Consider the following 43063-nt stretch of genomic DNA (forward strand, 5'->3'; position numbering starts at 1 on the left):
ATGGTGTCCAGCACCCGCTCGGCATCGGTGTCCGCGCCGACCGTGACGGACTTGCCCTGAGCGGGGTGCCCTGCGGTCATCTGCCGGGGGTCCTTGCCCTTGGCCACGCACTTCGCGACGATGTCGCGGTCGGTGACGATGCCGTGGAGTCGGTTGTCCGGCCCGCAGACGGGATCGGGTCCCTCGTCCCGCCCGGTCCGCGACGGGCACCGGCGCGGGGGGTCCGAGTCCCGGACGAGTCGGCGGCGTGTCCTGCGGGGCACGGTCACTCACCTCCCACGGCGTCGTCGCCGAGCCGCGCCTCGGCTCGGGCCAGGTGACGTTTGACCGAGGCGAAGCTGTCCGGTGCCGCCGAGATGGAGTCGAGGCCGGCGTCGACCAGGATCGCGGCCCGTTCTCGCCACGCACGAGCCCTTGTTCCGCCATCACCTCGAGCACTTCGTCGGCCTCCCCGAGGGTGCGGCAGAAGGGGATCATCACCACGACGTTCGTCAGTCCCGTCCGGTCACGCACCGTCCGCAGCACTCGGCACTCGAGGGCGAACCCCTCGCGATAGGCGTCGCTGTAGTACCGGCTCGCGCCGCGCCGGCCGATCATGGGGTTGGCCTCGTCCGGTTCGAAAGGCCGGCCGCCGAGCGGCTTCGCGTACTCGTTGGTCTTGAAGTCGCTGGTGCGGACGATGGCGGGGGCCGGCCGGCGGGAGGCGGCGATCCGGGCGACGCCGCGCGCCACCCGGTCGACGAAGTACTGGCCCCGGTCCAGGTAGCCCTCCGTGGTCAGCTCGATGACGTACCGGTCGTGGGCGTCGAGCCGCTCCGGGTGGCGCAGGGCCATGGGGTGGACCTTCACCTGGTGGGCGACGATGAAGTCCAGCCTGGCGAGACCCACCCCGTCCGCCGGCAGCCACCACCATCGGAAGGCCGCGGACGGATCGGCGAGGTTCGGCATCACCCGCGTGCGGGCGTCCGGCAGTTCGGTCAGGTCGGTCAGGCCGGTCAGGCTCTCCTCGTAGGGGAGCAGCCCTTCGTAGACGCGTCCGTTCGCCCCTTCGGCGCAGGACACCGTCACCGCCAGGCCGTGGCCCAGGACGCGGGTGCAGTCGCCGGTGCCGACGACAGCGGGGACGCCGAGCTCGCGGCTGACGATGGCGGCGTGCGAGGTGCGGCCCCCGTGGTCGGTGACGATGGCCGCGGCGCGCTTCATGGCCGGCTCCCAGTCGGGGTCGGTGAGTCCGGTCAGTCCGGTCAGTCCGGTGAGTCCGGTGAGTCCGGTGAGTCCGGTGAGTCCGGTGAGTCCGGTGACGAGGACTCCGCCGAGGGGGAATCGGTCGAGGTCGACGGGGTCGTCGAGCGCGACCACGCGTCCCTGGCCGATCGCATCGCCCACGGCGATACCCGTCACCAGCGGCTCGCCCGGCGTGACCGTCAACCGGCAGCGGCTCAGGGTCGTGTCGTGCCGCCGTGACTGCACGGTCTCGGGGCGGGCCTGGACGATCCACAGTTCGTCCGTGAGTCCGTCCTTGGCCCATTCCAGGTCCATCGGGCAGCCGTAGTGGTCCTCGGCTGCCATCGCCCACCCGGCCGGCTTCCGGACTTCGGAGTCGTCGAGCACCCGCCGGCTGCGCTCGCTGTCGGGAGTGTCGACAGTACGGGTGAGTCCGGTGTCCGCGTACACGGTCTTCAGCCGTTTGGTCCCGATCCGCACGTCGATCACGGGGTCGAGGGCCGGGTCCTTCATGCTGGGCTTGAACACGGTGTACTCGTCGGGGTCGACCCGGCCGCTGACGACGGTCTCCCCCAGCCCCCAGGCGGCACTCACCACGACCACCTCGGGGAAGCCGGTCTCCGGGTCCAGGGTGAAGGCGACGCCGGCTCCCGCGAGATCGGAGCGGACCATGACCTGGACGCCCACGGACAGGGCGACGGACAGATGACCGAAGCCCATGCGCTCGCGGTAGTCGATGGCCCGGTCGGTGAACAGGGAGGCGTAGCAGCGCGAGCACGCCGTGAGGAGTTCCTCGGCGCCGCGGACGTTGAGGTACGTGTCCTGCTGTCCGGCGAAGCCGGCCTCGGGCAGGTCCTCGGCGGTCGCGCTGCTGCGCACGGCCACCTCGGGCGTATGCCTTCCGGTCTCCTCCGCCAGCCTCGCGTACGCCGCGAGCACCTCTTCCCGCAAGGCGGCGGGAAGCGGCTGCGAGAGGAGGAGCGAGCGGATGGCCGCGCCGACCTCGTCAAGCGGGGCGCCCTCGTGCAGTCGATCGATCTTTGCCCCGATCCGGCGGAGCAGGTCACCGCTGTCGAGCAGCTCCCGGCAGGTGTCGGCCGTGGTGGCGAACCCCGGCGGGACGCGGATTCCGGCGGTGGAGAGCCGGCCGGTCAGCTCGCCCAGGGACGCGTTCTTGCCTCCTACGCGTCCGACGTCGTGCCGGCCCGGTTCCGTGAACGATACGACCGTTCGTATCGGTCCCATGGTGTTCTCCACGGTTCGAACCGTCTTCTCAGTACGGGAGCGGTCGGCCCGAGGGCGTCCGCAGGTCCAGAGGGCGGGGCCGGCGCGGCCGGGGGCGACGGCTGATCCGGATCTGCTGCATCGTGCTCACCTCTCCGGGGATCCGGACGGCGGTCCGGGACCGGTCTCGTGCTTCCACGGTGACGCCGGGACACGGTGTGCCCCAGGGCCGACGGGGTCAGTACGGCGGGGCCGGTCGGTCCGTGGCAGGCCGGGGCCGGTCGGCCCCCGCAGAGGTACCGTCCGCCCCTCCCCATGGGGGCCATGGAACGGTGATCACGGGACAGTCGGCGCGGTGCAGGGGACCGTGGACCGTGGCACCGAGCCGCATGCCGGAGCGACCTCCGCGCCCCCGACGTCCTACGACGACCGCAAGCGCCTCTCGGGACGCCCGGGCCAGTTCCCCGACGGGGTGCCCGCGTACGACCGCCCGCTCCACCACCACGTCCGGGTAGCGATCGGCGTGGCCGGCGACCGCCTCGGCGAGCAGCCTGCGACGCGAGGCCAGCTCCGCGATCTCGTCACCGCGGGACATCAGCGTCCGGGGCCACGCCCAGAGGACCAGGAGCCGTGCCTCGCGCGGACTCTCCTCCGCCACAACGAAGGAGACGGCGGCGCGGCAGTCCGCCCTCCCGTCCACGCCGACGACGATCAGCGGAGGGTGGACGGCCGTGTGCTCCGGTTCCCGGATCGCGACGACGAGCGCTGACTTCGCCCGGATCCGCAGGGAGCTCCGGCGGGCGTCCGCGGCGTACGAGAGGCGGTCGTGGACCGGTGGCACAGCCCCGACCAGTCGCAGCCTGGCCCCTCTGCGTGCCGCTTCGTCGGCGGCCCAGACGAGTGCGGGAACGGACAGCTCACGGGGGTCGACACCGTCGCCGATCATCGTCGCGACACTGCCCACATGGGTCAGGATGTTCCAAAGGCTCACGACGCGCAGGGCCGCCTTGCGCGCGTCCGCCTCAGCGGCGGCGATCAGCAGCCAGTCCAGGTCCTCGGGCCCATGCACGGCCGCGGTCACCGAACCGGTCTCCGGCCGGTCGGCCTCCCCACGCACCACGATCACCGGGACTTCGGCGCGAGCCGCGACGCCGAGACCGACCGAGCCGAGCATGAGAGCGGCGAAACCTCCGAGACCTCTGCTGCCGACCACGCTCGTCCCGTCCCCGCCTGCGACCTCCAGGAGACCGGTGACGGGTTCCTGTCGGCCGAGCCGCTTGGTGACGTCGAGCCCGGGAAAGTGTCGTGGACGGCTGCTGCGGTCCGGGTGAGCAGGTCGCGGCCCGCTTCCCACACCGCTTTCGCCGTCTCGGCATCGGTCCAGTAGGCGCGCCGATCGGTGTCGGCGGCGTGCACGCGACACAGGAAACGCCGCCGACGGTCCGCCTCGGCCGCGGCCCAGAAGACGGCAGTGCGCGCGGAAGGGGACCCGTCGACCACCCCCACGACGACGTCGCCGAACTCCGGAATGGCCGGAATCCCGCTGCTCATGGATCCTCCTGCGGCGTGCCCGGGCCGGGCGAGCCCGGGGACGGCACCCCCACGCCGGCACCCTGGTGGGCCTCCCGGGGATGGGCCGTTCGGCCCCGATCGTGGCCTGCCCGGCCCTCCTCCACAGGTGGGCAGAGAAAGCAGCCTGAGGACCTGAGGTCCGGACGCCGTCCTCCTCCCGGACGTCGCAGGCCGGATCAGCCAGAGGAGGCAGGTCATGACAGCCCAGGTCACCGTCGGTCTCGACGGCTCCGAGGAGAGCGTGGCCGCCGCCCGCTGGGCGGCGCACGAGGCGGTGCTCCGTGAGGTACCCCTCCGGCTGGTCCACGTGGACGACTGGCCCGACGCTCCGGAGATTCCCGCGACCTACGTCCGCAGCCACACCGAACGTGCCCTGAGCCTGGTGCGGGATGCCGCCGAACGGGTGCGGAAGGAGCATCCCGATCTGGAGGTGTTCACCGAACGGGCCCACGGCCGGGCGGCCGAGGTGCTGACCACGGCCGCGGACGAGGCGGACCTCACCGTGCTCGGTTCGCGCGGGCTGGGCGGGCTGCTGGGATTCGTGGTGGGTTCGGTGTCCCTCGCCGTCGTCGGGACCGCCCGCCGGCCGGTCGCCCTAGTCCGCGCGGAGAACGAGCGGGGCTCGCGGGCGCGCACCGGGATCGTGGTGGGCGTCGACATCTACCACCCGTGCGAATCCCTGCTCGGGTTCGCGTTCGCGGCGGGCGCCCGTACCGGACTACCCCTCCGCTTCCTCCACAGCTGGACGCTGCCCGCCTCGTACGGATACGCCGCCGTGGTGGACCCGGGAATCGGGGAGGAGCTGGGAGCCCGCCTCCACGGAGGGCTGGACGACCAGCTGGAGCCGTGGCGGAAGCGCTACCCGGGTGTGGAGGTCACGGCGAAGGCCGTCGTCGGCTCGCCCGCCCACCAACTGGTCGAGGCATCCCGGAACGCCGACCTCGTCATCGTCGGCCGCCGCACGCGAAGGATCCCCGTGGGCCCCCATCTCGGCCACGTGGCCCACGCAGTCATCCACCACAGTCCCGCGCCGGTGATCGTCGTGCCCCTGGCCTGAGCCGACGTGCGCGGACCGCCACCGGCGGCTCAACGCGAGTCAAGCCCAGCGCCCGGCTCGGTGCCGGGGGCACCCTCCACCCGGATCCGGCGTCCGGTCACCCGGTTCGGCGCGAACACTACGAGGACGTCCCGCCCGTCGCCCGCCCACGGCGTCGAGCACGCCAGCTCGCTGAGCGAGCGGGCCGTGGCCGGATCCGAAACCCTGCGTACCGGGCCGACCAGGAGAACGCTCCATCCCTGGCTGAAGGCCGTGCCGACGTGGTCCTGCTCGAAGGTGATCGTCAGGCCCAAGCCCGCCGCCTTCGCGAGCGGTGTGCCGGCGGCCGTCATGAACAGCACCTCCCTACCGACGACTTGGTAGTTGAAAGAGTGGATCACCGGTCCGTCGTCCGTCACGACGGCGACACGGTCGACGCCGTGGTCGTCAAGCAGCACCCAGCATTCCGGCTCGTCGATGTCCACCGTCCGGGCATGATGCCCGGCCCGGCCTGTACCGGAGCGATGTCACGGCACACCCGGACAAGTCCTGGACGGTTGTCTCCAGCGCGCTCGCCAGCCGGACCATGAACTCGATCCCGGGGCTGGGCAGGTGGTTCTCCAGCAGTTCGATGTAGCCGGGCGTGGTTCCGGCCGGTCGGCCACCCCTCGCGGGAGGTGGCCGACCTTGGTCCTCTCCTCGCTGAAGCGAAGACCTCTCGGTTTCAGCCAGTCCTCCAGCCGGGTCTTGACCTGGTGCACCTGGGCATCGCAGTGCCGCGCGATTACGCCGGTGCGAACATCTCCCTCAGCTCCCCGGCTAGATTTCGAGAACTCCCCTGACAAAGCACTCCTCTTCGCCACGAATGAACCAACGGGCACTCAGGACGGCAGTCATATCATCAGCGTTTTGCGCCAGAGGCCCTTAGGCATCGCTTCTTATGGCGTGATCGTTCGTTGATCCGTGCATGACCGATCTCGTGGAGCGGCTGGTGCCGGACGAGTTGTGGGTGCTGTTCCGGCGGGTGGTGCCGCCAACGGCGGTGATACGTCCGCAGGGCGGAGGGCGGCGCCGGGCGGGTGACCGTGAGGCCCTGGCCGCGATCATCTTCGTGGCGACGTCGGGCTGCACCTGGCGGCAGCTGCCGCCGGTGTTCGGCCCGAGCTGGCAGACGGTCTACCGCCGGTTCGCTCAGTGGAGCCGGGATCGGGTCTGGGCCAGGCTCTACCGCGTGATCCTTGACGAGCTCGGAGCGCGGGGCGAGCTGGACTGGTCGCGGTGCGCGATCGACTCGGTCAGTCTGCGGGCTGCAAAAGGGGGCCGCTGACGGGACCGAATCCGACCGATCGCGGCAAGTTGGGATCGAAGATCCATCTGATCTGTGACCGGAACGGGCTGCCGCTGTCCCTGGGCATCTCCGGTGCGAACATGCACGACAGCCAGGGCCTGCAACCGCTCGTGCGCGGCATCCCACCCATCCGGTCCCGCCGTGGTCCCCGGCGTCGGCGGCCGGCGAAACTGCACGCGGACAAGGGCTACGACTACGACCACCTGCGCCGATGGCTCCGCCAGCGGGGCATCCGCCACCGCATCGCCCGCAGGGGCGTCGAGTCCTCACAACGCCTAGGCCGACACCGCTGGGTGGTGGAGAGAACTGTGTCCTGGCTGGCAGGTTGCCGAAGGCTCCACCGCCGCTACGAACGCAAGGCCGAACACTTCCTCGCCTTCGTCGGCATAGCCGCAGTCCTCATCGGCCACCGTCGACTCGCCCGCACTACTCTCCTGACATGACCAACGAAGCTGCCGTATGGCACCGGCTCGCCGCCCTCCTGCCGCCCGACGACACCCAGGCCGTCGTGGACTACTGGAGCATCGGCGAACAGGAAGGCGGCCTCGAACTGCTTCTCTCCGCCCTACTGCGGCACCAAGTGCCCATCGACGAGACCACCCGGGCCGAGATCGCCGTTGTCTGCGAAGCCTGGGGGATGTGGCCCCATCCACTTGCTCCGCGTATCTCCCAGTGCCCCGGCAGTGAAACCGCCTCAGTCCTGCAACTGATCGAAAACACGGCCAGCGCACCCCTGCCTGCGACCACAGCCGGCTTGGGCGATCAGCTCGTCCTGGTCCCCTGGATCAGTTGCACCACATGCGGCCAGACTCTGGCGCGCACCCACACCCTCGAGCCCTGGGGCATGTCCCTTACTCCTGAGCACTACGTCATCCTGGACACCGGCCAGGGCACCATCCGCCACCTCTTCACGCAGGGAAAAGGCTGGGAAGCGCTGACAGCACTCCGCAACTCGTGCGAGAAACCAGAGCTCGCTCAGCCATAAGAAACGACGTCTTACTGGACCCGACCAGACGACCCGACCTACACCCTGGCCGACGCGCAGCGCGACAAACTCGACCTGATCTGCCGCAAACTGAGCCCCGGCCCCGGGGACCGGCTGCTCGACGTCGGCTGCGGCTGGGGGCTCCCTCACCGTCCACGCGGCACGCGCACACAAGGCCCGCGTCACTGCCGTCACCCTCTCCCGCGCCCAGCACGACCATGTCGCCGAACGCGCCACGCGCGAGGGGGTGGCCGACCTCGTGGACGTCCAGCTGCGGCACTGGCGCGACATCGACGGCGGCGGATACGACGCGGCCGCGGCCGTCGAGATGGGCGAGCACGTCGGTGACGCCGAGTACCCCGTCTTCGCCTCCAAGCTCCACGACGCGCTGTGCCCCGAGGGCCGCCTCCTGATCCAGCAGATGTCCCGCGGCGGAGGCGCCTTCATCGAGACGTACATCGCCCCCGACATGCACATGCGCCCCGTGGGCCGCACCGTGGACGTACTGGAGACCGCCGGCCTGGAGGCCCGCTCCGTCGAATCGCTCCGCGAGCGCTACACGACCACCATCGACGCCTGGCGCTCCACCCTCGAACAAGGCTGGAGCGACATCGAGGCCCTCGTCGGAACGACCACCGCCCGCGTCTGGCGGCTCTACCTCGCCGGTGCCTCGCTCGCCTTCGCCGAACGCCGCATGGGCGTCGACCAGATCCTCGCCGTGCGGCCCACCCGCGAGGGGGCGTCAGCCATGCCGGCCACCCCCACCGCCTGGTACTCCCCCGGCAGCCCCGCGTGAACGGGACCGACTGGGGCGCCCTCGGCGTCAACCTCGCCGTCTGCGCGGGCACGGCGACGGCGGTGCTCCTCGCCACCTTCGCCGCCGCCGTGCGCCGCGGACTGCACCGCCTCGTCGACATCGCCTGGGGACTCGCCTTCGCCGCCGTCGCCGCCGTCACCTGGCTGCTCTCCGACGGTCACGGCGACGACAGCCGCCGCCTGCTCGTCGCCGCGACGACCATCCTGTGGGGGCTGCGGCTGTCGGTACACATCGCCCACCGTTCCCGCGGCCATGGCGAGGACCCCCGTTACACCGCCCTCCTCGACAAGGCCCCCGGAAACCGGACCCTCTACGCGCTGCGCACCGTCTACCTCGGCCAGGCGGCCCTCGTCTGGCTGATCTCCCTCCCCGTCCAGGACGCCTCCTACAGCTCCGCGCCCCTGGGCATCCTGGCGTACTGCGGGCTCGCGCTGTGGGCGACCGGACTGGTCTTCGAGGCCGTCGGCGACCACCAGCTGGCCCGCTTCAAGGCGGACCCCGCCAACCGGGGAGGGATCATGGAACAGGGCCTGTGGGCCTGGACCCGGCACCCCAACTACTTCGGCGACAGCCTCATCTGGTGGGGCCTGTACTTCCTCGCCTGCACCGCCTGGCAGCCGTCCCTCCCCGTCCTCCTCTCCCCGGTCCTCATGACCCTGCTCCTCACCATCGGCAGCGGCAAGCGCCTCCTGGAGAAGCACATGGCCCAACGCCCCGGCTACGCCGCCCGCACCAGCGGCTTCCTCCCCCTGCCACCCCGCAGAACCGCTCGCGGCACACCGGCGAGCACGAAATGAGCGGACCCGAGCGAAACAGTGCCTTCCACGCTCTCCACATGCCCGAGCCCCGGTTTCTGCCCGCGGCAGGCGCGGTACTGCTGCTGCACGGCGGACCTGCCGACTCCCTCGCACCCCCGTCACCCCTCAACCTGCCCGACCTGCGCATGAGAGCTTTCGCCCGGGTACTCGGCGAAGACCCCCGCCACGCCGACGTCCTCATCGGGTACGTCCGCTACCGGATGCGCGGCTGGAACGCAGAGCGCGCCTACCCCGTTCACGGCACGCGTCGGGCCCTGGCCGAACTTGCGGATGTGGCCGGCCCTCTGCCCGTGGTGTTGCTCGGGCACTCCATGGGGGCCCGGGCCGCGCTGCGTGCCGCCGACGGTCCGCAGGTCGCGCCCGTTCTTCTTCGCTGAGCTCGGCGGTGGCCAGCCCGTGGCGGAGCTTGGCGATGGCCGTCCTGATCATCGGCCGCTGGTCGGGACCCTCGCGGGTGGAGGCCGTTCCTGCTCGCGACTGGCGCGCCGAGAGCCGCTCCCGGCTGATGTAGCCATCCCGGTACCCCTGTGGAGGAGCCGTGGACGGCGGCGCGCCCGGCGCATTTGACCGTGTACCCGCAAGATCGTCCACGCTCCTGACCGGCTCCTCGGCCCGTGAAGATCGCCGACCTCGATCCGCCCATGGACGGTTCCGACGACCACCTGGAGGCACTCATCCGCTGGAACTGACCGGCGGCCGGAGCGGCGGCAGTCCTGCGGCGCGGCCCGGGGGGCGTCACACCGTACGGGCGAGCGACGGGGCTCGGTCCGAGGTCCCTTCGGCGGCGGCTGTCCGAGCGCGAGGGCCCGCTTTCGGGAGCGGGTGTTCAGGCCAGCAGGTTCACGGTGCTCTGGAACAAGCCGGGAAACCGGGCGGCGGCCGGCGTGATCAAGGGAGCCATGGCCGGCTGGTTGCGGATCCAGAGCAGGGACCTCGTCAGGAGGCGGTAGCTGCGGGACAAGCGGCACCAGGCCTGTTCGTAGGCCTGCGGGCGGCCCTCACGGAGGCATCCCACGAGGGCGTCCGCCGCCGTCAGGGCGAGGGTCAGGCCCTCGCCGGTCAGCGCGTCGACGTAGCCGGCGGCGTCGCCGACGAACAGTACCCGGCCGGCCGTACGGGCGCGGGCCTGCTGACGCAGCGGCCCGGCGCCCCTGACCGGTGACCCGTCGGCCGTGCGCAGACGGGCGGCCAGCGCGGGGAAGCGGGTCAGCTGCTCGTCGAAGGGCAGTCGGCTCGAGGTGAGGATGGCGACGCCGACCTGCCGTGGCCCGAGCGGAGTGACGTACGCCTCGCAGTCGGCGGACCAGTGCACCTCCACCAGGTCGGTCCACGGCTCGACGGCGTAGTGGCGCCGCAGCCCGTACCGGGGCGGGTGTCGCCGGGCGGGGGCCGGTCGTACGGTCAGGCCGAGCGCGCGCCGGGTAGGCGAGTGCAGTCCGTCGGCCGCCACGAGATAGCGGGCGGTGATCCCGTCCGCGGTCACGTACGCGTCGGACTGGGACACGCGACGGATGCGGTGCGGCACGACGCGGACGCCGAGTCCGAGGGCCCGGGCGGCGAGCGCCTCGTGCAGCACGGTCCGGCGTACTCCGAGACCGGGCCCCGTGCGGAACAGGGCTTCGGCACGCCGGCCGCCTTCGGCGTCCACGTAGCGGATGCCCCGGAGGCGCCCGCCGGGCACCCGCACGCCGAGGGCGTCCAGGGCGCGCACCGCCGAGGGCATCAGACCCTCTCCGCAGGCTTTGTCGATGGGCGCGGGCCGAGGCTCGGCGACCACGACCTCGAAGCCTCGTCGCGCTCCGTGGATCGCGGTGGCCAGACCCGCCGGTCCGCCCCCGACGACGAGGAGGTCGATCACGACGCGGCTCCGGCGGGGGCGAGGGCACGTGAAGACGCCAGCGCGTCGTTCTCGCAGCGGATGCGGACCGTCAGCAGAACGGCGTTCAGCAGCGAGAAGCCCAGGGCCGTCAGCCAGGCGGTGTGCACCAACGGAAGGGCCACGCCCTCGACGACGACCGCGACGTAGTTGGGGTGCCGAAGGAAGCGGTACGGGCCGGAGGCGACGAGCGGCAGGCCGGGCACGATCAGCACCCGGGTGTGCCAGCGGGGCCCCAGCGTCCCGATGCACCACCACCGCAGGGCCTGGGCGGTCAGGGTGAGGCCGAGGGCACCCCAGCCGAGCACCGGCAGGAAGGGCCGGTCTGCCGCCCGGGGTTCGACGAGGCAGCCGAGGAGGAGCGCGGTGTGCAGGACGACCATGACCGGGTAGTGTCCGGCGCCGTGCTCGCGGGAGCCCCGGGCCCGGCTCCAGTTCCCGTTGCGTCGCGCCACGGCGAGTTCCGCGAAGCGTTCGGCGACGACCAGCAGGACCAACGCGGTGTACAGCGTCACCGTCACTGTCACGAGAGCCTCACCAGGCCAGGAGGACGAGTTCGGAGGAGAAGCCGGGCCCCATGCCGATCACCAGACCGGTCGTTCCGGACGGCGGCCGGACGGCCTGAACGTCCTTCAGGATCTGCAGCACCGAGGCCGAGGACAGATTGCCGTGGGTGGCCAGGGCGCGGCGGCTCGCCGCGAGGGCCGAGTCCGGCAGGCCGAGCCCGCCGGCGAGCGCGTCCATGATCTTCGGGCCGCCGGGATGGCAGATCCACGCCCCCACGTCCCCGGGTTTGAGGTCGTGCGCGGCGAGGAAGGACTCGACTTCCTCGGTCACCTGCAACCTGACGAGTTCCGGGAGTTCCGGACCGAGGACCATGCGGAAGCCCCAGTCGCCGACGTCCCACCCCAACAGGTGCGCGGTCCCCGGGTACAGGCGGCTGCGTGCCGCCACGACGCTCGGCCCGGAGGAACCGGCCGGGCCTGATGCCGTACACGCGGAGGTTGGGGAGAGGTCACTGCCGACGGGATGGCCGGCGTCGGCCGGACGCTCAGCGCCGACGGCCACGAGGGCGGCGGCTCCGTCCCCGAACAGGCCGCCCGCCACCAGGTTCGCCGTCGACGTGTCGGCGCGCTGCAAGGTGAGTGAGCACAGTTCGGTGGAGAGGAGGAGAGCGGTGCCCTCCGGCCGTCCTTCGAGGAAGTCGTGGACGCGGGCCAGGCCGACGGCGCCCGCGCCGCAACCGAGCCCGAACAGCGGCGTGCGCCGGACGTCGGGCCGCAGACCGACCTCGGCGGCGAGGCGCGCCTCCAGAGAGGGGGTCGCGATGCCGGTCACGGTGGTCGAGACGACCAGGTCGACGTCCTCCGCGTGGACGCCGGCGTCGCGGAGCGCCCGCTCGACGGCCTCGGCGCCCAGCGCGACCGCCAGTTCGACGAAGAGGCGGTTGGTCTCGCCGAACGAACCGAGATCGCGGTAACGGTCGAGGGGCAGAGCGAGGTGCCGGCTCTCCACACCGGCCGCGGCGTGCAGTCGGCGTACGAGGGCCCGGTCGGATCCGGGCGGCAGGCCGGAGACGAGTTCTTCGGTGATCTCGTGCTGCGGGTAGCGGTGCGGCGGGAAGGCCGTGCTCACCGCGAGGACGCGGGTCATTGCTCCAACATAGGGACAAGGAGGCATCGACACCCTCAACCGGGAGAACACGGGCGCGCCGTCGCCTAGCGTGGGGCGATGCGCCCCACCACGGACGAAGGACCCCACCGCCTCGCCGCTCCGGCGGTGCCCGGCCCGACGGAACGCTCCCTAGTCCTCGGTCTGCTGAAGGCGAGTCACCCGGTGCCGGCGGCAGGGGTGACGGTCCTCACGGCCCTGCTGGCCGCCGCCTTCGGGCTGGATCTCGCCTCCGGGGCCCTGGCGGTGGCCGCCGTCGCCGCGGGGCAGTTGTCCATCGGCTGGTCCAACGACCGGCTGGACCTCGTGCGCGACCGCGCGGCGGGACGCCGCGACAAGCCGCTGGCCACGGGGGCCGCCCGGCCGGGCACGGTGGGCGCGGCGGCGTGCACGGCCCTGCTGGTCTGCGTCCCGCTGTCGCTCGGCTGCGGGCTCCTGGCCGGCACCGTGCACCTGGGCGGCGTCGCGGGGGGATGGGCGTACAACCTGTGGCTCAAACGGACGGTTCTCTCCTGGCTGCCCTACACCGTCGCCTTCGGGCTGCTGCCCGCGTTCCTGACGCTGGCCCTTCCCGGCGGCCCCTGGCCGCCCCCGTGGTTGACCGCCGCGGCGGCCCTCCTGGGGACCGGCGCCCACTTCGCGAACGTCCTGCCCGACCTCGACGACGACCTCGCGAGCGGGGTGCGCGGGCTCCCGCAGCGACTGGGCCGGCGGGGATGCTCGGCGTCGGCCGCCGCCCTGACCCTGGCCTCCTGTGTGACGCTGACGGCCGGCCCCGGGGGCCGGGTGTCCCTCGCCGGAGCGGCACCGGTCGGCGTGGCCGTCGCTCTCTGCGCCGTGGCAGTGGCCGGACCGCCCGCGCTGCTGCGCGGGCGGGGGCCATTCGTCGCCATCCTGGCCCTGGCCGGACTCGACGTCGTACTGCTGGTGCTGGCCGGAACCGCGCCTGCCGGGGCCCGGATCGCGACGTGACCGGCTCGCCCGGGCTCGCGGCGGCAACCGCCGTCGCGGAGCGGGGCGGCGTACGCGCCGGCCGGTTCCGGCGCGTCGGCGACGAGGGCGGCCGCGGCCCGCGTGCGCGGGGACCCGGGTCGCGGCCGCGGCGTCGGCGCCGCCGGACCTTTCCACGGCGATGCGTCGGCTGCTCCCTTCGTCAGGTGTCGGTGGGGGCGTTCGGCGTTCGGCGGAAGCTGTGTGCGGCGGGGGCCGCACGGGGCGGCGGTGAGCCGGCCGGCCGTCACGTCGGGTCCGGGTCTTCGTCCTCGACGACGTGCACGGCCGCTTCCTCGGCGCTCGCCGCGCCTCCGTCGATGCCCTCGTCCCGGGCGATCAGCTCCCGGGTGGTGTCGGTACGGGCACCCTCGTCCGGCGCCCTCAACCGCCCGGCGCGGTCGGTACCCACCTCGGTGTCGATCAGTTCGCCCTCCCCTCCGGGCAGGTCCCCCAGACCGTCCCCTTCCGGCTCCGCGACATCGGGGACCTCCTGGGCGAGCCTGCCGTCCAGGGACTCGCCGGCCTGCTGCTCCTCGGCCGTCGTACCGTGCTTGGTGACGCCCAGCGGCTTCTCGGGAGGCGAGTAGCCCTCGTCCAGCATGGCGTCGTAGGTGCGCTCGTCCACGGCGTTCTGGAGGTCCAGCGGCGCCACGTCCTCTTGCTCCTCGCGGGCGCCCGTGGGCTGATAGGCGTCGTCCGCCGTCTGGTTCTCGCTCATCAAGCGCTCCTTTCGCCGTCGCCGGCCGGATGCGGACCTACACCCGTCGACGGCTCCTCCGTGGCCCCGGGGCACTCGTACGGGGTCCGTCGCGCCGTCGGGTGGGGGCTCGGTCTTCTCGCTGTCTTGCGTGTCGATCACTCTCTGGAGCGGCTGCCCGCGGCGGATCGGGCGAAACGGCCAGGGAGTCCGCTTCTTCGCCCGGTGCGCCTCGCGGCCTGCGCGGGACGGCGGGTCGGCAGGTCGGCGGGTCGGGCCGGCCGGAGCCGGGACGGTGGCGGGGATCTCGCGGCGAGGGGCCCAGAACGGTCAGCGGCGCGGGGGAAGCCGGTGGAGCGTCACGTCGTGCAGTTCCGCCCCCGCCACGGTCAGCGTCATGAAGGAGCAGAAGGGCCGGCGCCTTCGGTCCGTGGGCGAGCCGGGGTTCAGCAGACGCAGGGTCCCGGCGCTGGTGTCCCACGGGATGTGGCTGTGGCCGAACACGAGGACGTCCGCGTCGGGGAAGCGCGCGGCGCAGCGCCGCTCCCGTCCCGCGGCCGCTCCCGTCTCGTGCACGACCGCGAACCGCAGTCCTTCCAGCTCGGCGCGGGCGACCTCCGGAAGTCTGCGGCGCAGTCCCGGGCCGTCGTTGTTGCCGTACACGCCGATCAGCCGACGGGACCTGGACACCAGCAGGTCGAGCGTGGCCTCGTCGATCCAGTCACCGGCGTGGATGACGGCGTCGGCGTCGTCGAGGGCCGCCATGAGGGCGTCCGGCAGGGCCGCGGCGCGAACGGGCAGATGGGTGTCCGAGGTCAGCAGGAGCCGCATGTCTCCCACGGTAGGCCTCCACGGGCGCCGACGCTGCCGCGGACGGCCGCCCCCGGTGATGCGGCGTACCAGTGGCGGATGAGCGTCGACACCAGCCGTACGTAGCCGCTCTCCCCCGCTGCCCTACCCCGCTGCCGCCAGCCGCCAGCCGGGGAATCGCTTCCCGACGACGCGTGCGGCGAGCCCGAGAGCCTGCCGCTCCTCGGCTTCGTACTGAAGAGGCTGTGGGACGACCGGTTCGCCGGCCGGCTGCGCACGAGCACGTACGAGGCGATGCACAGCGTTTCCGGCGCGTTCTGGAGACGCCACCTGTGCGACGTCGTCGGCCGGGACCTCGCCCAGGACGAGCGCCGTGGTATGCCCGCCGGACTCCCGGACCGGGTCTGCCCGGCCTGACACCCGCCGCGCGCCCGTGTCGCGGGCCGTCCCGGATCAGGACAGCCCCGGGTCTGGCCGGTATCGACGGCTGTCAGCGCACCGCTGAATGGGTAGTGTGCCCGCCTGTGACTACCCCGTTACCGCGGCCCGGCCACGCCCGGACGGCCGCCGAGTTCGTCGCTCTGCTGCGGGCCACGAAGACCCGGTCCGGTCTCTCCTACCGGACGCTGGAGCGCGAGGCCCGGAAGGCCGGCGACCACTTGCCGGTGAGCACGATGGCGAACGCGCTGGGCCGGGGGTCGCTGCCGCGGCCGGAGGTGGTGGCGGCGCTCGTCCGCGCCTGCGGCGGCGACCCGGCGGCGGTACGGGAATGGCTGGCGGCACACGAGGTGCTTGCCCGGCGGGAGGGCGCCCCGCGCACCGAGGCCGTCGCCCGGCCCTCCCCGGAGTCATGGGGCCCCCTGGCCGCGGGCGGTGCCGAGGAGGATGCCGGAGGGGACCGCTGGCCGCTCACGCCCTGGCTGCTCCCCGCCGATCCGGCGCTGTTCGTGGGCCGTGAGGAGGAGTTGGACACCGCCTGCCGGATGCTGGACCGGCCGGGGCCCGGGCCATCGGTCGTCCTGGTCACCGGTCCCGCGGGGGTCGGCAAGACCGCTCTCGCCGTACGCGCCGGCCATCAGCTGGCCCCCCGCTTCCCCGACGGACAGCTCTACGCCGACCTTCGGGGGTTCGACGCGGAACCGGCCGAGCCGTTCACGGTCCTCGGGGCGTTCCTGCGGGCGCTTGGCGTACGCGGCGGTGTCGTGCCCTCCGACATGACCGACCGCGTCCACCTCTACCGCACCCTCCTGGCCCAGCGGCAGACCCTGATCGTCCTGGACAACGCGGCCGACGCCCGGCAGGTGGGCGAACTCCTCCCGAACGGCGCCCGCTGCGCCGTCGTGGTCACCAGCCGCACCACCCTGGCCGACATGAGCGGTCACCGGCTGCCGCTCGGCGTCTTCGACTCCGCGACCGGTCTGACGCTGCTGCGCGAGATGCTGGGCACGGACCGCACGGCCGAGGACGCGGGTTCGGCACGGTCCATCGTCGACACCTGCGGCGGCCTGCCCCTCGCGGTGTGGGTCGCCGGGGCGCGCCTCGCCGCACGGCCGCACTGGCCGCTGCGGAAGGTCGCCCGCGCCCTCGCCGACGAACAGCGCCGACTCGACGAACTGGCCGTCGGGCACATCGCCGTACGCGCCAGCCTCGACCTGTCCTACCAGGGGATGACGCCGGCCACCCAGCACGCTCTTGGCCTCCTCGCCCTGATGCCTACGGCCGACTTCGGGGTCTGGGCCCTGGCCGCCCTGCTGGGGGTCGACCTGGTGGAGGCGGAGAAGGTGCTCGACGACCTGGTGGAGGTCCACCTCGTCGGGGTCCGCGCGGTCGGCACCACCGGCATCCGCTACCAACTGCACGATCTCGTACGGGTACTCGCGCGCGAACGGGCCAGCGGCGAGCTGCGACGGCAGGAGCGCGCCGAGGCGCTCACCCGGCTCCTCGGCGCCGCCCTCCATCTGGCCGACCGAGCGGCGGACACGCTCAGCGTCGACTTCCAGGGCGTCTCGCAGAGTGACCTGGTCTCCTGGCGGCTCTCTCCCGGGGACACGGAGCAGTTGCTCGCCGCTCCGCTCGCGTGGTTCACGGAGGAGCGGCAGTTCCTCATCCAGGTGGCGGACCAGGCGCTGGACCGCTCGGAGGTGGCGCCGGCGGCGGGGCTGGCGACCACGCTGACGACGCTCTTCCAGGTCGGCGGGCACTTCGACGACTGGGAGCGTTTGCAGAAGCGGTCGTTGAAGGCCGCCACGCACGTCGGCGACCGGCGCAGCGCCTCGCAGCTCCACCGCTGCCTGGGCGAACTCACCACCATTCTCGACCGGTACCCCGAGGCGCTGGACCACTTCGAGCAGGCGCTGCTGCTCGCCGAGGGCCTGGGGCCGTCGTACCGGGCGAGTGCGACCGCCGGTCTCGCGTACGTACACCGGCTCCTCGGACAGTACGAGGCCGCCGTGCGGCGCTTCGAGGAGGCCGCCGAGCTGGCACGGAAGGCGGGGAACGTCAACTGTCTCGTCTACGCGACCACCGGCATCGGTGTCATCGCGCTCGAACACGGCCGGGTCCCGGCGGCCATGGAGCGGTTCACGGAGGGCCTGCGCGTGAGCCGGAGCGGCGGCTACCGCCCCGGTGAGGCCCAGGCCCTGCGGTGTCTGGGGCAGAGCCATCGCGCCCTCGGGGCCTACGCCCCCGCCGCCGAGTCCTTCCGGCTGGCCGCCGCGATCAGCACGGAACTCGGCGACCGGCTCGGGGCCACGCACGCGACCTGCTGGCTCGGCGACATCCTGGTCCGCCAGGGCTCCCTCCACGAGGGTCGCCGCATGCTGGCCCGCAGCCTGTGGACCTACCGCGAGTTCGGCAACATCTGGGGCGAGGCGGCCGCCCTGAACGCCTTGGCGGAGGCCCAGTTGTCCGCCGGCCGGCCGGAGCACGCCCGTCGGCGCGCGGAGGCCGCCGTGCGGCTGTGGCAGGACATCGGCGCCCGGACCTGGCTGGCCACCGGTCTCGACACGCTGGCCGAGGCTCACGCCCTGGGCGGCGACCACGACGCGGCGGCCCGAACCCGCGAGGCGGCCGCGGCGGCCCGGCGCGGAGCCGTGGCCCTTCCCTCCGGGGCGGGGCCGGCCGACGGCTAGCGGGGGCGGCCGGCGGCGCCCCGCGGCCGCACGGCACACGGTGGTCAGGCATCGCCGGGCCTGAGGCCGTGGCGGACCCGGCCGAGAACCACCGCGGCGAGCCGGTCGAACGGTACGGGTCCGGTCTGGCGGGAGTCGTAGCTGACCTCGTGGTTGTCACCGAGGACGTAGACGTGCCGGGCCGGCACGAGGTCCGTCGAGGAAGGCCGGCCGGGTGTCCGGTCTCCGGGAAGGGCGGCGACGCGTTTGATCACGGCGGTGGGCAAGGGCCCGCCGGGCAGGGCGTCCTGGCCCTCCGTGACGTCCCCCGCCGCGCCCCCGGCCGGTCGCATCCGGATCGCGACGACCGCCCCTCTGCGCACGAGGCGTGCCGGCACTTTGAGGGCCAGCAGCCGGTCCCCGTCACGGTAGGTGGGGGTCATGCTGGAGCCGCTGACGTCGAGCAGGACGCAACGGCGCCGGAGCAGGAACGCGACCGCGCACCCCAGGACCGACAGCCCGGCGGCACTTCCCGCCGCCACGTACGCGGAACGCCTCCGCACCGGCCGCGTCACGGACTCAGACCGGGCAGCACGAGGGGGTGGGACGTGCCTGTCTCTTCGTCCGCCACGTCGTCACCGGAGCCGTCCGTCCGTTCGCGGTAGCCGCGGGACTGCAGCGTGAACAGCCGGTGGTAGGTCCCTTCGCGGTCCATCAGGGCGGCGTGGTCGCCCAGTTCGGTGATGCGCCCGTCCTGGAGGACCGCGATGGTGTCGGCGTCCTTGACCGCGCCGAGCCGGTGCGAGATCAGCACGCTGGTGCGGCCGGAGCGGCGGGCCCGCAGCCGGTTGTGGATCTCGTGCTCGGCGGCCGGGTCCAGACCGGAGCTGGGCTCGTCCAGGATCAGCAGGTCGGCGTCGGCACGCAGGAACGAGCGCGCGAGGCCGATCCGTTGCCACTGCCCTCCGGACAGCTGTACGCCGGACGCGTGGTCGTCCTCGCCCCGGAACGTGCGGCTCAGCAGGGTGGAGTACCCGTGGGGCAGCCGCGTCACGTCCTCGTGCACGCCCGCCAGCCGGGCCGCCGCCTCACAGCGTTCCGGTACGTCGAGGGCGCTCAGGTCGCCGACGGCGATGTTCTCGCGGGCCGTGAGCTCGTAGCGCATCGGCTCCTGGAAGGTGGCGGCGACACGGCGCCGCAGCTCCACCGGGTCCATGGCGTGCAGGTCGACTCCGTCCCAGAGGATGCGGCCGCGGGTGGGATCGTAGAACCGGCACAGCAGCTTGACCAGCGTCGACTTCCCCGAGCCGTTGACGCCCACGAGGGACAGCGCCTTCCCCGCCTCGATGCGCAGGTCGACGCCGCGCAGCACCCAGGGGGTGCCCTCGTCGTAGCGGAACCACACGTCCCGCAGTTCGACGGCGTCCCGCAGGGGCGGGACCGCGGTGGCGCGCCGGGGGGCGGGGAGGTCGGGGCCGAGTCCCACGACGGTGACGTAGTGATCGAACATCATGAGGGAGTGGTGCACCTGCCCGGTCTCACCGGCCAGTCCCGCGATGGCGCTCTGTACGGCGGGGATGGCGGCCAGCACAAGGGAGACGCCGCCGACCGTCATGGTCCCCCGTGCGGCGGAGGCGACCGCCCACAGCAGTGCGGCGCCCGCCAGGAGGGAGGCGGCCACCTGAAGGCAGGTCTGCACGCGCAGTTCCCTGCGGTCCATCAGCTCCCGCAGCCCGTCGGCCCTGCGCCGTTCGGCCAGCAGACGTTCCCGGAAGAAGCGTCCGGCGGCGTAGAGCCGGATCTCCTTCGCGGCCTCCACGCTCGACAGCAGCGTCGCGTAGAAGAGTTCCCGGCGCTCGGCGGGGCTGATCTCCCAGAAGGTGGCGGCACGCCGGCGGCTGAGCACGATCTCCGCCCAGAGCACGGGGACACCGGACAGCGACACGACGACGGCGAGCAGAGGATGCAGGACGGCGAGGGAGCCGAGGAATCCGACGAGGAGGACGCAGCCGCGGACGATGCCCGCCACGGCCTGGACCACCTGGAAGGGGGCGAGCCCGCCGGCGTGCTGCGCCATCCGGAGACGGTCCAGGAACTCCGGGTTCTCGAAACGGCCCAGCCCCACGAAGCCGTCGACGGCGGTGTGCAGCCGTTCCTGGACGAGGAGACTGGTCGCCCGGGTCATCCTGGCCTGGAGGTAGGCGGTGAGCTGAGGGGCGCCGGCCGACACTGCGCCGGCGACGGCCAGCGCGACGGCGGGGCCGAGGCTCCCGCGTATGCCGTTGCCCGCCGCGAGCCCGTCCAGGATGTCCTTGACCAGCCACGTGACCACCACGGGCGCAGCGGCGGACACCACGGTCACGGCCAGGAACCCGGCCATCGCGGCGGGGGTCGCCCGCAGGCCGAGCCCGAGGGCCGAGGTCACCGCGTGGTGAAGCGGCACCGCGCGGAGTGGCGCGGCGGCACCCGGGGCGGGACTCATGCCCGCCCGGCCGGAACGGCCGTGAGGACCGAGTCCCCGACCGCGGCCACGGTGGGCGGCTCCCCGGCGACCGCCGAGACGGCGAACTGGGCGGGGAAGGCCCTGACGCCGAAGGCGCTCGCGCAGGGCCCCTCCGGTGTCTCCCGGATGACCCGGACCACGGAAGAGAGCTGCTCGGCCATCGCCTGGGCCTCGTCCGCGTACCGCTGCTCGTGGCTCCCCGCCACCACGACGGCGATCGCCTGGCGCCGTCCCTGGAGCGCGCCGACCTGCTCCACGAAGCGGGGCAGCTTGTCCCGGCACGGCTTGCAGCCCGGGGTGAAGAACGACACCACGGCGCCGTCCGTGAGGTCGCGTTCCGTCAGGGGCATGCCCTCGATGCACCGGGAGCTGAAGGGCGCCACGGTCGCGCCCACGGGGATGCCGCCGTCCTCCGTGAGGGCCGGGGCGGCGGAGGAGCGGTTCCGCAGCCGGCGGAGGACCGCGAGCGTCAGCAGGAGGTCCAGCGCGCAGAGCGCGCCGACGACCACCAGCGCTATGGCCAGGTAGACCACGGGAGGCCTCTTCTCGGTAGAGGGGATCAGATGCTCGTACGGGTCGGGGCGGCGGGTGTGGGCCGCAGCAGCGTGACGAGTTCGTCTCCGACGACCAGGAGGAGAGCGGCCGTCGCCCCGCACAGCCAGGCGGTGAACCGGGCCTGCCAGGTGAGGTGCCCGCCGTCCCACACGCCGGGGGCGGCCGTCGCCGCGACGGCGAGGAGCAGGGCGTTGCGGACGAGTTGGGGAGGGCCGACGGGGCCCGCCGAGGTGCCGAAGCAGCGGCAGGCCACCTGTTGTCCGGCGCGCAGGGCGCGGGCGACGGCGTAGGTGAACGAGGCCAGCAGACCGCTCGTCGTCAGAAGACCGGTCAGCGCGGGAAGCCGGCCGCCATAGGCCTCGGGCCAGGCCAGGAGCACGGCGCCCGCCGCTTCCGCGACGACGACGCCCACCGCGAGGGCAGGCGCCCGGGCGGCGGACACCCGCCCCAGCGTCTCCACGGAGTACGTGAAGGCATGGAAGGACTCCGCGTTCCTGATCTTTCCGAGTACTGCCGCCGCGAAGACGAGGACGAGCGCGATCCGGCTTACGGCCGAGACGAATTCCACTGGGTCTCCCGGGGAGAGATCCGTGGCCCGGCCCTGGTGCGAGCCGGGCCACGGGACGGGTCGTACGGTGCCCGGACGAGGGCGGCCCCGATGGTGCTGACGGGGCATGGCGCCGCGGAGCTACCACCTGCGCCGTGCGGCGGTCACGGGGCCGGACGGGCGGGGGCGGTTCAGCAGCCGCAGCTCATGAACTCGCGCCTGTTGAGGTCACAGGACCAGACGCGCTGCGTGTAGTTGCTGAAACTGCCGCACGCGCTGTTGATGCACCGGTAGATCCAGTAGCCGGTGCACGCGCTCGCCGTCTCCTGCGGCACCAGCTGCTCCAGCATGCGGTCGGCCCATCCACGGACGGTCTTCATGTGAGGTCCCTCCTGTCGGTTCTTCCCTGGTCTGGCGATGGCGTCGGGGCGCCGGGCCGCACATGGACGTCCCCCGTGCTGCGGAACGCGCCCCGCCGCTCGATCGGTCAGGTCCCCGTCCGGTCGGCCGGGGCGGTACAGAGTCTTCGCCGGGCCTCGGGCCGTGACAACGACCGGAGCGTGTTCGGGACTGTTCGGGACAGCGTGCGAAAAGGGTGCGCCGGTGCCAGGGAACGACGACGGCGCGAGGACCGGCCCGCCCCGGAGGTCGGGGGCAGGGCCGGCGCTCGCGCCGGTCAGGCGGTCACGCGCCTCGTGCGCGTGGGGGTCAGCGGCGCAGCTTCAGGCGGTGTACGCCGCCGTCGACCGTGCCGACGTAGAGCGAGCGTCCGTCCGGGGCGGCGGCCAGCTTGGTGGTGTCGGTGTTCTGCAGACCGCTGGAGACGTTCTCCCAGGTGAGGCCGGAGTCGGTGCTGCGCAGTACGCCCCGGCCGCCCTGGACGAGGCCGGACTCCTTCGAACCGGCGGTCGCCGCGTAGAGCGCTCCGCCCACCCGCAGCAGGTCCGCGACGTGGACCGCGAGCGGGCCGGTGTCGGCGGTGCGGAAGGTCGTGCCGTCATCGGTGCTGATCCGGACGGACGATCCGCCGACGATCAGGCGCCGGCCGTCCTTCAGGATCGCGGTGACGGGGCCCTCGGCGACCTTGGTCTTGGTGACGCCGCCGTCGTCCGAGCGGTAGAGGCCCGAGGCGTTGCCGAGCCAGAGGCGCCGCGGGTCGCGCGGGTCGCCGGCCATCGCGTCGAAGGACCTCTCGTGGAAGAGGTTCTTCCACGTCCTGCCGCCGTCCAAGGTGGAGAACAGCCCGTTGCCGAAGATGCTCCTGAAGCTGATCGTCACCCGGTCGGGATCGGCCGGGTGGACCAGGATCGAGGTCGGTATCTCCGACGAGGTGCCCTTCACCTGCCAGGTCCGGCCGGCGTCCCCACTGCGGGAGACCTCGAAGAGCCCGGTCGCGGTGCGCCGGACCTGCCACACGACCTTGGTGTCCCGCGGCGAGACGGCGATGTGCGAGGTGAGCCGGCCGGTCATGCCCTCCGCCCCGGTGTGGCCCCACTCGGGGCCGGTGACGGGGATCGCGGTGCGGTAGGTGCCGCTCACCGTTCCGGCGAGCAGCCGGTCGCCGCTGGCCGCGAGGGCGAAGGGGGTCAGGCCCTGGACGCCGATCCTCTGGTATCCGGTGCCGTCGGCCGAGCCACGGTACAGGCCGTCCTGTTCGCTGGACACGGTCACCGAGCCGTCGGCCCAGCGGTCGTAGTCCATCGCGATGGCGGCCTTCGAGGGAGCGGACACCGGCTTCCAGGTCCTGCCGTGGTCGTGGCTGACCTGCCCCGCGCCGAACAGCGCGCGCAGGTACAGGTCGCCGCCGGAGGCGGACAGGCCGTTGCCGCCCTCCGCGACGGGCAGCAGGGTGGACCAGGTGCGGCCCTTGTCGTAGGAGCCGCGCACGCCGGTGCCGGGGACGTAGGCCGCCACCACGGTGGAGTCGGCCGCCAGACCGCGGACGGTGTCCACGGGCCCGTCGAGGACGCGGTGCGCCGTACCGGGGTCGCCCTTGCCCACGCCGTCGAGGCGCCAGACGCTGTCGAAGGTCGCCAGGTACAGCGTGTCGCCGACGAGGGCCGCGTCACGGACGCCGCCGGTCACGCCGGTGGGGTACTCCGCCCAGCTGTCGCCCGCGTCCGTGCTGACCAGCAGGGTGCCGCCGACGATCGCGGCGAGGGTACGGGTCTCCTCGTCCGCGACGAACGCGTCGACGCGCGCGTCGGGCACGTCGAGCTTGCGCCAGGTGCGGCCGTTGTCGTCGGTACGCAGGATGGTGCCGCGGCGGGTGGGGTCGGCGGCCGTGTTCACGGCGTACCACCAGCGGTCGGGGCGGCGGGCGTCGACCACGACCGCTCCGGTGCCGTTGCCGTCGGCGACGGGCAGCCGGCCCACCTGGCGCCAGTGGGCGCCGCCGTCGGTGGTCAGCCAGGGGGCGGCCTTCCGGAACTGGGTCACGACGGCCTGCTTCGGCCGGGCGGGCGTGAGCGCGACGTGACCGGCCTCGCTGTTCGGGCCGATGGGCTCCCAGCGGTCGCCGCGGCTGCCGGCGGGGGTGACCTCGAAAGCACCGGTCCCCGTGATCCGACGCCCGTCGGTGGTCGTGGCCGACACGGACAGGCGGTAGGCGCCGGCCGTCCTCCCGGTCACGTCGGCCTGGTAGTAGCCGGCGCCGTTCATGGTGGTGCGCAGGGTGAAGGCCTTGCCGTGCGGCGGCGTGACCCTGATCTCCGGCGGCGCGTTCAGGGCGGCCGGGGCGGCGACGTGCACGGTGGAGCGGCCGTCGCTCGGGTCGGGGGACGCCTGGACGACCAGGTGCCGGACGACGAGCAGGTACGGCACGCGGAGGGCCGGGCCGCGCGCGGGGGTGGCGGTGATCCGGCCGCTGATCTCCGTGTCGGTGGCCGGGCGGTCCGCGCGCAGGGTGACGTCGACGGTCGCCGACCCCCCGGCGGGGACGGTCACCCGCGACGGGGACACGGTGGCGGGGCCGGTGCTGGCGAGGGTGACGGGCAGCGGCTTCTCGCCGGGGTTGGCCAGGCGTACCTTCGCGGTGCCGCCGACGGTCCGGTCCGCGAGGTCGGCGAGGCCGAACGACACGCTCGTCGGGAGGGCGGTGAGGGTGGCGGACGCGGCGGTGGCCACGTCGAGGCGTCCGTTGCCCTGGACGGTGGGGCCGGTGCCGGCGAGGCCCTTCGCGGTGCCGACCAGCGCGGACCTGATCGCGTCGGGGTCCTGGCCGGGCCGCAGTTGGCGCAGCAGGGCGGCGGCTCCGGCGACGTGCGGGCTGGCCATCGAGGTGCCCGACATGCGGTAGACACCGGGTGCGTACATCGAGGTGGGGATCGAGGAGCGGATCTCCACGCCGGGTGCGACGAGGTCGGGTTTGAGTCCGAAGCCGGTGCCGGGTCCGCGCGACGAGAAGGAGGCGATCTCGTCGGTGGAATCGGTGCCGCGCAGGGTGACGGACACCTTTCCGGCGGCCAGTTCGCGGCTCAGCTGGGCGTACTGGGTCGTGTCGATGCCCATGACGACCAGGCGGTCCATGCGCAGCGAGTCGCCGGAGGCGGCGGTCCGGGTGAGGTCGGGGCGGGCGGGGGTCTCCCGCGCCTCGGCCACTCCGGGGGTGGCGGCGAGCACGGGTCCGTCGTGGACCGGGAGGCCGCCGAGGACGGCGAGCGCGCCGCGCTTCTCGGCTTCGCGTGCCCAGTCGATGTCGCTCTGGCTCAGGACGTCCGTGTTGGGGGGGACGAGCAGGTCGGCGCGCAGGATCTTGCCCCGGACGTCACCGACGCGCTTCCAGTCCTCGGCGGTGCCCGCGCCGACGTCCACGAGCGGCGCGGTGACCGGTCGCGTGGGCGGGTTCGCGGACAGCACGCCCCGGTAGGTCTGGATCAGTTCGGGCTCCTTGCCCGCCAGGTAGGCGCTGGGGATCCGCAGCCCGCTGGTGGAGGCGCCGACGGCGATGACGCCGTCGGCCGCCGCCGGTGTGCTGATGGTGCCGCTGCCGGGCCCGGAGTTGCCCGCCGCCGCGACGACGACCACTCCGGCGCGTACGGCGGCGGTCGCCGCGCGGCCCAGCGGGTCGGTGCCGTCACCGGGGCCGCCGAGGCTCATGTTGATGACGTCGGCCGGGTGCGGGTTGCCCGGATCGGCAGCCGCCTCGATGCCGGCGATGATGTCGGAGGTGTAGCCGCTGCCGTCGGCGCCGGTGACCTTGTAGGCCAGCAGACGCGCGTCGGGCGCCATGCCGGTGACGCCTTCCTTCCCGGCCGCCTTGCCCGCGATGATGCCGGCGACGTGGGTGCCGTGGCCGTTGTCGTCCATCGGGTCGTCGTCACCGTTGGCGAAGTCGTAGCCGCCGACGACCTTGTGGCCCTCGCCGAAGCCGCCGCCCAGGTCGGGGTGGCCGTAGTCCACGCCGCTGTCCAGGACCGCCACCACGGTGCCCTTGCCGGTGGCCTTCACCCCGGCCGGGTCCTCGCGCTTCCATACCTCGGGCGCTCCGGTCAGCGGGACGCTGATGTCCGTGCGCACCTGTATCCGGGTGTCGGGGCGGACGGCGGTGACACCGGGCAGCGCGGCCAGCCGCGCCTTCTCGGAGGCGGGCACCGTCATGGCGACGGCGTTGAGGAGCAGACCGAGCCGGCGGGGTGCGGCGGGGTGCAGTCCGGCCTGCCGTGCTGTCGTGACGAAGGCGTCCTGCCGCGCCGCCAGGGCCCGTCGGGCGTCGCCGACGGCGGAGGTGGTGCCGGCGGTCAGGGAGGTGAGTGAGCCGCCGGGGGCCGCTGCCACGGCGGCGTCTCCGGACAGCTCGACGATGACCCGCTGGTGCGGGTCGGGTGACGTCGCGGTCGCGGTGCCTGGCGTCGCGGTGAGCGTACCGGCCAGCGCGACGGCGGTGACCGCGGCGGCCGTCAGACGTCGGCTGCTTCGTGGGTTTTTGGCCATGGGCAGAAGTCCTAGCGCCGAAGTGACTCTCCGTACAACGGATCTTGGCGGCCCATTGCTGCACCTGGCACAAGTGGGCCAGGATCGGCATATGACGAACGAGCTCACCGCGGCAGGCATCGATCCGTTCGACGAGAGCGTCTACCGGGCCGTGCTGACCCGGCGTACGGCGGCCCCCGCCGAGCTCGCCGGCGACCTCGGCTGCTCCACCCTGCGTGCCGCCAGGGCGCTGGACCGCCTGCACGACCACGGCCTGGTCGGGCGGCTCGCGGGTGTCCGCCGGCGGTACGCGGCGATCGAGCCGGGCGCCGCGGTGGAGTCACTGGTCCGCAACAGGACGGCGGAGTTGGACCGCGTCCGTTCGGCGGCGGGCGAGCTGTCCCGCCTCTTCGCGGCGGCGCAGGCCGGCACCGCCGGGGAGGAGGAGGTGGAGATCGCCACCGGCCGCGAGGCGCTCGGGCGCTGGTTCGTCCGCCTCCAGCAGGAGGCGCGCGAGGACGTCATGACACTGGACCGGCCACCGTACGCACTGACCACCTCCAACCCGGTGGAGAGCACGGCGCTGGGGCGCGGCGTGCGCTACCGCGCGGTCTACGCCCCCGAGGCGCTGGAATGGCCGGGAGTGCTCGAGGACATCCGCGGACTCGTGCGCCGTGGCGAGCAGGCCCGGGTGATGCCGGGCCTGCGGATCAAACTGGCCATCGCGGACCGCCGACTGGCGCTGATGCCGCTCTCCCTGGACCTCGACGGCGTGCGCGCCGCGGTCATCCGCCCCTCCACCCTGCTGGACGCCCTCACCGACTACTGGGAACTGTGCTGGAAACAGGCCCTGCCGCTCGACGTACCCGCCGAGGACCCGCTCGGTGAGGAGGATCGTCTGGTGCTCACCCTGCTGGTCAGCGGCCTCAAGGACGAGGCCATAGCCCGCCAGCTCGGCTGGTCCGTCCGCACCATGCGCCGGCGCATGAGCCGCCTCCACGAACTCCTGGGCGCGGTGAACCGCTTCCAGGCCGGCGTCGTCGCGGCACGCCGCGGCTGGATCTGACCCGCCATCGGCCGAGTGGTCGCCGAAGGAGCTCGGGTGAACGGCCGCTTCGGCCCGGCAGTGCCGCCGCGTCCAGCCCAGCCCTGCTCCGCCTCCTCTCCCTCACCGAGGACTCCGCCGAGCCGGAGAGGTTCCGGCCGTACCTCGCAGGCCGTCACGACCCTCACGCGAACCCTGTCCGACCCGGACGCGGACGTCACCGAGGCGTCCTCTCCGGACTGCTGCCGCTGGCGAGCGAAGACATCGTTCCCGGCGACCGCGAGAACGCCGCTCGGGCAGCGGCCGGGCCGGGGACGGGAGCGGCGCCGGGATTCTGCCGGCCGGAACCCGGTCAGGGGGTCCAGGTGGTCGGGGCGGCGGCGATGTCCCGGACGTCCATTCCGTTCGCGGTCTGGCTGACCAGGTCGACGGGCCTGCTGGGTAATCGCCTTGACGGGGTGACTGCTGGCGGTGAGGAAGGCCGCGGCGACGGCGTAGAGCTCGTTGGAGTGCTCCAGCGCGGCTGCCCCGAGGGTGCCGAAGTCGACGATGCCGGGGGCGCCGGGCCGCTTCTCCTGGGCGATCCGCAGGAGCTGGATGTTGCGGGACATGGCGTTGGTGACACAGGCCGATGCCCGTGAAACCAAGATGCTTCGACGGGCATCGGTCGGGTACCGTGCGGACCATGTCGAGTCCTGAGTCAGACACGGTGGGGGCTTTCGGTCACGCCGTCAGCCCCTGAACCACTGAGCTCGTAGCCCTGTCGTCGCACCGCTCCCGCGGTGCCACGCGTGTGAGCATGGGGCTGGCCGCGGTGACGAGATGACCTTCTCGTGCTTCTCTCACCTCGGAGCGACTCGATGCCTCTTCCTCTGTATCTGCTTGCCGTGGCGGTCTTCGCCATGGGGACCTCGGAGTTCATGCTCGCCGGCCTCTTGCCGGACATCGCCTCAGATCTTGACGTCACAGTCGGGACAGCGGGCGTCCTCACATCGGCGTTCGCGATCGGCATGATCGCCGGCGCCCCTCTTGTGGCCGCGCTTGCCCGCAACTGGCCCAGGCGCGTCGGCCTTCTCGGGTTCGTTCTCGTCTTCGCGGCAGCTCACGCCGTGGGCGCCGTCACCACGAGCTTCCCCCTCCTGTTCGCCACTCGGGTCTCGTCAGATCGCCCCGCCCCACAACCAGAGCAACGACCCGACTGCCTGGAGTTGGTCACCATCCGCAGGGCCATGCCGCTCAATCAGCCCAGCCCTCAGTGTCCGAGCACGACTCGTAGGAGTAGCGCGTGTTGCGGTCCCACTCCTCCCCGGTGATGTATCTGTATGGCCGGGCCATGGGGCAGAGACAAGGGGCATGGCTGTCAGTCACACCAAGCACAATGCGCTCATGAGCTACAACCTGGCTGTCTGGGAAGGCATCCGCCCCGTCGACGACGCGACGGCAACAACAACCTTCGAGGATCGCTACCGCATGCACATGAGGCACGTGGGAGGCCAGAAGACTTCGCCGACCCTCGTGATCAGGCAGTACGTCGAGGAATTGGTGACGCGCTGGCCCGACATGAGCCCCGATGACGACGAAGAGGCCGAGGATGCCTGCCCCTGGTGTGACGGGCCCTTGATCAACAACGCCGGCGGCCCGCTGTTCTATTCGGCATGGTCTTCAGCAAGTATCAGGAGGCCGCGCCGTTTGCGGTTGATCTCGCCCGAACTCTCGGTCTCGTCTGCTTCAACCCCCAGGACGGCCGTCTGCTCTCCTGATCGGCATCGTTACGGTCACGGTCGAGTACACCGCTGCTGGGCGGCCGTGCCCTGCGTACGCGTCGCTCAGGCGGTGCAGGTCTGACAGGAGGCCCGGTGTGCGGCGTGGGCGGCGGTGAGCGTGTCCAGGTGGGCCTGGGCATCGGTGGCGGAGTGGGTGGAGAGGCCGCGCAGCACCCGCCAGTGGCCGGTGGTGAGGGAGAGCTCCGGCGCGGCGGTGCGCAGCGGCCAGATGTTCTGGCCGGCGGGGATGACGGCGCTGATCGAGCACCAGCCGATGGTCCGGACCATGTCCTGCTGGGCACAGCACCAAGCTGCTGGAAAGCCGACATACACCCCGTTCTCACCCTTTCGAGATCGGGCGGGCAGGCAAGTGCTGCTCCTCTAGGACGCCCCGTGGGGTGTGCCTTCAAGCTAGGCACGGCCTGCCTGTGATTCGCCGTCGTCGTAGGAGACATGCCCGCCGCCATAGGTCTCGACGTCGTAGACGGTGGCCGCGGACTCGTCGTTGAGAGTCAGAAGACGCTCGACGAGCCGCAACGGACACCCGCCCGAGAGCCGGCACGTCAACATCACCAACAAGGGGCTGAAGCTCTGGGGCTGATCGGCACCGGGCCCAAACATCGGCCGGCCCAGGCTCGGCTGCCGCGCGGGCTGAGATTCTCCTAGGGCGCGGGCGTGATGTCGCTGCACGGCGGCTCGACGAAGTGGTTGTCGAGCTCCGACTTCCAGTGCGCGGCGATGGCCTCGGTGGTCTGGCCCGTCGGAACCGGCCGGGTGAAGCGCGCCAGCCAAGTCCCGTTGTCCGGGCCGATGACCGACACCTCGTACCGGCCGCCGGCCGGCACCTTCATCTCCGCGCCCTGTGGCAGGCCAATCTCCGCGTCCGTCGGCAGCGTCCCCTTGAAGACGGCCAGGGTGTGGACCTTGAAGGTCTGCAGGCCGGCGTCGGCGCCCTTGGTCAGGAACGGGCCGCGGTCGACGACATCGACCAGGGCGAGGTTCTGCGCACGGGCCGCCTCGGCCGCGTCGGAGGAGGTCGCCACGCGCAGGGACTCGACCTGGGCCGCCTGGACCGCGTCGTCCTGCTGCACGTAGGTGAGGCCGACGCCTGCCGCAGCGAGCGTGACGGCGAAGGCGGTTCCGAGCACGAGCTTGTTCATCTCAGCCTCAGAGCTCCTTGTAGCTGGTCTTGTCGATGTCGGGGATCCACGTGATCTCGTACCCGGCGAGGGTGCCGTCTTCCACATCGGGGAGACGACCGCGTCGCTCTTGTGGCACAGGTCCAGGGCGTGCCCGAGTTCGTGGAGCGCGACGTAGCGGTGCCGGTCCCGTGCGGCGCCGGCGAGCTTCTGCTTGTTGAAGTTGACGTAGTCGGTCGCCCCGAACGATCCGTGCCGCTCGTAGTGGCCGAGCGGGTCGGTCGCCCGGGTGCCGAGGTTGCCGTCCTTGAACTCGACGTCGTTCGAGGTGAGCGCGGAGTCCGCCACGATTTTGATCTTCGAGCCGGAGTACTGCCACGCCGAGATCGCGAACTTACGGGCGCCGTCGTAGGCGGTGTTCTCCGTCCAGCGGATCTCCCCGTCGTCCACCGCAGAGTTGCTCCTGGACTCGGTCTCGCCGCCTGCGCACGCGGCCGCCGCGACTGTGCGCGCCGGGGCCGGGGCGCCGGCGAGGGCTAAGCAGGCTGCGGCCGTGAGCAGTAGAGGGAGCCGTCTCCTCATCACGGCGCGCAGCGTAGTAGCTGGTCCGGGGAGTAGGGGTGCGGTCGGTCGGAGGTGCACCCGGACGGGCGACGGCTCGTCAGCTGTGGCCGTCGCAGGTGGTCTTGCCTGCCACGGCCACGGTGGTCGTTGCGGCGCTGGGGTGTAGTGGACGACCGAGTCGTCACACGGGCCGTCGGCGTACGCGCTCAGGGCGTCGATCTCGCTCTGGTCCGCGGACAGGCCCCAGCGGCTTGTCCGCAGTCCACTCCTCGATGTACCGGCAGGTCGCCTCCGGGGCTGGCGGCATCCACTGGGCCGGGTCCTGGTCCGCCTTCGAGCGGTTCGACCGGGCGGTCACCGTCACCAGGCTCGACGCCGCGCCCTGGTCGTTTGCGTAGGCCTCGCGCCGCGCGGGGGTCCAGGCGCTCGCGCCGGAAGCCCAGGCCTCGCCCGGTGGCACCATGTGGTCGATGTCCGGCTTCGCCGCATCGGTCACCTCTTGGCCGTCGTAACAGGAGATCCAGCGGCCTCCGGTCAGCTTGCAGCCGGCACCAACCGTCGGGGGCTCGATCTCCTCCGCGAGCAGCACCTCCGCGCGCGTGTTGCAGCCGTTGGCCAGGTCCAAGCCGCCATTCCAGTGCTTGAACTTCGTGCGCTCGTAGGGGCCGCGAGATGGAACACCGGGGCGAGATGCCATGGCAGAGTCTCGTCGGCCGCTTGGTGGAGGTAGTGCGGGAGGCGAGGGCCTGGGCCGCTCGCGCGGTGGGTTCACCAGCGAGCTCCACCTGAGCGCGGACGGCCGCTGCCGCCCGCTGTCTCTGGTCGTCACTCCAGGTCAGCGGGCTGACTGCACCCAGTTCAAGCCGGTCCAGACCGGGCCTGGGACGACCGCGCAAGAAACGGACAGCCTTGCCGCCGACAGGGCCTGCAGCAACGGCCTCGTCCGCGAGTACGTGCGGCGGCGGGGAATCCGTCACACCATCCCGGAGAAGAGCGACAGTCAGGTGGCCCGCCTGCGCAAGGGCGCACGCGGTGGACGGCTGCCGGGTTTCGATGGGGACCGCTACAAGAAGCGCAACACCGTCGAGCGGGCGGTTGACCGCCTGGAGCAGTCCCGGGCGGTCGCCACTGTCCCTGCTCGGTCCCCGGCTGCCTGAGACTCCGGCCGCTCGCGGCGTCGGCTGCCGGGTCCTGCGTTCCGTGGATCCAGGGCGGGTCGTCCACGAGGACGACGTACGGGTCTCGGTCGTGCCACGCGTATCGCATCGCACGGCTCGCGACGAATGGCCTGCTGAGCGGCTGCCTGGCTGCGCGCCAGGGGTCGACCGGCATCCCTGTGTGCCCACGCACCGAGCCGATTGCCATGCACATGTCGCTGTGAGGTATGACTGGCCGTGCCACGGATCCGCCGTGCGCAGATCAGCATGAATTCCTAAAAGGACATTGTGAGACAGATATTCATAAGAGCGTCAGTCACGGCAGCCGCCTGTCTGTTGCTCACGTCCGTCGTCGCCCCGACGCAGGCCGTCGCCGCGGCACCGCCGTCCGTTTGGGTCGCGAGCGGGGCCGACCACGTCTTCTCGTCGTCGCCCGCCCCTGGGCGGCCGACGAACGCGGTGACGCTCTTCGCGGCGCGCAACGAGGTCCAGGCCGCCCAGATCGTCGTCCGCTCGGGCGAGACGCTCGGTGGTGTGTCGGTGCAGGCGAGCGACCTCACCGGGCCGGACGGAGCCGTGATCCCGTCCTCCCGGATCACCGTGAACCGTGAGTACGACCACCCGAACATCGCGAAGGTCCAGACCGGACGCCAGCAGGAGCCGCCGAACGGCGGCACCAGCTACTACGACGCGCTCGTCGGCAACGCCCCCTACCAGCTGCCGCCGAACACCACGCAGCCCTACCACTACAGCGTGGCGGTGCCCACCGGACAGGCGCCCGGCACCTACACCGGCAGGGCCACCGTGCAGAGCTCGGCCGGCCCCGTGGACGTGCCGGTCTCCGTGAAGGTGTACGACACCGAGCTGCCCCCGACGAACCGCTCGACGTTCCGGATGAACAACTGGTTCACCTCGGTCGGCTGGGACTACCAGTGGACGGCGACGTCCATCCCCGACCAGTACGGCGTCGCGGACTTCTCCCCCCGGTGGTGGACGCTCATGGGGAACTTCGCCAAGAACCACGCCAAGCACCGCAACAACGTCATCTACGCGGACTTCCAGGCCCTGTCCATCCCGGACACCACGCTCGTGAACGGCACGTACACGTTCACCTGGACGAACTTCGACCGCTTCGTCCAGCTCTTCCAGGACGCCGGGGCCCTGCAGTACATCTACACCCCCACCCTCGTGGAGGACGCCGGTCGCAAGGTCGAGGCGCTCGTCAGCGACGGCAAGGGCGGGGTGAAGATGACCTACCTGACGCCCGGCACGCCCGAGGCCACCGCGTACCTCGACACCGTTCTCCCCGCGCTGAAGGCCCACCTCGACTCCAAGTGCCTGGACGCGGGGCCGACCTGCGCACCCGGCCGCCGGTGGAGCGACGTGTTCTACATGAGCGCGGTCGACGAGCCGTACCGCGCCGACCAGACCCAGGTCTCCGCCGCGCGCTGGCTGTACGAGCGCTTCCACGCGTACTTCCCCCAGGGGCAGTCGAACGAGGCGCACCACGAGGCTGTGCCCGCCCTGGACGACGTGCTCGGCACCATCACGCCGCTCGCCAACGATCACTACGACGAGAACGCCGGCTACTACCAGAGCCAGCGGTTGGCCGGTAAGGACCTCTGGCTCTACTACTGCAACGGCCCGCAGGACCGCCACCTCAACCGGTTCATCAGCTACCCGCTCTCCGACTCCCGGCTGACCCCGTGGATGGTCTCGGCGGTCGGCGGCAACGGAGCCCTGCACTGGGGCTGGAACATCTGGACCTGGCCGGTGGGCAGCCCCGCGACCCGCTACGACCACATCGACACGTTCGACGGCTGGACCAACGGGGACCCGTTCCTGGTGCGCCCGAACAAGGACGCCCTCGACGTCTACGACAGCATGCGCAGTGAGGCGCTGCTGGCCGGCCTCCAGGACTACGAGCTGCTGACCCGCCTCGCCGCCGTGAAGCCGGTCCTGGCCCGGGCGCTGACCTCGTCCCTGATCACGAGCACCACCGAGACCGCCACCTCGGGCGCGGAACTCGACCACCGCCACAAGCAGATCCTGGACGCGCTCACCACCCAGGGCGCGGACGCGTCCTACCCGTTCGCCGAGGACTTCGCCTCCGGCGTTGACGGCGAGTGGCGGCACACCCGCGGCTCCTGGGCGGTCACCGGCGACCAGGCGTACGCGCAGGGCGACACCGCCGCCGACTGGGACACGGTCTCCGCGGTGGCCGGCCGGGCCTACCAGGACGTCGCGGCCTCCGTCGACGTCCGGATCACCGGTGTGAACGCCGACGGCGGCAAGACCAACTGGGCCGGCCTGACCGTGCACAGCCAGAACCCCACCGACCGGCAGACCGGCTACCTGGTGGCGCTGCGCGACAACGGTGAGGTCTTCGTCCACCGCAGCGGCGTCGACCTCGCCAAGGCGAAGGTACCCGGATACACCTCCGGCCAGACGGTCACCCTGCGGGCCGTCACCCACGGCGCCACCCTCAAGGTGTACGCCGGAGCGGCGGAGCTGATCTCCCTCACCGACGCGAGCTACCCGGTCGGCAACGTCGGCCTGGCCACCGGCGGAGCGAGCGCCCGGTTCGACAACGTGCGGCTCAACCCCGGCACCAACCCCGTCGAGGGCGCCGCCGTGACGGCCTCCAGCAGCTACGAGGGCGACGGCTGGAGCAGCAAGGCCCTCACCGACGGCCGCCGCTCCCTGGCCACCGGCACGAACGGCTGGAGCAGCATCGACAACCTCTCCGTCGACCACACCGAGTCGGTGACCGCCGACCTCGGCGCGGCGCGCCGGATCGGCCGCCTGGACCTCTTCGCGCGCGCCGACGGCGCCAGCACCGGCCTCGGATTCCCCGTCGACTTCACCATCCAGGTGTCCGCCGACAACGCCACCTGGACCACGGTCGCCGACAAGCACGGCCACCCCAGGCCCGACGCCTCGGCCCAGGCATTCCCGTTCGCGCCCACCGACGTGCGCTACGTCAAGGTCACCGGGACGAAGCTGCGTACCGACCCGCACGGCAACTATCACCTGCAACTGGCCGAGATCGAGGCCGCCGGCGACGAACTGGCCGCCAACCGGCCGGCGACCACGTCGAGTTCCATCGAGGGCTCGGGCTGGAAGCGCACCGCCGCCACGGACGGCGTACGGAACTCGGCGCAGGGCTACTCGATGGGCTGGTCCAGCCTCAAGTCGCCCACAGCGACGGCCGACGAGTCGATCACCGTCGACCTCCAGGGACCGAGCCTGATCAGCCAGGTCCGGCTCACCCCGCGCACCGACGGCGTGAACACGGGACTCGGGTTTCCCGTCGACTTCACCATCCAGGTGTCCGCCGACAGCACCACCTGGACCACGGTCGCCGACAAGCACGGCCACCCCAGGCCCGACGCCTCCACCCAGACCTTCCCGTTCGCGCCCACCAACGCGCGCTACGTGAGGATCACCGGCACCAAGCTCAGCGCCGACCAGTTCGGTGACTACTACATGCAGCTCGGCGAGATCGGCGCCGGCTGACGTCCGGATCGCCAGGACGGCCCTGGCCCCGGCCCCGGCGATGTGCCGGGGTCGGGGACCAGCGCCTGTTTCCCGTAGGCAGCCTCGAATCAGCGGGGACGGGAACGAGGCCCCGTCCGCCCACCCCCTGATGAAAGAGGGGCTGCGACTGGAGGCGGAGGCGTGGGAGGCCCGGTGGAAGGAAAAGTGGCGCCGCTCACCGTCTGGGGGTGAGGGGCGCCACCGGGCTCGTGGGGTTCAGCGGCCGATGGCCTCGAGCCATCGCCGGATGGCTGCCTTCTCCTGCTGAGGCGTCCCCCGCCAGCCCGCTTTCCACTCCGCGTGTTCGCACAGGCCGACGACGTCCGAGAATCCGGTCACCAGGACGGTACCGACCGACGAATCCCCCGTCCTGCCGGCGACGATGACATCTCCGGAGACCGACAGCATGACGAACTCCGGCGCACCGAAGGAAATGCCGAGAGCATCGGCGGATCCCGCACCCACGACATCCCAGGATTCGCCCAGTCTGACGCGCGCCCACCAGAAGTCGCCGCCCTGGACCTCGACGGCGACCAGGAACTCTCGGTCGTCCCCGAAAAGCCCCCCTTCGCGGGACAGGTCGAACCAGCCCTTGTTCGCCGCGGCGACGAAATCCGGGGCATCGCTTTCGACGACCGATCTCCGCCATCCCCCTGATGGGGGGGCGTATCCCGTGGCCGCGTTGGCGAGCGTCGGCGGGATGAGGGGACTTTCCGGGTCCACCAGCCCCAGGAAGACCAGTCCAGCGGGGGCGAGTCGCCCAGCGTGGTCCATTGCTCAAACCTTTCGAAAGTCCCTCGGGTGAAATCCAAGGGCACATGGACGAAGCAGTGCACGGCACCCCAGGGGTGCCGTGCACTGCTTCTTTCTCATCTACTACAGGTGAAGGGGCTCTCGCCTCTTACCACCTGTAGAGGTGCGGAGAGCCGTAATTGTGCCCGCCGCTCCGCTTGATCGGGAACCAGGCGATCTCACCGGTCGTGTTGTTGACCATGATTCTTGTCTGGTTGCTCGGCCTGTAGTTCCAGTAGATCGTCGCGTTGTTCACCCAGGAACCCCAGAACCGCCGCTGACGGTCATTGAGATCCATCCCGTTGAAGATGTCGATCCCACCACCCGGAGTGTCCCGCGGAGCCATGTTGGGATTGGCCCGGAACATGGCCACGAGCTCGTGGATCTCGTCAGGGACGGAGAAGAACTCACCCAGGTCGGACATGTCCTGCGCCCGGTCCTGGATCGAAGCGTTCTCGTAGTGCTCGTCCGGGTGGTACTCACTGGTCGCCTTGTTCTCGACCCCGTCACCGCGATCGCCGGTCGGGCAGGAGTCGTTGTGAACGAGGAGCGAGGTCGCCCCCGCCAGCGCGTAGTACGTGTGGATTTCGCTGACGGTCAGGTTGTGGACGGTCGCCGAGGGGGCGGTCCAACGCTGTACGGACGTGATCTGGACGTACGTTCCGGCGCTGGTCCGGAGCCACTGGCCCGACTTCAGGTCGGTGGCCTTGAGCCAGCGACCCAGCTCGGGGACCCAGACCGGATGGCCGGCGGTCGCCGTGATCGCGGCCGTCTTCGAGCCGGCCCTGCCGTCGGTGTCGATCGTGACCTTGACCAGGTGCTTGAGGCCCTGGCCCTTGATCTCGGCCGTGACCGTCTCGACCCGGGTCTCCCCGGTCTTCGGGTCGGTCGCGAGGACCTTGTCGCCGTTCCTGACCTTCTCGATCGGCTTGGTGGAGCCGTCGGCCATCAGCACCTTCGTGCCGGGCACGAAGCTGTTGCAGCCGGCCTTGCCGGAGCCACCGCTGCCGCTGGAGCCGCCGCTGTTCCGGGAGGAACCGCCGGAGGAGCCACCGGGCTTGCTGGTGCTGACCTTGCCGCCGGAGCCCTTGCCGCCGCTGGAGCCCTTGGGCTGGGAGGAGGACTTCGGGGCTGCCTTGGCCTGGGACTTCTTCTGGACGGGGTTACCCGTCTTCCGCTTCGCGGCGGCTGCCGCGTCGGCCTTTCGTTTGGCCTCCTCCGCCGCCTTCTTCTTCGCTCTCTGCGCAGCCTCTCTCTTGGCCTTCTCGATGGCGGCCTTCTTGGCTCTCAAGGCTGCCTCTTCGGCGGCCTTCGCGGCCTTGAGGACGGCCTCGGCGGCCTTCTTGGCGGCCTTGAACGCCTGGATGGCGTCGATGGTGCGGTTGATGGCCTTCAGGACCGACGGGATCTTGCCCAGCTTCGTCCACGGGATGGCGTCGAGGATGATGCTGCCGCACGACCACATGTCACCGCCGAAGCAGGCCATGGCGTCGTTGATGCCGATGAAGTCCTTCAGCGTCTCCCAGGCCACGGCGAGGATGACGGAGGTGAGGGACTTGCCCTGCATGGCCTCGGCCTGCGCGACCTGCGCCGCGGACAGACCCGCGCCGGCGAGAGCCGCGGCCCGCTCGGAGGCGGTCAGGACGATCGACAGACCGGTCGGGTCCGAGTACGTCACCGGGTTGTTGTGCGCGTACACGTACCCGTTGGCCTGCTGCGGGTCGTTCAGGTCCATCAGCGGGTCGGCGGACAGGAAGCGTCCGACGAGGGGATCGTAGAGACGGGCGCCCAGCGGCTGGAAGCCGGAGGCGTCGTCCCGGGTCATGCCCAGGAAACCCTTGTGGCTCTGGACGTTCTGGCCCGCGGTGTCGGCGCCGCGCTGGTTGCCGAACGGGTCCTGCTTGCGGACCCGGACCGGCATGCCGCTGTAGAGGCCGACCTCGGTGTACGCACTGTTCTGGTGATCCGAGGTCTGGGCGACCAGGGTCTCACCGCCGGTGCCGTTGGTGTAGCGCATGACCGCGCCACCCGGAGCCGTGTAGGTGCGCTCGGTGCGGACCAGGATGCCGCCCTGCTGGACGGTGATCTGGGATTCGCCCAGGTTGAGCGTGGCCTGCTTGCCCTGGATGGTCAGCAGGCGGTTGCCGTCGGGGCCGTAGATGTGACGGGTGTCGTTCTGCGGCAGCCACTGCTGGGCCGCGGAGGCGGCGTCACAGGTGGCGAGCACGATCGGCGTCTGGTTCACGTTCGCCGCGCCCTGCACCGCGAGGCACAGGTTGCCGGAGGCCGGGTGGATCAGCTGGCCGGAGGCGTTGCGCTTGAGCTGCTGCGCGGTGGTGCCGTTGCACTTCTGGATCTGGACCGCCGAGCCCGCGGTGTTGGCCGCAGGCTGGAGGCACCAGGTGTCGTAGACCTCCATCGTGCCCAGGTTGGCGTCCGCCTGGCCCGGGGCCGGATCGAAGTGCCAGGCCTGCGCCACCGTGGCGTTGCAGCCGTACAGCCACACCGGCTGGCCGGCAGCCGCGAGACCCGACTTCAGGTCGATGCACTTCTGGCCCAGACCCACGTACGGGGTCTTGCCGTTCGAGCCCTGGCCGGTGATCCGGTCGACCTTGCCGTCATAGGTCCAGCTCAGGTTCTGCTTGTCGCCGTTCTGGATCGACGTGACCGACTTGGTCTCACCGGTCAGCTCGTACAGACGCTCCGCCTCGGCCGTGACCTGCGCACCCGCGGGGGTGGTGTAGGTCTTCGTCACCTTGGTGAGGGTGTGCGGCTGGTCCTTGGCGGCACCCTTGCCGTACGCGTACGTGCTGGTGGCGTCCTTGGCGGTGGCGCCCGAGAGGTCCTTCTCGGTCAGCTTGGAGCGGTTGCCGAGGAGGTCGTACTCGTATTCCTGCCAGTAGCCCGAGTTGTCCTTGCCGGCCGCCACGTTCAGCGTGCCGTCGGCGTTCTTCGGGTCCGCCGAGCAGGTGTCCTGGTTCTTGTCGGTCCAGGCCTTCTTCAGCTGACCGACCGGGTCGTAGGAGAAGCACTGGCGCTCCTCGATCCCGAGGGACTTCTCCTGGATCGAGGTGACGTTGCCGGCCGGGTCGTAGGAGTACCCGCGGTTCGACACCAGGTTGCCGCCGACCAGGGAGGCGTCGTTCTTCTCCCGGTAGACCCCCTGCTCCTTCAGCTCACCGCTGCCCTCGTCGTACGAGTTCTGCGTCCAGACCCGGTAGGGCTGGGAACCCAGGGTCGAGCGCAGGACCTGGCCGTACGGCGAGTAGACGGTCTCGGAGCCGTACCAGTCCTTGCCGGAGAGGGAGAGCGGCTTGCCGTCCTTGTTGTAGCGGACGACCAGCTTCTCGGCGGCGAGGTTGCCGACCGCCGGAAGGGTGGTCTCCTCCAGCGCTCCGGTGTCGGAGTAGGAGGAGCTGTAGGTGTAGTCCTTCGCGAAGCCCCACGTGTCGGCGATCGACTGCGGCAGCGACATCGTGGTCGAGGTCGGCTGGTAGTCCTTCGTGAAGCCGTTGACCTTCTGCGTGTACGCCAGGCCGTCCGTGTAGCGCGTGGCGGTGGCGGGCATGCCCTTGCCGCCCGGAGCGGTGTCGTAGGTGAAGTCCGCCAGCAGGGTGCCGTTGGCGTCGTTCAGGCGCTGCTGCTTCGGCCGCGACAGCTCGTCGTAGCTGTTCCAGATCTTGACGCCGCGGGCATTGGTGAGCGTGAGCAGTCGGCCGCGGGAGTCGTAGTCGTTGCGGGTCGTGCCGGCGTCCGGGTCGGTCGCCGTCAGCACCCGCCCCTTGTTGTCGTACGTCCACGTCCACGGGTGCGTCGGGTCAGCCGAGGCCGTGCCCTTTACCAGCTGGCCACGAACGTCGTACTCGTAACGCGTCGACGTGAAGCCACCGGGCGCCGCCGGGTTGAACGTGTCCGTACGGGCCGTGCGGCCCGTCGCGTCGGTCCAGACGCGGTAGGACGAGTCGCCCTGCGGGGGGATGACCTTGGACCAGTCCTGGCCGTACTCGTAGCGGGTGGCCCGCTCCGGGTACGCCTTGGAGGATGCCTCCTTGGTGACCGGGTCCACGTACTTCATGTACGGGGTCTCGGTCAGGACGCGGCCGAGGCCGTCGTAGGTGTAGCGGGTGATGTTCGGGATGGCGGTGTCGGCGAGCGGGGTGAAGAGCTCGCCGGGCTTCGCCTCCCGGGTCAGGTAGGCGTTGTTGGTCTGCCACACCTCACCGGAGCTGTTGTACAGCGTGTCGGTGACGAGGTAGCCGGTCCTGCCGTCGGCCTCCTCCAGGGACTGGCGCTCACGGCCGAGGCCGTCGTACAGCGTGACGGAGGTGTCGACCCGGTCCTCGTAGCCACGGGCGTAGCTCGTGACGTAGGGAGGCTTGCGGATCTCACGGGTCGAGTCGCTCGGGTCGGTCTCCGGCTTCGGGATCGTGTACTCGGCGCGGAAGTCCGGCACGGCGCCCTCGGCCGGCGTGCGGCCCGGGGCCCAGGCCTCGGCGAGACGGCCCAGCGGGTCGAACTTCGCCTCGCTCACGTACCCGTTGGCGTCGGTCGACTTCAGCGTGGTCGCGCGACCCGGCTCGAGCTCCTGCACCTGGGCGTGGCCGAGCGGGTTGGTCTGGGTGACCTTGAAGACCTGACCGGTCGGCGGGTCGAAGGTGGTCGCGCTGACCTTGCCGTCCGGATCCGTCACGCTGGTCACACGGCCGATGGCGTCGAAGCCGGTCGTGCCGCTGCTCTGGAAGGCGTTGCCGGCGCCGTTGAGCGACCAGGTCTCGGTGGCGAGACCGCGCGTGGTGGCGGCGATGGCGGTGCCGTAGGCCGTGTTGTCGTACGCGGTACGGGCAGCGCCGCTCAGGGTCGTCAGATCGGCCCAGTTGGCGTTGGCACACGTGGTCGGCGAGGCGAGGACCTGCTTGGAGAGACCGATGAGGTTCTTGGTGGTCTGGTGCAGGTACTCCAGCTTGGTGCAGGACTCGTCACCGGTCTTGCCGATGTCGCCGAGGACCTCCACCTGCGTGGGCAGACCGTACGTCGACTCGTACGTCGTCTTCGTGCGGACTTCGCGTACGGTGCGCGGGTCGTCCGTGTTCGTGCCCGATGCCTTGGTGTAGGCGACCTCCTCGGGCCCGGTGACGCGCCAGGAACGCAGAGGGGACAGGCTGTCGTCGCGATCCCGCTTGGCCAGCTGCGTGGCCTCCAGAACCGTGACGCTCCGGCTCAGCCAGTCGGTGTCCGCGTCGGTCGGGTTGGTGTAGGTCAGCTCTTCGGAGATCCGGCCGGCGAAGGGCTCTCGGTCGTAGACGGTCGAGCCGTCCGACGCCTTGAGCACGTTGCCGTGGACGTCCTTGACCGGGACGGTGTCACCCATGCCCCGGAAGAACCGGTTCACCGACTTGGACTGCTTGCTGCCGATGGCCGGGTCTTCGGCGCCCGTGATGACGGTGGTCTGCTCCGCGCCCGCGAACTGCGAGTAGGTGCGGGTCGACTTCTTGCTGAACTCGGACTCGGCCAGCTTCCAGGCCGGGTTCTTGTACTCGTACGCCGTCTTGGTGGCGTACGCGCCGTCGACGTTCGGGAGCTCCTCGATCGACTGGACCACGTACTTGTGGAACCAGTCGATGTCCTCGACCTCGGGGTCCGGGTTCCAGAACGTCGGGTAGCAGAGCTCGCCGTTCGCCTTCAGGCCCGCGGTGTCCGTCTTGGACGGCAGGCCCGCGCCCGAGAGGCACTTGCCCTCGATCGGCTTGTACGTGACGACGGTCTCGCCGCCGTACTCGTTGATGACGCGCGCGATGCGGAGCCGGGAGAAGCCGGGGCGCTGCGGGTTGACCGCCTTCACGCGGTTCGGCATGTCCTCGGTGTTCGGCTCGAACCGCACGGGGTTGAGCGAGACGCTCGCGTCGGTGGAGCCGTTGCGCGCGTAGCCGGTGCGGCTGATCGACTCCAGCCACAGGGCCGTGTTCGGGCCGGTCTTCAGCTCGGCGAACGACTGCTTGAGCTGGTACTCGTCCACGACCTGTCGCGCGCTGGTGTCGGTGCGGCGCTGGGCCGAGGTCGTGATCTTGTCCAGGCGCTTGCGCGTCCAGAACGACGGGCCGGCGTTCCAGCACTTCTTGCCGGACTCGCAACGGAGGTCGGCGGGGGTGTCGAACCAGGGCCGGTAGTTGCCCGGGTCCTTCGACTTGAAGTTGTCCTCGGTGCAGTCAACCGTGCCGACCTTGTAGCAGCGCTCGGCGACCGTGAACCCGACGCGGGCCGGGGCCGTCGCGCTGAAGATCGAGTCCTTGCGCTGGCCGTAGTAGATGTGCGACAGGTAGCCGTCGCGGTCGTAGACGACCGGCGCCTTGAAGTTGAAGTTCTTGGCGT

The 43063-nt window shown here is 71.6% G+C and carries 29 protein-coding genes and 5 pseudogenes (1 of these 34 only partly in view); 14 read left to right on the plus strand and 20 right to left on the minus strand.

All coding sequences use genetic code 11. From position 1 onward, the window contains the following. The 3 genes and pseudogenes from AB0Q96_RS35100 to AB0Q96_RS35110 form a co-directional block, all read right to left on the minus strand. Positions 1-80 carry the start of a CBS domain-containing protein gene (locus AB0Q96_RS35100; protein ID WP_365332738.1) on the minus strand. 133 nt of this gene lie to the left of the window's left edge, so only the first 80 of its 213 coding nucleotides appear in the window; its start codon is at positions 78-80; its stop codon lies beyond the left edge, outside the window. A 394-nt stretch (positions 81-474) separates the two neighbouring features. Beyond that, a pseudogene (locus AB0Q96_RS35105) lies at positions 475-2469 on the minus strand (PEP/pyruvate-binding domain-containing protein); the annotation flags it as partial. Between the two features lie 217 nt (positions 2470-2686). Beyond that, positions 2687-4327, minus strand: coding sequence for a universal stress protein (locus AB0Q96_RS35110; RefSeq protein ID WP_365332689.1), 1641 nt, complete (start codon positions 4325-4327; stop codon positions 2687-2689). Between AB0Q96_RS35110 and AB0Q96_RS35115 the strand changes: the two genes are divergently transcribed. Then, complete coding sequence (locus AB0Q96_RS35115) at positions 4217-5077, plus strand: universal stress protein (RefSeq protein WP_365332691.1); 861 nt, start codon at positions 4217-4219, stop codon at positions 5075-5077. The two genes, AB0Q96_RS35110 and AB0Q96_RS35115, sit on opposite strands and share 111 nt — an antisense overlap. Before the next feature lie 29 nt (positions 5078-5106). Here AB0Q96_RS35115 and AB0Q96_RS35120 read toward each other — a convergent pair whose 3' ends face one another. Further along, entirely contained in the window at positions 5107-5541 is a 435-nt protein-coding gene (locus AB0Q96_RS35120) for a pyridoxamine 5'-phosphate oxidase family protein (protein WP_365332694.1), read from the minus strand. A gap of 482 nt (positions 5542-6023) precedes the next feature. Between AB0Q96_RS35120 and AB0Q96_RS35125 the strand changes: the two genes are divergently transcribed. The 5 genes and pseudogenes from AB0Q96_RS35125 (at position 6024) to AB0Q96_RS35145 (ending at position 9401) form a co-directional block, all read left to right on the plus strand. Continuing rightward, a protein-coding gene (locus AB0Q96_RS35125) for an IS5 family transposase (RefSeq protein ID WP_365332696.1) occupies positions 6024-6847 on the plus strand; the annotation gives its coding sequence in 2 pieces (ribosomal slippage) (positions 6024-6371 and positions 6374-6847; 822 coding nt in all). Then, complete coding sequence (locus AB0Q96_RS35130) at positions 6844-7389, plus strand: hypothetical protein (RefSeq protein WP_365332698.1); 546 nt, start codon at positions 6844-6846, stop codon at positions 7387-7389. The genes AB0Q96_RS35125 and AB0Q96_RS35130 overlap by 4 nt, the downstream gene beginning before the upstream one ends. A gap of 12 nt (positions 7390-7401) precedes the next feature. Continuing rightward, a pseudogene (locus AB0Q96_RS35135) lies at positions 7402-8185 on the plus strand (cyclopropane-fatty-acyl-phospholipid synthase family protein); the annotation flags it as partial. Beyond that, positions 8182-9003, plus strand: coding sequence for a DUF1295 domain-containing protein (locus AB0Q96_RS35140; RefSeq protein WP_365332699.1), 822 nt, complete (start codon positions 8182-8184; stop codon positions 9001-9003). The pseudogene AB0Q96_RS35135 and the gene AB0Q96_RS35140, both read left to right, overlap by 4 nt. A gap of 38 nt (positions 9004-9041) precedes the next feature. Continuing rightward, on the plus strand, positions 9042-9401 hold the full coding sequence (locus AB0Q96_RS35145; protein ID WP_365332700.1) for an alpha/beta fold hydrolase: 360 nt from the start codon (positions 9042-9044) through the stop codon (positions 9399-9401). A gap of 449 nt (positions 9402-9850) precedes the next feature. On the opposite strand, the gene AB0Q96_RS35150 is transcribed toward AB0Q96_RS35145, so the two are convergent. Genes AB0Q96_RS35150 through AB0Q96_RS35160 form a run of 3 tightly spaced genes read right to left on the minus strand, consistent with a single transcriptional unit; the run spans position 9851 to position 12553 of the window. Then, positions 9851-10882: an NAD(P)/FAD-dependent oxidoreductase gene (locus AB0Q96_RS35150; protein WP_365332702.1), complete on the minus strand. Its 1032-nt coding sequence runs from the start codon at positions 10880-10882 to the stop codon at positions 9851-9853. After that, a complete protein-coding gene (locus AB0Q96_RS35155) occupies positions 10879-11415 on the minus strand; it encodes an isoprenylcysteine carboxyl methyltransferase family protein (RefSeq protein WP_365332741.1) in 537 nt (178 codons plus the stop codon). The genes AB0Q96_RS35150 and AB0Q96_RS35155 overlap by 4 nt, the downstream gene beginning before the upstream one ends. Positions 11416-11434: 19 nt before the next feature. Next, the gene (locus tag AB0Q96_RS35160; RefSeq protein ID WP_365332704.1) at positions 11435-12553 is read right to left on the minus strand and encodes a 3-oxoacyl-[acyl-carrier-protein] synthase III C-terminal domain-containing protein; all 1119 of its coding nucleotides are present in this window, start codon (positions 12551-12553) and stop codon (positions 11435-11437) included. A 78-nt stretch (positions 12554-12631) separates the two neighbouring features. On the opposite strand from AB0Q96_RS35160, the gene AB0Q96_RS35165 reads away from it, so the two are divergent. Beyond that, entirely contained in the window at positions 12632-13543 is a 912-nt protein-coding gene (locus tag AB0Q96_RS35165) for a UbiA family prenyltransferase (protein ID WP_365332706.1), read from the plus strand. A gap of 265 nt (positions 13544-13808) precedes the next feature. On the opposite strand, the gene AB0Q96_RS35170 is transcribed toward AB0Q96_RS35165, so the two are convergent. Together AB0Q96_RS35170 and AB0Q96_RS35175 are read right to left on the minus strand one after the other, a co-directional pair. Continuing rightward, positions 13809-14282, minus strand: a complete 474-nt coding sequence (locus tag AB0Q96_RS35170; protein WP_365332708.1) for a DUF5709 domain-containing protein — start codon at positions 14280-14282, stop codon at positions 13809-13811. Positions 14283-14591: 309 nt separating this feature from the next. Beyond that, positions 14592-15092 (minus strand): metallophosphoesterase, encoded by a 501-nt coding sequence (locus AB0Q96_RS35175; protein ID WP_365332710.1) that lies wholly within the window; start codon positions 15090-15092, stop codon positions 14592-14594. Between the two features lie 165 nt (positions 15093-15257). Here AB0Q96_RS35175 and AB0Q96_RS35180 point away from each other — a divergent pair. Further along, positions 15258-15488 (plus strand): annotated as a pseudogene (locus AB0Q96_RS35180) (hypothetical protein); the annotation flags it as partial. 107 nt (positions 15489-15595) lie between these two features. After that, positions 15596-18202, plus strand: a complete 2607-nt coding sequence (locus AB0Q96_RS35185; protein ID WP_365332711.1) for a tetratricopeptide repeat protein — start codon at positions 15596-15598, stop codon at positions 18200-18202. 44 nt (positions 18203-18246) lie between these two features. Here AB0Q96_RS35185 and AB0Q96_RS35190 read toward each other — a convergent pair whose 3' ends face one another. The 6 genes from AB0Q96_RS35190 to AB0Q96_RS35215 all read right to left on the minus strand — a co-directional run bounded on the left by AB0Q96_RS35190 (position 18247) and on the right by AB0Q96_RS35215 (position 26718). Next, positions 18247-18723: a S26 family signal peptidase gene (locus AB0Q96_RS35190; RefSeq protein ID WP_365332713.1), complete on the minus strand. Its 477-nt coding sequence runs from the start codon at positions 18721-18723 to the stop codon at positions 18247-18249. Between the two features lie 29 nt (positions 18724-18752). Further along, positions 18753-20624: an ABC transporter ATP-binding protein gene (locus tag AB0Q96_RS35195; protein WP_365332715.1), complete on the minus strand. Its 1872-nt coding sequence runs from the start codon at positions 20622-20624 to the stop codon at positions 18753-18755. A 35-nt stretch (positions 20625-20659) separates the two neighbouring features. Continuing rightward, complete coding sequence (locus AB0Q96_RS35200) at positions 20660-21217, minus strand: redoxin domain-containing protein (protein WP_365332717.1); 558 nt, start codon at positions 21215-21217, stop codon at positions 20660-20662. 26 nt (positions 21218-21243) lie between these two features. Further along, on the minus strand, positions 21244-21807 hold the full coding sequence (locus tag AB0Q96_RS35205; protein ID WP_365332719.1) for a MauE/DoxX family redox-associated membrane protein: 564 nt from the start codon (positions 21805-21807) through the stop codon (positions 21244-21246). 170 nt (positions 21808-21977) lie between these two features. Continuing rightward, positions 21978-22166 carry a hypothetical protein gene (locus tag AB0Q96_RS35210; protein WP_361629291.1) on the minus strand — a complete coding sequence of 63 codons (189 nt, stop codon included), beginning with the start codon at positions 22164-22166 and terminating at the stop codon, positions 21978-21980. Positions 22167-22494: 328 nt separating this feature from the next. Further along, on the minus strand, positions 22495-26718 hold the full coding sequence (locus AB0Q96_RS35215) for a S8 family serine peptidase (RefSeq protein WP_365332721.1): 4224 nt from the start codon (positions 26716-26718) through the stop codon (positions 22495-22497). A gap of 91 nt (positions 26719-26809) precedes the next feature. Between AB0Q96_RS35215 and AB0Q96_RS35220 the strand changes: the two genes are divergently transcribed. The 3 genes and pseudogenes from AB0Q96_RS35220 to AB0Q96_RS35230 all read left to right on the plus strand — a co-directional run bounded on the left by AB0Q96_RS35220 (position 26810) and on the right by AB0Q96_RS35230 (position 29587). Further along, positions 26810-27763 carry a helix-turn-helix domain-containing protein gene (locus tag AB0Q96_RS35220; RefSeq protein ID WP_365332723.1) on the plus strand — a complete coding sequence of 318 codons (954 nt, stop codon included), beginning with the start codon at positions 26810-26812 and terminating at the stop codon, positions 27761-27763. Positions 27764-28602: 839 nt separating this feature from the next. Then, a pseudogene (locus tag AB0Q96_RS35225) lies at positions 28603-28899 on the plus strand (MFS transporter); the annotation flags it as partial. A gap of 229 nt (positions 28900-29128) precedes the next feature. Then, positions 29129-29587, plus strand: coding sequence for a hypothetical protein (locus AB0Q96_RS35230; RefSeq protein WP_365332725.1), 459 nt, complete (start codon positions 29129-29131; stop codon positions 29585-29587). Here AB0Q96_RS35230 and AB0Q96_RS35235 read toward each other — a convergent pair. From AB0Q96_RS35235 to AB0Q96_RS35245, 3 genes and pseudogenes are all read right to left on the minus strand, one after another. Then, positions 29569-29793 (minus strand): hypothetical protein, encoded by a 225-nt coding sequence (locus AB0Q96_RS35235; RefSeq protein ID WP_365332727.1) that lies wholly within the window; start codon positions 29791-29793, stop codon positions 29569-29571. The two genes, AB0Q96_RS35230 and AB0Q96_RS35235, sit on opposite strands and share 19 nt — an antisense overlap. A 374-nt stretch (positions 29794-30167) precedes the next feature. Beyond that, positions 30168-31094: a hypothetical protein gene (locus AB0Q96_RS35240; protein ID WP_365332745.1), complete on the minus strand. Its 927-nt coding sequence runs from the start codon at positions 31092-31094 to the stop codon at positions 30168-30170. Between the two features lie 267 nt (positions 31095-31361). Next, positions 31362-31869, minus strand: a pseudogene (locus AB0Q96_RS35245) (HNH endonuclease family protein); the annotation flags it as partial. 34 nt (positions 31870-31903) lie between these two features. Between AB0Q96_RS35245 and AB0Q96_RS35250 the strand changes: the two are divergent. Both AB0Q96_RS35250 and AB0Q96_RS35255 read left to right on the plus strand, forming a co-directional pair. Next, positions 31904-32365, plus strand: a complete 462-nt coding sequence (locus AB0Q96_RS35250) for a transposase (protein WP_365332729.1) — start codon at positions 31904-31906, stop codon at positions 32363-32365. 336 nt (positions 32366-32701) lie between these two features. Beyond that, positions 32702-35884: a glycoside hydrolase domain-containing protein gene (locus tag AB0Q96_RS35255; RefSeq protein ID WP_365332731.1), complete on the plus strand. Its 3183-nt coding sequence runs from the start codon at positions 32702-32704 to the stop codon at positions 35882-35884. Positions 35885-36121: 237 nt separating this feature from the next. Here AB0Q96_RS35255 and AB0Q96_RS35260 read toward each other — a convergent pair whose 3' ends face one another. After that, complete coding sequence (locus AB0Q96_RS35260) at positions 36122-36679, minus strand: hypothetical protein (protein WP_365332733.1); 558 nt, start codon at positions 36677-36679, stop codon at positions 36122-36124. Between the two features lie 127 nt (positions 36680-36806). Continuing rightward, positions 36807-43063, minus strand: a 6257-nt coding sequence (locus AB0Q96_RS35265) for a ricin-type beta-trefoil lectin domain protein (RefSeq protein WP_365332735.1), incomplete at its 5' end; no start/stop codon positions are given.

Origin of the sequence: Streptomyces sp. NPDC093111, from assembly GCF_040683955.1 — a bacterium.
In the GTDB taxonomy this organism is placed as follows: domain Bacteria; phylum Actinomycetota; class Actinomycetes; order Streptomycetales; family Streptomycetaceae; genus Streptomyces.

Excerpts from the sequence above, each read along its gene's own strand:
- AB0Q96_RS35115 (WP_365332691.1), top strand. The coding sequence starts at position 4,217 with ATGACAGCCCAGGTCACCGTCGGTCTCGACGGCTCCGAGGAGAGCGTG.
- AB0Q96_RS35130 (WP_365332698.1), top strand. The coding sequence starts at position 6,844 with ATGACCAACGAAGCTGCCGTATGGCACCGGCTCGCCGCCCTCCTGCCG.
- AB0Q96_RS35145 (WP_365332700.1), top strand. The coding sequence starts at position 9,042 with ATGCCCGAGCCCCGGTTTCTGCCCGCGGCAGGCGCGGTACTGCTGCTG.
- AB0Q96_RS35160 (WP_365332704.1), bottom strand. The coding sequence starts at position 12,553 with ATGACCCGCGTCCTCGCGGTGAGCACGGCCTTCCCGCCGCACCGCTAC.
- AB0Q96_RS35165 (WP_365332706.1), top strand. The coding sequence starts at position 12,632 with ATGCGCCCCACCACGGACGAAGGACCCCACCGCCTCGCCGCTCCGGCG.
- AB0Q96_RS35170 (WP_365332708.1), bottom strand. The coding sequence starts at position 14,282 with ATGAGCGAGAACCAGACGGCGGACGACGCCTATCAGCCCACGGGCGCC.
- AB0Q96_RS35175 (WP_365332710.1), bottom strand. The coding sequence starts at position 15,092 with ATGCGGCTCCTGCTGACCTCGGACACCCATCTGCCCGTTCGCGCCGCG.
- AB0Q96_RS35210 (WP_361629291.1), bottom strand. The coding sequence starts at position 22,166 with ATGAAGACCGTCCGTGGATGGGCCGACCGCATGCTGGAGCAGCTGGTG.
- AB0Q96_RS35215 (WP_365332721.1), bottom strand. The coding sequence starts at position 26,718 with ATGGCCAAAAACCCACGAAGCAGCCGACGTCTGACGGCCGCCGCGGTC.
- AB0Q96_RS35220 (WP_365332723.1), top strand. The coding sequence starts at position 26,810 with ATGACGAACGAGCTCACCGCGGCAGGCATCGATCCGTTCGACGAGAGC.
- AB0Q96_RS35230 (WP_365332725.1), top strand. The coding sequence starts at position 29,129 with ATGAGCTACAACCTGGCTGTCTGGGAAGGCATCCGCCCCGTCGACGAC.
- AB0Q96_RS35235 (WP_365332727.1), bottom strand. The coding sequence starts at position 29,793 with ATGGTCCGGACCATCGGCTGGTGCTCGATCAGCGCCGTCATCCCCGCC.
- AB0Q96_RS35250 (WP_365332729.1), top strand. The coding sequence starts at position 31,904 with ATGGCAGAGTCTCGTCGGCCGCTTGGTGGAGGTAGTGCGGGAGGCGAG.
- AB0Q96_RS35260 (WP_365332733.1), bottom strand. The coding sequence starts at position 36,679 with ATGGACCACGCTGGGCGACTCGCCCCCGCTGGACTGGTCTTCCTGGGG.